Annotated in this window: 45 protein-coding genes and 4 pseudogenes; 31 read left to right on the forward strand and 18 right to left on the reverse strand. The window is 71.3% G+C overall.

Features of this window, described 5'->3' with window-relative positions:
- Positions 1-22: 22 nt before the first annotated feature.
- Complete coding sequence (locus ACWGI8_RS01470) at positions 23-538, forward strand: GNAT family N-acetyltransferase (protein ID WP_453657562.1); 516 nt, start codon at positions 23-25, stop codon at positions 536-538.
- On the opposite strand, the gene ACWGI8_RS01475 is transcribed toward ACWGI8_RS01470, so the two are convergent.
- Both ACWGI8_RS01475 and ACWGI8_RS01480 read right to left on the reverse strand, forming a co-directional pair.
- Positions 529-2,130 (reverse strand): AMP-binding protein, encoded by a 1,602-nt coding sequence (locus tag ACWGI8_RS01475; protein WP_453657564.1) that lies wholly within the window; start codon positions 2,128-2,130, stop codon positions 529-531. The two genes, ACWGI8_RS01470 and ACWGI8_RS01475, sit on opposite strands and share 10 nt — an antisense overlap.
- On the reverse strand, positions 2,127-3,806 hold the full coding sequence (locus tag ACWGI8_RS01480) for an AMP-binding protein (RefSeq protein WP_453657566.1): 1,680 nt from the start codon (positions 3,804-3,806) through the stop codon (positions 2,127-2,129). Before ACWGI8_RS01480 ends, ACWGI8_RS01475 begins: the two co-directional genes overlap by 4 nt.
- 105 nt (positions 3,807-3,911) lie before the next feature.
- Here ACWGI8_RS01480 and ACWGI8_RS01485 point away from each other — a divergent pair, with 105 nt between their 5' ends.
- The 3 genes from ACWGI8_RS01485 (at position 3,912) to ACWGI8_RS01495 (ending at position 6,857) form a co-directional block, all read left to right on the forward strand.
- A complete protein-coding gene (locus ACWGI8_RS01485) occupies positions 3,912-4,748 on the forward strand; it encodes a response regulator transcription factor (protein WP_453657568.1) in 837 nt (278 codons plus the stop codon).
- Positions 4,749-4,909: 161 nt separating this feature from the next.
- Positions 4,910-5,557, forward strand: coding sequence for a LysE family translocator (locus tag ACWGI8_RS01490; RefSeq protein WP_453657570.1), 648 nt, complete (start codon positions 4,910-4,912; stop codon positions 5,555-5,557).
- Between the two features lie 238 nt (positions 5,558-5,795).
- Entirely contained in the window at positions 5,796-6,857 is a 1,062-nt protein-coding gene (locus ACWGI8_RS01495; RefSeq protein WP_453657572.1) for a hypothetical protein, read from the forward strand.
- Between the two features lie 108 nt (positions 6,858-6,965).
- Here the strand turns inward: ACWGI8_RS01495 and ACWGI8_RS01500 are convergent, their stop codons facing one another.
- Positions 6,966-8,087, reverse strand: coding sequence for a winged helix DNA-binding domain-containing protein (locus ACWGI8_RS01500; protein WP_453657574.1), 1,122 nt, complete (start codon positions 8,085-8,087; stop codon positions 6,966-6,968).
- Positions 8,088-8,253: 166 nt separating this feature from the next.
- On the opposite strand from ACWGI8_RS01500, the gene ACWGI8_RS01505 reads away from it, so the two are divergent.
- The 3 genes from ACWGI8_RS01505 (at position 8,254) to ACWGI8_RS01515 (ending at position 11,035) form a co-directional block, all read left to right on the forward strand.
- The gene (locus tag ACWGI8_RS01505; RefSeq protein WP_453657576.1) at positions 8,254-9,414 is read left to right on the forward strand and encodes a magnesium and cobalt transport protein CorA; all 1,161 of its coding nucleotides are present in this window, start codon (positions 8,254-8,256) and stop codon (positions 9,412-9,414) included.
- A 554-nt stretch (positions 9,415-9,968) separates the two neighbouring features.
- Positions 9,969-10,361 (forward strand): hypothetical protein, encoded by a 393-nt coding sequence (locus ACWGI8_RS01510; RefSeq protein ID WP_453657578.1) that lies wholly within the window; start codon positions 9,969-9,971, stop codon positions 10,359-10,361.
- A gap of 5 nt (positions 10,362-10,366) precedes the next feature.
- Positions 10,367-11,035, forward strand: a complete 669-nt coding sequence (locus ACWGI8_RS01515) for a nucleotidyl transferase AbiEii/AbiGii toxin family protein (RefSeq protein ID WP_453657579.1) — start codon at positions 10,367-10,369, stop codon at positions 11,033-11,035.
- 349 nt (positions 11,036-11,384) lie between these two features.
- On the opposite strand, the gene ACWGI8_RS01520 is transcribed toward ACWGI8_RS01515, so the two are convergent.
- Both ACWGI8_RS01520 and ACWGI8_RS01525 read right to left on the reverse strand, forming a co-directional pair.
- Positions 11,385-12,053: a hypothetical protein gene (locus ACWGI8_RS01520; protein ID WP_453657581.1), complete on the reverse strand. Its 669-nt coding sequence runs from the start codon at positions 12,051-12,053 to the stop codon at positions 11,385-11,387.
- Positions 12,050-15,460, reverse strand: coding sequence for a CHAT domain-containing protein (locus ACWGI8_RS01525; RefSeq protein ID WP_453657583.1), 3,411 nt, complete (start codon positions 15,458-15,460; stop codon positions 12,050-12,052). The genes ACWGI8_RS01520 and ACWGI8_RS01525 overlap by 4 nt, the downstream gene beginning before the upstream one ends.
- A gap of 253 nt (positions 15,461-15,713) precedes the next feature.
- On the opposite strand from ACWGI8_RS01525, the pseudogene ACWGI8_RS01530 reads away from it, so the two are divergent.
- The 3 genes and pseudogenes from ACWGI8_RS01530 to ACWGI8_RS01540 all read left to right on the forward strand — a co-directional run.
- Positions 15,714-15,854 (forward strand): annotated as a pseudogene (locus ACWGI8_RS01530) (IS256 family transposase); the annotation flags it as partial.
- A 308-nt stretch (positions 15,855-16,162) separates the two neighbouring features.
- Entirely contained in the window at positions 16,163-16,525 is a 363-nt protein-coding gene (locus ACWGI8_RS01535) for a Crp/Fnr family transcriptional regulator (RefSeq protein ID WP_453657585.1), read from the forward strand.
- A gap of 110 nt (positions 16,526-16,635) precedes the next feature.
- Complete coding sequence (locus ACWGI8_RS01540; protein ID WP_453657587.1) at positions 16,636-17,682, forward strand: hypothetical protein; 1,047 nt, start codon at positions 16,636-16,638, stop codon at positions 17,680-17,682.
- Between the two features lie 431 nt (positions 17,683-18,113).
- On the opposite strand, the gene ACWGI8_RS01545 is transcribed toward ACWGI8_RS01540, so the two are convergent.
- Positions 18,114-18,485 carry a hypothetical protein gene (locus ACWGI8_RS01545; protein WP_453657589.1) on the reverse strand — a complete coding sequence of 124 codons (372 nt, stop codon included), beginning with the start codon at positions 18,483-18,485 and terminating at the stop codon, positions 18,114-18,116.
- A gap of 161 nt (positions 18,486-18,646) precedes the next feature.
- Between ACWGI8_RS01545 and ACWGI8_RS01550 the strand changes: the two genes are divergently transcribed.
- The 7 genes and pseudogenes from ACWGI8_RS01550 to ACWGI8_RS01580 all read left to right on the forward strand — a co-directional run bounded on the left by ACWGI8_RS01550 (position 18,647) and on the right by ACWGI8_RS01580 (position 23,857).
- A complete protein-coding gene (locus ACWGI8_RS01550; protein ID WP_453657591.1) occupies positions 18,647-18,880 on the forward strand; it encodes a hypothetical protein in 234 nt (77 codons plus the stop codon).
- Complete coding sequence (locus tag ACWGI8_RS01555) at positions 18,877-19,653, forward strand: hypothetical protein (protein ID WP_453657593.1); 777 nt, start codon at positions 18,877-18,879, stop codon at positions 19,651-19,653. The genes ACWGI8_RS01550 and ACWGI8_RS01555 overlap by 4 nt, the downstream gene beginning before the upstream one ends.
- Complete coding sequence (locus tag ACWGI8_RS01560) at positions 19,650-19,844, forward strand: hypothetical protein (RefSeq protein ID WP_453657595.1); 195 nt, start codon at positions 19,650-19,652, stop codon at positions 19,842-19,844. The genes ACWGI8_RS01555 and ACWGI8_RS01560 overlap by 4 nt, the downstream gene beginning before the upstream one ends.
- 474 nt (positions 19,845-20,318) lie before the next feature.
- Positions 20,319-20,504 (forward strand): annotated as a pseudogene (locus ACWGI8_RS01565) (CorA family divalent cation transporter); the annotation flags it as partial.
- A gap of 73 nt (positions 20,505-20,577) precedes the next feature.
- Positions 20,578-20,781: a hypothetical protein gene (locus tag ACWGI8_RS01570; RefSeq protein WP_453657597.1), complete on the forward strand. Its 204-nt coding sequence runs from the start codon at positions 20,578-20,580 to the stop codon at positions 20,779-20,781.
- Positions 20,782-20,860: 79 nt separating this feature from the next.
- Positions 20,861-23,311, forward strand: coding sequence for a SpoIIE family protein phosphatase (locus ACWGI8_RS01575; RefSeq protein WP_453657599.1), 2,451 nt, complete (start codon positions 20,861-20,863; stop codon positions 23,309-23,311).
- A 150-nt stretch (positions 23,312-23,461) separates the two neighbouring features.
- Positions 23,462-23,857, forward strand: coding sequence for a TOBE domain-containing protein (locus tag ACWGI8_RS01580; RefSeq protein WP_453657601.1), 396 nt, complete (start codon positions 23,462-23,464; stop codon positions 23,855-23,857).
- 13 nt (positions 23,858-23,870) lie between these two features.
- On the opposite strand, the pseudogene ACWGI8_RS01585 reads toward ACWGI8_RS01580, so the two are convergent.
- A pseudogene (locus tag ACWGI8_RS01585) lies at positions 23,871-24,044 on the reverse strand (PucR family transcriptional regulator); the annotation flags it as partial.
- Here ACWGI8_RS01585 and ACWGI8_RS01590 point away from each other — a divergent pair.
- The 5 genes and pseudogenes from ACWGI8_RS01590 to ACWGI8_RS01610 all read left to right on the forward strand — a co-directional run.
- Positions 24,037-24,324: pseudogene (locus tag ACWGI8_RS01590) on the forward strand (hypothetical protein); the annotation flags it as partial. The pseudogenes ACWGI8_RS01585 and ACWGI8_RS01590 sit on opposite strands and share 8 nt — an antisense overlap.
- Before the next feature lie 146 nt (positions 24,325-24,470).
- The gene (locus tag ACWGI8_RS01595; RefSeq protein ID WP_453657603.1) at positions 24,471-24,980 is read left to right on the forward strand and encodes a molybdopterin-dependent oxidoreductase; all 510 of its coding nucleotides are present in this window, start codon (positions 24,471-24,473) and stop codon (positions 24,978-24,980) included.
- 176 nt (positions 24,981-25,156) lie between these two features.
- On the forward strand, positions 25,157-25,549 hold the full coding sequence (locus tag ACWGI8_RS01600; protein ID WP_453657605.1) for a TOBE domain-containing protein: 393 nt from the start codon (positions 25,157-25,159) through the stop codon (positions 25,547-25,549).
- A 102-nt stretch (positions 25,550-25,651) separates the two neighbouring features.
- Positions 25,652-26,461, forward strand: a complete 810-nt coding sequence (modA, locus tag ACWGI8_RS01605; protein WP_453657607.1) for a molybdate ABC transporter substrate-binding protein — start codon at positions 25,652-25,654, stop codon at positions 26,459-26,461.
- Positions 26,462-26,548: 87 nt separating this feature from the next.
- Entirely contained in the window at positions 26,549-28,513 is a 1,965-nt protein-coding gene (locus tag ACWGI8_RS01610) for an ABC transporter permease (RefSeq protein ID WP_453657609.1), read from the forward strand.
- Between the two features lie 130 nt (positions 28,514-28,643).
- Here the strand turns inward: ACWGI8_RS01610 and ACWGI8_RS01615 are convergent, their stop codons facing one another.
- Both ACWGI8_RS01615 and ACWGI8_RS01620 read right to left on the reverse strand, forming a co-directional pair.
- The gene (locus ACWGI8_RS01615; RefSeq protein WP_453657665.1) at positions 28,644-32,702 is read right to left on the reverse strand and encodes a molybdopterin-dependent oxidoreductase; all 4,059 of its coding nucleotides are present in this window, start codon (positions 32,700-32,702) and stop codon (positions 28,644-28,646) included.
- 251 nt (positions 32,703-32,953) lie between these two features.
- On the reverse strand, positions 32,954-33,865 hold the full coding sequence (locus tag ACWGI8_RS01620) for a MurR/RpiR family transcriptional regulator (RefSeq protein WP_453657611.1): 912 nt from the start codon (positions 33,863-33,865) through the stop codon (positions 32,954-32,956).
- A 110-nt stretch (positions 33,866-33,975) separates the two neighbouring features.
- Here ACWGI8_RS01620 and ACWGI8_RS01625 point away from each other — a divergent pair, with 110 nt between their 5' ends.
- Genes ACWGI8_RS01625 through ACWGI8_RS01650 form a run of 6 tightly spaced genes read left to right on the forward strand, consistent with a single transcriptional unit; the run spans position 33,976 to position 40,643 of the window.
- Positions 33,976-35,115, forward strand: coding sequence for a C45 family autoproteolytic acyltransferase/hydolase (locus tag ACWGI8_RS01625; protein ID WP_453657613.1), 1,140 nt, complete (start codon positions 33,976-33,978; stop codon positions 35,113-35,115).
- A 40-nt stretch (positions 35,116-35,155) separates the two neighbouring features.
- Positions 35,156-36,802, forward strand: a complete 1,647-nt coding sequence (locus ACWGI8_RS01630) for an ABC transporter substrate-binding protein (RefSeq protein WP_453657615.1) — start codon at positions 35,156-35,158, stop codon at positions 36,800-36,802.
- Between the two features lie 6 nt (positions 36,803-36,808).
- A complete protein-coding gene (locus tag ACWGI8_RS01635; protein ID WP_453657617.1) occupies positions 36,809-37,762 on the forward strand; it encodes an ABC transporter permease in 954 nt (317 codons plus the stop codon).
- Positions 37,759-38,610 (forward strand): ABC transporter permease, encoded by an 852-nt coding sequence (locus ACWGI8_RS01640; protein ID WP_453657619.1) that lies wholly within the window; start codon positions 37,759-37,761, stop codon positions 38,608-38,610. The genes ACWGI8_RS01635 and ACWGI8_RS01640 overlap by 4 nt, the downstream gene beginning before the upstream one ends.
- Positions 38,611-38,616: 6 nt before the next feature.
- Positions 38,617-39,771 carry an ABC transporter ATP-binding protein gene (locus tag ACWGI8_RS01645; protein ID WP_453657621.1) on the forward strand — a complete coding sequence of 385 codons (1,155 nt, stop codon included), beginning with the start codon at positions 38,617-38,619 and terminating at the stop codon, positions 39,769-39,771.
- Positions 39,768-40,643, forward strand: coding sequence for an ABC transporter ATP-binding protein (locus ACWGI8_RS01650; protein WP_453657623.1), 876 nt, complete (start codon positions 39,768-39,770; stop codon positions 40,641-40,643). Before ACWGI8_RS01645 ends, ACWGI8_RS01650 begins: the two co-directional genes overlap by 4 nt.
- A 77-nt stretch (positions 40,644-40,720) precedes the next feature.
- On the opposite strand, the gene ACWGI8_RS01655 is transcribed toward ACWGI8_RS01650, so the two are convergent.
- The 9 genes from ACWGI8_RS01655 to ACWGI8_RS01695 all read right to left on the reverse strand — a co-directional run bounded on the left by ACWGI8_RS01655 (position 40,721) and on the right by ACWGI8_RS01695 (position 54,952).
- Positions 40,721-41,926 (reverse strand): cytochrome P450, encoded by a 1,206-nt coding sequence (locus ACWGI8_RS01655; protein ID WP_453657625.1) that lies wholly within the window; start codon positions 41,924-41,926, stop codon positions 40,721-40,723.
- Positions 41,927-41,930: 4 nt separating this feature from the next.
- Positions 41,931-43,232, reverse strand: coding sequence for a cytochrome P450 (locus tag ACWGI8_RS01660; protein ID WP_453657627.1), 1,302 nt, complete (start codon positions 43,230-43,232; stop codon positions 41,931-41,933).
- Positions 43,233-43,290: 58 nt separating this feature from the next.
- Positions 43,291-45,810: a lantibiotic dehydratase C-terminal domain-containing protein gene (locus ACWGI8_RS01665; RefSeq protein WP_453657629.1), complete on the reverse strand. Its 2,520-nt coding sequence runs from the start codon at positions 45,808-45,810 to the stop codon at positions 43,291-43,293.
- Positions 45,807-46,670, reverse strand: a complete 864-nt coding sequence (locus ACWGI8_RS01670; protein WP_453657631.1) for a lantibiotic dehydratase C-terminal domain-containing protein — start codon at positions 46,668-46,670, stop codon at positions 45,807-45,809. Before ACWGI8_RS01670 ends, ACWGI8_RS01665 begins: the two co-directional genes overlap by 4 nt.
- Position 46,671: 1 nt before the next feature.
- Positions 46,672-49,122 (reverse strand): lantibiotic dehydratase, encoded by a 2,451-nt coding sequence (locus tag ACWGI8_RS01675; protein ID WP_453657667.1) that lies wholly within the window; start codon positions 49,120-49,122, stop codon positions 46,672-46,674.
- Between the two features lie 5 nt (positions 49,123-49,127).
- On the reverse strand, positions 49,128-50,744 hold the full coding sequence (locus ACWGI8_RS01680; protein ID WP_453657633.1) for a nitroreductase family protein: 1,617 nt from the start codon (positions 50,742-50,744) through the stop codon (positions 49,128-49,130).
- Complete coding sequence (locus ACWGI8_RS01685; RefSeq protein ID WP_453657635.1) at positions 50,741-52,594, reverse strand: TOMM precursor leader peptide-binding protein; 1,854 nt, start codon at positions 52,592-52,594, stop codon at positions 50,741-50,743. Before ACWGI8_RS01685 ends, ACWGI8_RS01680 begins: the two co-directional genes overlap by 4 nt.
- Positions 52,591-54,693, reverse strand: coding sequence for a hypothetical protein (locus ACWGI8_RS01690; RefSeq protein WP_453657637.1), 2,103 nt, complete (start codon positions 54,691-54,693; stop codon positions 52,591-52,593). The genes ACWGI8_RS01685 and ACWGI8_RS01690 overlap by 4 nt, the downstream gene beginning before the upstream one ends.
- Positions 54,694-54,754: 61 nt before the next feature.
- Positions 54,755-54,952 carry a thiomuracin/GE37468 family thiazolyl RiPP peptide gene (locus tag ACWGI8_RS01695; RefSeq protein WP_151484589.1) on the reverse strand — a complete coding sequence of 66 codons (198 nt, stop codon included), beginning with the start codon at positions 54,950-54,952 and terminating at the stop codon, positions 54,755-54,757.
- A 242-nt stretch (positions 54,953-55,194) separates the two neighbouring features.
- On the opposite strand from ACWGI8_RS01695, the gene ACWGI8_RS01700 reads away from it, so the two are divergent.
- The 3 genes from ACWGI8_RS01700 to ACWGI8_RS01710 are packed head-to-tail and all read left to right on the forward strand — an operon-like array spanning position 55,195 to position 57,667.
- The gene (locus ACWGI8_RS01700) at positions 55,195-55,797 is read left to right on the forward strand and encodes a PadR family transcriptional regulator (protein ID WP_453657639.1); all 603 of its coding nucleotides are present in this window, start codon (positions 55,195-55,197) and stop codon (positions 55,795-55,797) included.
- A gap of 51 nt (positions 55,798-55,848) precedes the next feature.
- Positions 55,849-56,457, forward strand: coding sequence for a helix-turn-helix domain-containing protein (locus ACWGI8_RS01705; protein WP_453657641.1), 609 nt, complete (start codon positions 55,849-55,851; stop codon positions 56,455-56,457).
- Complete coding sequence (locus tag ACWGI8_RS01710; protein WP_453657643.1) at positions 56,444-57,667, forward strand: iron-containing alcohol dehydrogenase; 1,224 nt, start codon at positions 56,444-56,446, stop codon at positions 57,665-57,667. The genes ACWGI8_RS01705 and ACWGI8_RS01710 overlap by 14 nt, the downstream gene beginning before the upstream one ends.
- Positions 57,668-57,671: the final 4 nt, after the last annotated feature.

Raw genomic sequence — 57,671 nt, forward strand, 5'->3', positions numbered from 1 at the left:
GTCCCTGAGCGATACTCGCCGTATGCGCATCCGACCGGCCGCCCGCGCCGAACTTCCGCTCCTCCAGGACATCGAAAGGGCCGCCGGGGAACCCTTCCGCGCCCTCGGCATGGCGTCGATCGCCGACGACGAGCCGCCGGCGCTCGACGTCCTGGAGCAGTACCGCCGGGACGGTCACGCCTGGGTGACGGCGGACGGCGACGGCTTTCCCGTCGCGTATCTGCTCTGCGACCCGGTCGACGGGGCCGCCCACATCGAGCAGTTGTCGGTCCACCCCGCCGTCGCCCGGCGCGGTCTGGGCCGCGGCCTGATCGACCATCTGGCGGCAGTGGCCGCGGCCGAAGGCCTGACCGCCCTCACCCTGACGACGTTCACCGAGGTCCCGTGGAACGCGCCCTACTACGCGCGCCTCGGCTTCCGGACGCTGGACGACGGCGAACTCACCCAGGGGCTGCGGGAGATCCGGCACGCGGAGGCCGAACACGGCCTGGACCGCTGGCCCCGGGTGTGCATGCGCCGGGACGTGGTTCAGCCGTAGCGCTCCCGCAGCTCCACCTTCCGCACCTTGCCGCTCACCGTCATCGGAAAGGCGTCGAGGATCTCCAGCCGCCGGGGGATCTTGTAGTGCGCGAGCTGTTCGCGGCAGAACGCGGCGAGGTCGTCCAGCGTCGGCGGATCGTCCGGGTCGCGGGGAACGACGCAGGCCAGGATCTCCTCGCCGTACTTCTCGTCCGGTACGCCGACCACCTGGACGTCGGCGATCTTCGGGTGGCCGTACAGGAACTCCTCGATCTCGCGCGGGTACACGTTCTCGCCACCGCGGATGATCATGTCCTTGATGCGGCCGACGATCTGGACGTAGCCGTCGTCGCGGATCACCGCGAGGTCGCCCGTGTGCATCCAGCGGCCGGGGTCGATGGCCTCGGCGGTCTTCTCCGGCTCGTTCCAGTAGCCGAGCATCACGCTGTAGCCGCGGGTGCACAGCTCGCCCGCCTCGCCGCGCGGGAGGGTGACACCGGTGACCGGGTCGGTGACCTTGACCTCGACGTGCGGGAGCACCCGGCCGACCGTGCCGGTGCGGCGCTCCAGGTCGTCCTCGCGCCGGGTCTGGGTGGAGACCGGGGAGGTCTCCGTCATCCCGTAACAGATCGACACCTCCGCCATGTTCATCTCGGCGACGACCCGTTTCATCACCTCCACCGGGCAGGGCGAGCCGGCCATGATCCCGGTGCGGAGCGAACTCAGGTCGTACGCTCCGAAACCGGGGAGGTTCAGCTCCGCGATGAACATCGTCGGGACGCCGTAGAGCGATGTGCAGCGCTCCTGCTGCACGGCCCGCAGCGTGGCCGCGGGATCGAAGGACGGCCCCGGGATGACGATGCACGCACCGTGCGACGTGGCGCCCAGATTTCCCATCACCATGCCGAAGCAGTGATAAAAGGGCACCGGCAGACAGACCCGGTCCTGCTCGGTGTAGCCGATCATCTCCCCGACGAAATAGCCGTTGTTGAGGATGTTGTGGTGGGAGAGGGTCGCGCCCTTGGGGAATCCGGTGGTGCCGGAGGTGTACTGGATGTTGACCGGGTCGTCGCAGGACAACTGCGCCTCGCGCGCGGCGAGTTCGTCCGGCCCCACGGACGCCGCCGCCGACAGCAGTTCCGTCCAGCTGTCGTCGCCGATGTACACGGCCTCCCGCAGCCCGGGGCAGTTCCCGCGCACCTGCTCGACGATCGCCCGGTAGTCGCTCGTCTTGTGGGCGAGAGAGGCGAAGAGCAGCGAGATCCCGGCCTGGTTCAGTACGTACTCCACCTCGTGGGCGCGATACGCCGGGTTGATGTTCACCATGATCGCGCCGATGCGGGCGGTGGCGTACTGCACGAGCACCCACTCCGGGCAGTTCACCGCCCAGATGCCGACCCGGTCCCCGCTGGCGATCCCGCGCGCGAGCAGCGCCCTCGCCAGCTCGTCGACGTCCGCGCCGAACTCCGCGTACGTCCAGCGGCGCCCGGACGGTACGTCGACCAGCGCCTCGCGCTCGCCGTGTGCCGCGATCGCCCGGTCCAGGTTCGCGCCGATGGTGTCGCCGAGCAGCTCCGTGCCGCTGACACCGTGTGCGTACGACAGGGTCATCGCAGGTCCGCCTCGTCGTACTCGGCCGTCGAGCCGGCGGCGGTGGCCTCGCGCAGCTCGATACGGCGGATCTTCCCGGAGACGGTCTTCGGCAGCTCGCCGAACTCCAGCTTGCGGACCCGCTTGTACGGCGCCAGCACCGCGCGCGAGTGCGCGAAGATCTCCTTCGCCGTCCCGGGTCCCGGCTCCCAGCCGTCCGCGAGCAGCACGTACGCCTTGGGGACGGCGAGGCGCAGCGGGTCCGGCGCGGGCACCACCGCGGCCTCCGCCACCGCCTCGTGCTCCAGGAGCGCGCTCTCCAGCTCGAACGGCGAGATCTTGTAGTCGGACGCCTTGAAGACGTCGTCGGCGCGGCCCACGTAGGTGATGTACCCGTCGGCGTCGCGCGAGCCGATGTCGCCGGTGCGGTAGTAACCGTCCGCCATCGCTTCCGCCGTACGCTCGGGGTCGCCGTGGTAGCCGGTCATCAGACCCACCGGCCGGTCCGACAGATCGAGGGAGATCTCGCCCTCGTCGGCGCCCGGCTTCCCACTGACGGGGTCGAGGAGTTCAACGCGGAAGCCGGGGCTCGGCCGGCCCATCGAGCCCGCTTTCAGCAGCTGGCCGGGGCTGTTGGAGACCTGGACCGCCGTCTCGGTCTGGCCGAAGCCGTCCCGGATGGTCACGCCCCATGCGCGCCGTACCGTCTCGATCACTTCGGGATTGAGGGGCTCTCCGGCCGCGACGACCTCCCTCGGGGGTGTCCGCAGCCGGCTCAGGTCCGCCTGGATCAGCATCCGCCACACGGTGGGCGGGGCGCAGAAGCTGGTGACGCCCGCGTCGTCCATCTCCGCCATCAGCCGGGCCGGGTCGAAGCGGGTGTAGTTGTGGATGAAGACGGTCGCCTCCGCGTTCCACGGCGCGAAGAGGTTCGACCAGGCGTGCTTGGCCCAGCCGGGTGACGAGATGTTGAGATGGACGTCACCGGGCCGGAGCCCGATCCAGTACATCGTGGCCAGATGGCCGACGGGGTAGGAGACATGGGTGTGCTCGACGAGCTTGGGGCGGGCGGTCGTGCCGGAGGTGAAGTACAGCATCAGCGGGTCGTCGGCGCGGGTGGGCCCGCCCGGCTCGAAGCTCTCGGACGCGTCGTACGCCTGCTCGTAGGCGAGCCATCCGTCCTCCGCGCGCTCCCCGACGGCGATGCGGGTGTACTCCCCCGGCACGTCGGCGAACTTGGCGGTGTCCTCGGCCCGGACGATCGCGTGCCGGACCTGGCCCCGCTCGATCCGGTCCCGCAGATCGACCGGGCCCAGCAGCGGCGTCGCCGGGATGACCACGGCGCGCAGCTTCATCGCGGCGAGCGCGGTCTCCCACAGCTCGGCCTGGTTGGCGAGCATCACGAGGATCCGGTCTCCCGCGCCGACGCCCTGCTCGCGCAGCCAGTTCGCCGCCCGGTTCGACCGCGCGGACATCTCGGCGAAGGTCAGCCGGGTGGCCGAGCCGTCCTCCTCGACGATGTGCAGCGCGGTGCGGTCGTTCCCGGCGGCGATCGCGTCGAACCAGTCCAGGGCCCAGTTGAACCGCTCGAAACGGGGCCAGTTGAACCCTTCGTACGCCGCCGCGTAGTCCTCCCGGTGCTGCAGCAGGAAATCCCGGGCCGCCCGGAACCTCTCGGTCTCACTGCCTGCCGTCATGTGCTCTCCTCGTTGCGGGACCCGTCAGTGGCATCGTGTAATCGGTAACGCAGGTCTCACTACCCCCGTATGGGGGGTGCTGTGCTGTCGGGAGGACCGGAACACATGACCTCAGTGGCGGAGGCGGTCGAGATACGGGCGGCACTGCTGGGGCTCCGCCGCGCCACCGGGCTGCAGATCGCCTTCGGCGGACTGCTGCACGAACCGCGGCAGATGCGCATCGCCGAGCTGAACGGGGCGCTGACGGGCGCGCTGCGCGGGCTGGCGATCTCGTCGGGCAACGGCCTTGGCGGAAAGGCGATCGCGCTGTCGCGGCCGTGTGCGGTGACCGACTACCCCGCGGCCCGGCACATCAGCCACGAGTACGACACGGCGGTGGCGACCGAGGGACTGCGGTCGGTGGTCGCGGTGCCGGTGGTCGTACGCCGGAAGGTACGGGGCGTGCTGTACGGGGCGCTGCGTACGCCGCTGCCGCTGGGCGAGCGCACGCTGGACGCCGCGGTGGCCGCCGCGCGGGACGTGGAGCAGACGCTGGTCGTCCAGGACGAGGTGCAGCGGCTGCTGGCCGTGGCGCGCGAGCCGGATCCCGGTCCCGGTGTCCGGCACGCCTGGGAGGAGGTCCGCGAGGTCCACCGCGAACTGCGCACCCTGGCACCACGGATCGCCGACGCGTCGCTGCGCGAGGACCTGCTCTCCGTATGCGGGCGGCTCGCCGCCGCGGGCTCTTCGGCCGCCCGTGTCCCGGGCGTCGCACTCGCGCCGCGCGAGCTGGACGTCCTCGCCTGCGTCGCCGGCGGCTCGACCAACGCGGCCGCGGCCGACCGTCTGGGGCTGCGCCCGGAGACGGTCAAGGGCTACCTCCGCGCCGCGATGCGCAAGCTGGGTGCGCACACGCGCCTGGAGGCGGTGGTGGCGGCCCGGCGGGCGGGGCTGCTGCCGTAGGCGTGGGGTGCGGGGCGGGGCGAGGCAGGGGCGGTGTGGGCGTGCCCCGGACTGGGCCGCGTAAGGCCGATGCCTCCCCGGGTGGGGTCCGCACGTGAGACCGTGTGCGGGCGCGCCGGGACGCGAAGTGGTCGCGGCGGCGGACGACGGAGGTGTACGGCATGGTGTCGGCGGATCAGGTGCTCGCGTTCGCGGCGATGTCGCTCCTGGTGATCGTGATCCCGGGGCCGAGCGTGCTGTTCGTGATCGGGCGTGCGCTGGCCCATGGCCGGCGTACCGCCCTGGCGACGGTGATCGGCAATGTCTTCGGCTCGTACGTCCTCGTGGTCGCCGTCGCGTTCGGTATCGGCTCGCTCGTGGAGAGCTCCGTGACCGTGTTCCTCGTGGTGAAGCTCGCCGGCGCCGCGTATCTGGTCCTTCTGGGCGTCCAGGCGTTCCGGCACCGCAAGGAGCTGAAGGCCTCGGCCATCGCGGCCGCACCGGCGGGCCCGGCGCACGGTGATCTGCGCACGGTCCTCGACGGGATGGTCGTCGGGGTCACCAACCCCAAGGGGATCGTCTTCTTCGCCGCCGTACTCCCCCAGTTCGTGGACCACTCCCAGGGCAACGTGCCCGCGCAGATGCTGGTACTGGGCCTGGTCCCGATCGCGATCGGACTGGTCACGGACACCCTGTGGGGACTGGGCGCCGCGGCCGCGCGGAACTGGTTCGCCCGCTCGGAGCGGCGGCTCTCCCTCGTCGGCGGGGCGGGCGGCTTCGCGATGATCGGGCTCGGGGTGACGGTCGCGGCGACGGGCCGCGCGGACTGACGCGGGCTGATGCGGCGGACCGACACGACCGATGCGAGCTGATGCGGCGGACAGACGCCGACAGACGCCGGCCGATACCGGCCGATGCCGACCGATGCCGACGGCACGGTCCTGGTGCGGCCGTTCATGAACCGCTGCCGTACCCCTCTCCCCCTTGTGGCGACGCGGAGCGGGTGGCAGGCTGTCGGCTCATGATCAACAGAATCGAGCCGTCCGCCCTCCGGTGAGGCCCGCACCCGTGCTGGACCTCCACCCGCCCCGCGTCCCGCTCTTCGTGCACGCGCTGCGGCTGCACCGGCTGAATCCCGACGAGCCCCTCTTCCACTGGGGCCACCCGCTGCCCGACCACGCCGCATACCGCGCCCGGGCCGCGCCCCTTGCACGCGAGGAGCGCGGCGAGGCCGTCGCCGCCGTACTGGCACGGCACCTGGCCGCACCGGCGCCCCCTGCCGCCGGCGGCCCGGCCGATGACCTGGCCGGCCTGGCCGACGAACTGGCCGCCATCGGATATCCACCGCGCGACGATCCGTCCATCGCCGAGGTGGTCCGCCGCTCCGATGCCGCCCGGGTCCGCAGACTCGGCCGTACGCTGGTGCGCCGCTCACTCGACCGCATTCCGGTCCAGATCGGGCTGACGCTGCTGGCGGCGAGCGCCACCGAGACCGACGTGCCGTTCGTCCAGACCATCGGACTGCTCTCGCACCTCTTCGGCGGCGCGGCCGTGCAGGTCCTGGAACGACAGCCGGGCCACACCACTGCCCTGCTGTGGGTGGCGGAACGCAGTGACGGCTGGGGCCGGGTCCACGCGGTGCAATCCCTGCTCCGCTCGCCCGGTCCACGCACTCACTCGTGGCTGCTGCGGCAGGCGGTCGACGGCGACCACCTCAACCGCTACTTCGCGGGTGATGTCGCGGAGGCGACCGGCCTGCATCTGGCCGTAGCGGCACCCGACGCCGACGCGGAGCTCGTGGACCACGCCGGCCGAGTGCTGCGGGTGATGGCCGAGAGCGAGAGCATGGGTCTCACGCTCTCCCACTACGCGCACGCGCACGAGGCCCTGAGCCATTACGTGGCCCATGCGGCGCGGCTCCCGCCGAGCATCGACCGCTTCGTCACGCTGCACACCCTGGCGAACGGAACGAGCGATGAACTCGCCCCGCTGTTCGCGGAGTTGCTGGAGCGGCCGGGCTGGCTGGACGGCGTACGCGCACGGCTCGGCGACCCCGACGAGCCGTGGCACCGGAGCGGCCCGTGGGCGGCGGACAAGCTCGGTGTGCGGCTCGACCGGTCAGCCCCCTAGTCAGCCTGCTGCTCGGTCCGCCGGCCGGTCCGCCGGCCAGTGCGCCGGTCAGTCATCCGGCCAGTGCGCCGGTCAGTCATCCGGCCAGTGCGCCGGTCGGTCATCCGGTCAGTCCGCGAACACCCCGAACCGCACATCGCGGGTCGTGGCCGAGGTCATCGTGGTGAGCATCCGCTCGCCCTCCTCGGCCACGGCCGCGCGCTGCGTCCGCGTCAGGTTCTCGAAGGGCTGGACGGCCAGCGTGGCCGCGTCCCCGGCCTCCGCAAGCCGCCAGATCCCGGCGAGGAGTCCGTCGACGAGGAAGACGCAGTAGGGCTGGTTCCCCTTCCAGGTGCGCAGCCTGAACTCCTCGGGGACGAAGCGGGAGCGGTCGGCGTGCGAGAGCAGCAGGTTGTCGTACTCGGGCAGGAAGCGCGGCGGGGCCGGGGTGCCGGCGTCCGGACGGGGCGCGTCCGGGAGGTCGAACAGCTCCACGCCGTTCTCGTCCTGGAAGGTGAGGAGCCCGGGGCGCAGCCGCTCGAAGGCGCTGCGCATCCGGGTCAGCCCGGACCAGGTCTGCATGTCCTTCACCGAGGCGGGCCCGAAAGCGGCGAGGTAGCGCAGTACGACCGCTTCGGGCTCGGGCGCGGGCTCGACCGGCCGGCCGAACCACTGCTCGGCGGTGGTCAGCATGACCTGACCGCTGCTGCCCCAGAGTCCGCGCGGGGTGACCTGCACCAGCGGCAGCAGACAGCGCGCGGCGACGGTGAGGGCGAGAGGGTCCGCGTCGGGCCACCGCGTGAGCAGCGCCTCCCGGAGCTCCTTGACCGGACGGGGGCGTTCCTCGACCAGTTCCAGGCTGAGCGCGGCGAGGCCGTCGAGGTCGACGCCGTCCAGCCGCTTGAGGAACATTCTCAGCTCCCGGTCGGGGCCTCCCGCCTGGGCGAACGGGCGGAGGGTGAGGCAGTCGCCCGCGGTGTGCGTATGGATCGTGGACCGCATCGTGACGAGCCGCGCGACCTCCCGCGACTCCATCAGCCCGGAGAGCTCCTGCGGGCGGAATCCGTGCAGCCGGGCGGCGAGGGCGTAGTACGGCGGCTTGACGTTCTGCGCCTGGAGGCCGACGAGGTGCTGCACGGCGGCCTTGACGGTCGGCCGGTTCTCCGGGTCACGGCGCAGCAGCAGCTGGCGGTCCAGCGTGGCGCGGCCCAGCGCCCTGGGGCCGAGCACGGGGAGTGTCTTGGAGACCATGACCGGCACGCTACCCACCCTTGCGGACATTTCCTGTCCGCAATTGTGTTCCCGGCGCCGCCATGCCGGTGCGATTCAGCCCGTATATCCTGCTCCGTGGCCGATCAGGGAGGTCTGTACGCAGCGCGTACGGCGCCGCGTACGTCGCGTGGGAGGTGACCTCAGGATGTCCGACCGACGAGCGCGCCCCGTTCCGATCCCGAAGAAGCCTGCCTGGCGTCGCCGGACAGCCCCCGCCGCGGCCCCGCCCCGGCCTCCGGAGCCCGTCGCGCAGCCACTCACCTCGGCCCCCGTGCAGAAGGACCAGGGCAGCATCGTCCAGGCCGCGCTCTACCGCGACGGCCGCCGTGTCTCGACGCCCGCGTCGCTCGCCGAGACGTTCCGCCAGCTGCGCGAGGAGCCGGCCGGGATGGCCTGGATAGGTCTGCACCGGCCGTCCGAGTCCGAGCTGCTCTCGCTGGCCGAGGAATTCGACCTCCATGAGCTGGCCGTCGAGGACGCGTTGGAGGCCCACCAGCGCCCGAAGCTGGAACGTTACGGCGAAACGCTCTTCGTCGTCCTGCGCGCCGCCCGCTACCTCGACGCCCCGGAGGAGGTCGACTTCGGCGAGCTCCACGTCTTCGTCGGCCGCGACTTCCTGATCACGGTCCGCCACGGAGCCGCCCCCGATCTGTCGGCGGTCCGCCGCCGCATGGAGAGCACCCCCGAGCTGCTCGCGCTCGGCCCGGAGGCGGTCCTCTACGCCATCCTCGACGCGGTCGTCGACGGCTACGCCCCGGTCGTCGCGGGCGTACAGAACGACATCGACGAGATCGAGACCGAGGTCTTCGGCGGCGACCCCGCCGTGTCCCGCCGTATCTACGAACTCGCCCGCGAAATGGTCGAGTTCCAGCGCGCCACCCGTCCCCTGGTGGGCATGCTCCACGGCCTGATGGCGGGATTCGCCAAGTACGGCACGGACGAGGAACTCCAGCGCTACCTCCGCGACGTCGCCGACCACGTCACCCACACGAGCGAGCGCGTCGACGGCTTCCGCCAGGCCCTCGCCGACATCCTGACGGTCAACACGACCCTGGTGACACAGCAGCAGAACGCGGAGATGCGGGCGCTGGCGGAGGCGGGGTTCGAGCAGAACGAGGAGATCAAGAAGATTTCAGCCTGGGCGGCCATTCTCTTTGCACCCACACTCGTGGGAACTATCTACGGCATGAACTTCGACTCCATGCCGGAGCTGCACTGGACGGCCGGATATCCGTTCGCGATCGGCTTGATGGGGCTTGTCTGCACCGGTTTGTACGTGATTTTCAAGCGGCGGGACTGGCTCTAGGGTGCGATCGACCCACTTACACCGCGCACGTGGTTTGCTTCTGCACCTGCTGCACGAACCACGCATTTCGGGCCCTGGGGAGTCCATGGGGAGAAGTGATGCGAGTGATCTCCTCTACCCTCCTACACTGAGACCCTGACCTGCTCTTTTACCCTCCCGCAGAGCGCTGGGGAGAATCCGGGGAGAATCGGCTGACGACACAGCTCCTGCGGCTGCGGCTTCGTCCCTATCCTGCTTCCTGCTCAACATCTCGCCGGTCGCCCTCGCCGCCCCCTAACAGATCACAGACAGTGACACTGGGTTCCGAGCGGAGCCACACGTCCGCCCCCTCTGTACGGCTTCCTGATTGTGGTGACGAGTCGTGTTCTGGTCAGCCCGGCCTCCTCGTGTACCAGGTCTCATGCGCAAGCGGGCGACAGCCCGTACCGCCTGCTCAGGGCAAGAACGGGCTGCGACAGCCGGCCGGCTCACTGGCGGGAGCCGCCCCTGCTCACTCCGGGCGCGGGCTCGCACATCATGGCCCGCACCGCTTCTGCGGCCGCCATAATGGAGGCATGTCCTCCAGTCCACAGCACCCCGCACCCGCGCCGAGAGACCCCTCTGGTACGGACGCCGCGGACCTCGCGCTGTACCGGGAGAAGTTCCGGCGCCGTCTGCCGGAGTCGCTGGACGAGCTGCGCGGGCCGACGCATGGTGTCGTAGAGCTGCCGCTGCACCTGGCCTGGTCCGGGATGACCGCGTACGACCTGGGCAAACCTCGCCAGTGCATGGGCCTGTACCGCACCGTCCTGCACGAGGGCCTGCACGACGACCTGCCCCGCTACCTCAACCGGGATCTACTCCTCCAGCTGTGGCCCGTGCTGCGTACCCTCGTCGGTCGCACCGTGCGCACTGTGTGGGAGGACGCCTTCCCCCAGCTCGCCTCCCGCACCCGGGCAGCCGCGTGACAGACATGCCGGAGCTGCACACCCGGCTACTGGCGGATGTGATTGCCCTGGGCTCGCCCTATCCCCTGGTCCTCACCGGCGGGTACGCCGTGAGGGCGCACCGCCTCGTGAACCGCCCCAGCCAGGACCTCGATGTCGCCACCGAGAACCCGGCGCCCATGGCCGACATCGCGGCCGCACTCTGTAGCGGCCTCGAGAGCAGGGGCTGGAAGGTGCAAGCGCTGGAAACTGCTCCGCTGTCCGCTCGCTTCACCGTGACTGACCCAGCCACCGGGCAGGACTGTGAAGTCGACATCCTCAAGGAGATCTTCTGGCGGCCCGTCGCCCAGAGCCCGTACGGGCCCGTCCTCGCGGAGGAGGACGTGATCGGGACCAAGGTCCGCGCCCTAGCCGACCGCGGAGCGCCCCGCGACCTGATCGACGTGTTCGCTGCCTCCCGCCGCTGGACGAACTCCGAGCTCGAGGAGTTCGGCCGGCGCCACGCCCGCGGCCGCTTCGAGCGCGAGGACCTCCAGGCGAACCTCACCGGCGCCGAGTGGACCGATGACGAAGCCTTCGCCGCTTACGGCCTCGACGATGCCACCGTCATTGCTCTCCGCACCTGGGCCGTGGAATGGGCCGATGACCTCGCGACCCGCCTCCTCGAAGAGTCCGATGCCCCGGACATCGACTGATCGCACGGCATCGTGATCACGATGCCGACCGTTTCACGGTGGGACTGCGGCATCGGCGCGCCGCTTGGGCATGAACAGCTGGGCGCCTGACCAGGACGCCGGCCGGCGTCCGCGCGGACGCTCGGGCACGGTCTGGACCGAGGCAGCCGGATCGGTCGTCGCTGGTCTCGTTTCCGGTCTGTTTGGTCGCCGGGCAGGGGTGGCCACCTGTACCGAGGCGATCCTCGCCATGCCGACGATGGCCATGGTGGGCGCCATCGCATATAGGAGTACGGGTGTCCCACGGCGAGCGGCGACGTGCTGACGGAGTACCTCCACCGTCTTGATTAGCGGGCTCCCCCAGGACCGGTCACTCCGCCAGCATGATGCTGTGCGGTATTGGCGCGAGCTGCGCACGGTAGCGGCGGACGCCCCAACTACGGTGCTCCAACTCCGCCGCAACCAGCACCTCCGCCGTGTTCATACGGTCGGGCACGAGCTCCACCAGCGCGGCCACCGGGTGATCCCCGACCAGCGGGAAACCCTTGACTCGGCGGAACTCCCACTGCGGGTTCGGCTGGGAAGCGCCGTGGCCCCGGACGATCCACTCCTCCCTCGTCGGTCCGGTTCCTGGCGGCTTCTCCAGCCCTACGTCCAGCACGCCGGTCGTGACCGTGAAGCTCACGCCCGTCCCGAGGCCGGCGATCGGGCGGGTGCGCTCGCCTGGGTCGATCAGGCGCGCGATCGGCTGTACACCGCGCTCTGGTGTGGACAGTGCGACGCCCAGGGAGGCGTGACGGAAAACACCCTTGCTCTCCGATGTCTCGGGGCGAAACGAGCACACCATCAGCAGTTGCCGGAACTGCCGTTCGGGTGTGGCGCTGAGATAGGACGACCAGCCCGCCGGGGCGGACGCGTGGTCGGCGGGCAAGAGGTCCCAGCCGAATGTGAGCCTGCCGCGCAGCGGTCCGTCGTCCGCCGGGCTGCCGAGCGTGCGCTCTGGCACGAGTTCGACGTCGTGCAGCCTCATCTTGGTCATGCGGCGGCTCCCTTGTTCCTACCGTGCACATAGGTGAACGCTCCCCAGTCACGGTAGTGGGGATACGCGGCACGCGTGGCGAGTTGGGCGGCGCGGAAGGCATGCTCCGGGTCCGCGCCGCCCGCGACTCCGTGGTGCAGGTGGTGGTAGAAGTACGTGGTCGGCTCCGGGCGTACGGGCCACAGGCACCCGACGACGGCCTGCGCCCCGGCGGTGATCAGTGCCGAAGGAATGCCACGAATGTTGTCCCCGCGGTCGAATCGGCCGAGCGCTGACTCACAGGCGGCGAGTGTCACGAGACGAACGCCGCGCAGGTCGACGGCCAGGAAGTCGTAGGCGAATACGCGTCCGTCGTCGTCTCCGTCCGCCGTGAGGTAGAGGCAGTGCATCCACGGTGCGTCCTCGTCCAGCGTCCCGTGTACGGCGATGTGGACGACGTCCGCCGTGGCCATCTCTGCGAGCAGCCTGTCTCGGGTGGCCGCAGGACCGGTGAGGGCATCGGCGCCTACCGCTTCCGCGACCTTCCGCGCGTGATCCTCCAGCGCCGGTTCGGCATGCAGCCCGAAGGCAACGCCCCCGGCAGCGGAGGCCAGCACCACCGCGCGACGCTCGCGTATGACGACTTCGACGGGTGCCAGGGCTTCGAGGCCAGCGATCGTGGTGACCGTCCAGTCGTCGGCGATCAGGCGGTCGCCCGTGCGGCAAAGCGGTAGAGGCAGGTAGTGCAGAGCGCCGTGCGGCCAGGCAAGGACCCGGTCCTTGCCTTGGGCGCGCCACCTGTCCCACAGGTCACTGCCGCCGAGCGGCAGGCCGACCGTCTCCAGCAGCCGGCTGCCTTCCGGCGTCACGTCGGCGAAGAGCGGGTCGCGTTCGATCTCCGTCCGGATCGCCTCGACCCGGTCCGCCACCGGGTGCCGGTCGTCGTTCTCGTCCGCGCCCTCGCCGAGGTGCACCACGAGCTCCCGGCCCTGCCTGGTGATTGCGAGCAGCACGGCCGCTCCGCTGACCGCCGCGGGTAGGAACCACGTCAACAGCACCGTTCCATCGTCCAGCAGATCACTTGCCTTGGCCCAGATGTGCTGCTCGTCGACGAGCGGTGCCGAGCGGCGACGCAGCTCGTCGTCGATGAACGACGAGATGCGCCACCGCAGGTTCCGGGCGATCTGCGCGTTGTCCTGGCCGCCGGGACGACGGTCGGCGTCCACAGCATTCAGCAGGTTCGGCAAGGCGTCCCCGGAGGCGGCGGTCTCCTCCAAGTCGCGCAGCTTGCCGATGAAGTGCTCGATGTGTGCGGGCAGCACGAGCGGGCCGTCGATGCGCCACCACGCGCCCAGCTGCGAACCCTTGCCCACCTGGTACAGGCCGAGTATCAGCCCCATCGGCAGCGTCTCGCTTTCCGCGGCGAGCTGCCAGACCGCGGTGTGCACGAGGTCGCGCAGTATCCCGCCGAGTTCGGGCGCGCCGCTCGTGTCGAAGTTCGGCGCATCGACGATGATCGCGCGCAGCGCGTCCCTGAGTTCGTGGCCGTGGAGGTTGCCCAGGTGCTGCACGAACGGCACCAGGCTCGCCCGCGCCAATTCCTCCAAGCGGAGCGAGGCATAGGCGAGTGCCGCGTAGGTGTAGTAGCCCCAGGGGAACGGGACAGAGCTGGAGATCGGTTCACCTGCCTCCGCCGACTGATAGTACAGATCCGCCGTGAGCAGCCGGACTTCCTCGCTCCGGTCGGCGCCCGCCTGTCTCAGCAGGGTGAGCCCCAACGCCGGCTGCCGCCGGTCACGGGCGTGCGCGGCCGCATGCAGCAGAGCCATGGATCGCTGCGCTGATGTCCACGAATCCGGGAACGACACGGAGAGCGCCTGGTGGGGACCCGGGCACTCGCTCGCGTCGTCGGGCAACACGTGAAGCCGGGCCTCGATCAGCTGCCTGCGGTGGGCAGAGGCCCACCGGATGTCGAGCTGCTCCGCCCAACCCAACACCGTGCGCAGCAACCGCCGATCGGCGCGTTCCCGGGCCAGGTTGACTCCCTGGCTGATCACCCTCGCGGTCACCGCACTACCGTGAGCAGCGACGAAATCGGCCGGTGTCATCCCGAACACCCCCGTGAGCAGTTCAATGGCCGTTTCCGAGGACATCCCGCCCGTCGTCCTGAGGAGGAACAGCGCGAGGTCCGGCTCGTCGACGGCTGACGAGTCGCGCCATGCCGACAGCGCGGCATTGGCAGCACCAAGGTGAACTCCCTCCTCGTCCGCAAGAATCTGCGCCAGTACCGCCAGCAGGCGGGGCCTCCGCAACCCGCCGTCCAGCTCCAGCGCCCGCGTCACCAGGTGTCCCGCTTCCACCACCAGCCGGTGGGACTCCGTCTGGAAGGGCTCCTCTTCGGTGAACCACGTGCGGTACAGGTCCGCGGTCAGCCGAGCGGACCAGACGGTCAGCAACTCGCGAGCGTAGGTGTCGGCGGCCAGGTCCTCCGGTCCCCGGGTGGCCATCCGCAACCGAGCGGCAGCCAGCAGCGCGGCTTCCAGGTCGGCGGGATCGCTCAGTCTGTCAATCAGCTGGGCCGCCACCGCTTCGGACTCCTCGAACACCGCTCCGTCGCACCGGTCAGCAACCAGTTGGACCCCCGATTCGACCGTCCGGAAGGCCGCGACCCGCCAGCCAGCCTCCATCTCGCAGGCCCCGGCGACCTCGGCTGCCAATCGCCAGTAGACGTACAAGAGGTCCATCGGGCCGCGGTGGTCGAGGAACTCGTCCCGGAACAGCAGATCCGCCATCGCCTCGGCGGACATCCCGTGGTGCTCAGCCAGGGCCTGCCATGTCTCCGCTGCTTCGCGCGCCCGCCGCTTCGCCTCGTCCATCGACAGGATTCGATCGCACACGTAATGCGCGAGCTCCATGAGCACGCCGACGGGGTCGATCACGAACGAGACGGTCGGCTGGCCGTCCGCCTCGTCACGCGGCTCGCCGAAGCGCACAGAGCCTGCGCACACCATCCCCCGCCGCGTTTCGAAGACCAGCGCGCCGAGCGGATCGTCTGTAGCAGGCAGCACGTGGGACACGACCAGGATGACGGAGCCCGAGGCATCCGCCGCCTCCCGCCACCCTGGCGGCTCTTCCAGGTCGAGGTCGTGCACGAAGTGCGTACCGTCGGGGCCGAGGACGGACAGCGCGCATCCTTCGTCCTGCGTTATACACCACCGGGGGGCGACAGGGTGACCGAACGGCAAATCGTCCAGTGAGAGGAGCGCCGGAAAGCCCCAGGCGTAGGCGCGGGTGAACAAGCTGCCTCCCGCCCCACCACCAGTGGTGAACGGGCTGATGCCGGCCAGTCCGACAGCCAGGCCGGCATACCGGATTCCCTCCACATCGGCGATGAACGCCCACCCGGTGACCTCGCGTGACAGTCGCACGCCATCCCCCTTCGCGCCCCAGGTCATCAACGGGTTCAACGGTGGCACGGACAACGGCCGGACCAGCCCGCTTCCCGGGCACTGAACAGTGATCTCAAGGGCGACGATGCCCGCGCCAAGCCGTGCGCTCGTCCATATCCTCCGTGTCGAACAAACAGAGCGAACGGCTCCCCGGGTGCGCGGGGAGCCGGGCCGTCGGGGCGGCGAAGGGGTACCGCCCCGACGGGGGCAGGCGTCAACCGAGGCCGTCGGCGCCGTCGACCGGCTCGCCACCGCCGTCCTCGTCGAACTCCACGACGAGTGGATCGCCTTCCCCCGCCGCTATCTCTCCATCGAGAGCATGGACAGCCTCTATCCGGACAACACCACCTGCCTGCCCGGCACTGCCGAATGATCAGCTACACCACACCAAGGGACATGACCCGTCCTACCGCCGCGCACGTCCGGCCCCGACGCCAGGAACCCACACGAAGGAGCCCGGACGGCGGAAGGCCGAGGGCCTCTGCGGACTTTCCGGAGTACTGCCGCATGCGACGCGGTCGACCACGTGGAGTTGTTGCATCGTGCACTCCGGGCAGGCGGTGCGCGGTCGTTCGCTTACGGCAGCGCCCACGGGAATCACCTGCTCCCCCACCATGTTCAGGCCAAGATGTCCGCCTTGTGTTTTCGGGCGGCCCTGCCTGCGCAGCCTTCAGCGCAGTCGTGTACCGGCTGAGCGTGGACCGGCTGAACAGCCAGGAGCGTCTGCGTGCCGACCTTGCTCATCTGCCGCCGCCGGCGCGCCTGGCACGGGTGGTCGCCCATCTCGCAGACGAAGTGGGTCACCAGGACGGGGGCGGCGGTGTTGTCGTCGAACTCGGCATACCCAGGGAGGACTTGGCCACTATGGCGGGCATGAGCAGGTCGTCCGCGCTCGCCGCCCTCGCGCGTCTCCAGTCCGACGGCATCGTCACGCTCGGCCGTCGGCGGCTCGTTGTCAGGGATCCTGCCCTGCTGAGAGCCGCGGCCCAGGACGACGGGGTGGGAGACGGCGACCGGCCGCCGCGCGGAGCTCCCGTGATGTGACGTGCCACACGCCCGTACCGTCCAGCGCTGGACGGTCGGCTCCCTGCTCCTCGAACAGGGTGGTGCTCTCCCCGCCGCGTGGGCGGGGAGAGCGACGAGAGGAGCGGCGCATGCTGCCGTCATGGGAGCCCTTGTGGCCCTATCGGGCCGTGCTGGCCGTGGACGCCAGGGACTTCGGAACACTTGACAGCAAGGGAATGCAGCGGGTCAACGCCGACATCCCGCCCCTGCTGGCCCAGGCGCTGAGCGCCAGCAACGTCAGCGCGCACTGGGAACGGCGCGTGTTCGGCCAGCACACTGGCGACGGTTACGTCGCCGGCATGGACCCTGAAGTCCTGCCCGCCCTGGTGGGGCACTTCCCCGACGCGCTTCGCCAGGCGCTCGGCCGTCGGCGGGCCGAGAACCCGCACCTCAAGCCGCTGCAGCTGCGGGTCAGCATCCACGTCGGGCCGTTGCCTCAGAGCGGTCTGGGCGTGCCCATGGTGCACACCCACCGGCTCCTGGACGACAAGGCGCTGCGGGCGGTGCTCGATCGCGGGCATCCCGAGATCACCAATACCGCCGTGATCGTCTCTCAGCGGGTGTACGAGGACGTCTTCGACAGCGGCTGCGTCAACGACGACGTACTGCCGGCGCACTTCCACCGGCATCTGGTGAGGGTGAAGGAGTTCGAGCAGCCGGCCTATCTGCACCTTCCCGGTTTCGACTGGGGGCTAGCGGATCCGGACATCTTCGAGCCGTCCGCTGCGGCCGGGGACGAGGAGGGCCCGGGAGCCGCGGCGCACGTGGCACCGACTTCCACGGCTCCGGCAAGTCCCGGCACCGTGAGGGCGAGCGAGGACGAACGCTTCGTCGGGGCCCCGGGAGCCGAACCGTCTACCGGACGCCGCCAAGATCCTCGAAGAGCGCGGCGTCGTGGTTCTTTGCGCGCCCGCCGGCAGCGGCCGGCGGACCGCGGCGGTACGGCTCCTGCGCCATGTGGCGGCACCGCGGGAGCCGGAGCTGTTCGACCTCGAACCGGAGTGGGCCAAGCCCGGGACCCAGTGCCTGCCGGTGCGGTCGGCAACGGGCTTCGTGCTCGACCTCTCCGACCTCCCGGACGAGCCGCCCGCCCGCTTCGGGCAGGACCTGGTCCGTCATGGAGCGGCGCTGTGTGAACCGGGGTCCTTCCTGATCGTGCTCGCCACCCCAGGCGACTGGCAGGGCGCGTGGGCCGACGCCACCGGCGACGTCACCGTACGGCTGGAGTCCCCCCGTGCGCGGAGCCTGGTCGAGGCCGAACTCGACGCACACGGTCACGCGGACCGGGTGGCCTGGCTGACGGACTCGCCTCCTGGGCCAGGCCCGCGGACCGGCCGATGTGCTTACCGACGCGACCTCGTCCCGCCGGCTCCAAGCTGCCGAGATCGTTCCCGTCGGCGACCGCGCCCACCATGACCAGAGCTGTCAGGGGCTGCCCGCGGCCATCCTGCGTCATCTGTGGGACGAGTTCCCCACCCAGCACGACCTGCTGACCAAGTGGGCGGTCGGCGTCGCCGCGAATCGATCCATTCCGGAGGACGACGCCCGCCTGGCCAGCGAGGCCCTCCTACGCCTGGCGGTGCGTCGGCACGACAGGAAGGTGCCCGACGCCCTCGCGACGGGACTCACCGGCCCTCGGCGGATCTTGGCCGTCGAGGCGCTCACGAAGGCCGCGACCGACGCCGAACTCGGCCGCTACGTCCGGGACCGGCTCCTCAATTGGGCGGAGTCCAACAATGCGGAGAAGCTCGATCTGGTCGTCGACGTCTGTGGCGGGCCCTGGGGCTTGGAGCAGCCGGCGCTCGCCCTGACCCGCCTGGGCAAGGCGGCGGGCGGGAAGGAGTTCGGCGCCGAGAAGCTGGTCGTCGCCTTTCGGGAGCTCGTCCGCCAGGTTCCCGGCCTCGTCGATAAGACGGTCGTGCAGTGGCTGAGGAAGCACGGGACCGAGGTCGGCGGAAAGGCGCGCCGCCAAGCGTTGGGGGCCTTCCTGGCGCTCGTCTCCAGTGACACGGTACGGACCTGGTCCTCGCCTCGGCGCGCGACGCGTCCAGCAGGGAGCACTTCGTCCATGCCTGGCAGGCGCTGTCCACCGACGACGCCGTGGACGCCGTGCTCGACCAGCTCACCTCGTGGCAGGAGCGGTTCGAGCATGACGCCGACCACAGGAACACGGTGGTCGCCCTGCTCGCGGAGGTCTTCGCCCCGCCGCGGCTGCGATTGCGGCTCGACCGGCTCCTGGTGGCCGAGGGGGCGGTGGTCCGGCCGTTCTGGCGGGACATCCTCGGCTCTGCCATGCAGCACTACAGCCTCGTCCGGAAGGCATCGGAGGCGTGACCGATCGTCCCGGTCCTTGGTGGAGACAGCGGGTCGGCCGGTTCACTGCGTACTGGCCCACCTGCCTACCGGGCATCCGCTTTCTCGCGCGCGGCACTCTCACCCATCTGGTCCCTCCCCGGGCGGCCGGGAGCCACCACGGGACCGCCGCGCGAGCGGCGGCCCGCCTCGCCTTGGACGAACTCGGCCGCAGTATCACCGGGAAGCACCGTCCCGAGGAGCTGGAGTGCGCTCGGCAGAGGCTCACCCTGGCGGTCTCGCCGTGGCACAGCCCCGACAGCCGTCCCGACATCTGGCTCAGGGCACGACTCACCCTGCTGCTCCCCCAGCAGGATGCCGACCGGGCCCAGAGGCACCAGAACGCCCTGCGCGACGTGGAACTCCGGCTCGCGCAGGACCGGTTGTGCCGACAGGAGCTGGCTCAAACCGTGTGCGCGGACCGGGACACCGCCCGCCTGCGGTGGCTGGAGCGACATCTGGACGACCTGTCGGCCCTCGACTGGACAGCGTTCAAGAACACGATCCTGCCCTTGGTGGGGACGTCGGTCACCGAGCGCACGCAAGCCGAGCGGCTCGCGCACACCCTCCTCTACGTCTGGGAGCAGTTGGACTCCGCGCCGGGGCGGCAGGCGCGGTTCATGGCCACCGCCCGCACGCTCTTCGAGCAGATGGGTTGGGCAGATGGGTTCCCCTGGCCGTCGCCGTCCGACGCCCTGGAGCCCGTGGCGCCGTCCCCCGCAAGCATCCCCTTCGCAACGGAGGACGAGCAGTGAAGACCTCCATACTGCGCTGGCTGCTCGACCCGCTCACCAGTCTGCTCGCCCTCTGGCTGTGGTCCCGTGACCGCGGCCGCAGGCCATACGACGCGGCGTGGCGGCTGGCCAGGGTCACGCGTCACCCGGACGAGCTCGTGTACCGCATTCACGGCCACCACGCCGACGATCCTGGAGACGTTGTTCCTTGATCACGGGGCAGTGCTGCCTCCTGCGAGACACGAGCCATGTGGGCGCGGCGTGAGCGGTGCCGGCGAGCGGGACGTCTCGAGGGGACGGTCACACGCGCGATCCGGTGGTGGTGGCCGGCCTCAGGGACAGCGCAGTGGGGCCAGGATGGTGACTGCGACTCGAGATCGCAGTCACCTCCGCCCTGGGCCCTACGAACCCGTCCGGGCGGGCGCAGCCCAAACATGCCCGCTCAGCCTCCGAACGCTACGTAGTCGACGTTCGCACGCAGGACGACGGCCCCACCAGCGGCTGCTCCCTCTCAGCGCAGCTTTCGCTGGGGAGAATCTGGGGAGAATGACCACCGCTGGGGAGTGTCTGGGGGGAGTCGACCGCGCAAATCTGCAGCACGGTGAAAGCCCCGGAAAGATGCAAAGCCGCAGCTCAGGCGGCCTTCTGGAGCAATCTGCGCAGGTCAGCGCCCCGAGGATGACGACTTCAAGAAGATCTCAGCGTGGGCAGCCATCCTGTTCGCCCCCACCCTGGTGGGCACCATCTACGGCATGAATTTCCAGAACATGCCGGAGCTGCACTGGGAGTTCGGCTACCCCCTGGCAATCGGCCTGATGGGCGTCGTCTGCGTGAGCCTGTACTTCATCTTCAAACGGCGGGACTGGCTGTAACGACACCGGAATATCCTCGATAACAAATGATCACGCAAGGTGCCGCTCGGCCGCTGGGGAGAATCTGGGGAGAATGCGCGGCGCTTGGGAAGTGCGAAGCGCCCTCAACCGCGGCGACCAGCTCGACCGGGACATGCACGAGCGGGAGATCCGGACGCACGGCCACCGCGCGCCGGTCGCGCCGGAGCGAGTGGTCTCCCGTGCGGGCCGGTTCGTGACCGTTCTCAAGAGCATCGCGCGTCGCATCCGGGAAGTGTTCAGCGATCACCCTGTGTGATCAGGGTGGAGATCGCGCGTGCGGTTGTCGTCCGTCTTGTGGCACGGGATGCTGGGGGAGCACGAAGGGAAGCGGTGCCATGGATCGTTTTCCGAATGCGGCGAACGTCGACTTCCACAGTCCCCTGGACCCCTCCAAGGCCGCCACCGTGGTACTGGACGACCAAGGCCGCATTGTCGGGTGGGGATCCTCTGCCCAGCGCCTCCTCGGGCATTCTCCCGAAGAGGCACTCGGCCAGTCGGCCGCCCGGCTGCTGGCGACGACCTCCGGCCGGCGCCTGTCCGCCCTCTGCAACGCGCACCAGTCCCGCAGCATCGTCCTGGACCTCTGCCACCGGGACGGACGTACGGTGCGCGCGGCCGTGACGTTCAGCCCGCTGTCGCACCGGAGCGGAGCCGCGACCGTCGTGATGGCTGCCGAACTGGAGGCGCTCCGCAGCTGGGAGGCGCAGCTGGCGATGCTCCAGGGCCTGGCGACCGAGTCTTCCGTGGGCTTGACGATCTTCGATACCGACATGCGCGTCGTCTGGGGGAACGTCTCCACCGATCTGGAGCTCGGGGGTATCGCCCAGTACGTCGGTCGGTCGGCCGCGGATCTCTTTCCGGAAGGCGAATTCATCTCCCGCCACCACCCTCCGGACGAGGACCAGGTGATGCATCACGTGCTGACGACCGGGGAACCGATCGTCGGCATGCACTACCGCGGGCGCGCCCCCGCCGACCCGGTGCGCGAGCACGTCTGGTCCTGCTCGTACCACCGGCTGGTGGACGCCCGAGGCGAGCCGCTGGGGTTGTTCGAGGAGTCCCTGGACATCACCGACCGCTACCGCGCCCAGGAACGGCTGTCGCTCCTGGTGCGGGCGGGAAAGCGCGTCGGCGCCTCGCTGGACGTGCGTCGTACGGCTGCGGAACTCGCCGACGTGGCGGTACCGCAGCTGGCCGACGAAGTGCTGGTGGATCTGCCTCCGGCGGTCATCGAGGGACGGCAGCCGCCGACGCGCTCGGCGCCGGGACATGGACTGCTGCGGATGCACGGCCGGACTCCGGAGGAGTTCCGGACCAGCCCCGTCTCCTACCCTCCGTCGTCACCGCAGGCTCTGAGCCTTGCCACAGGCCGCTGCGTCGTCGGCGCCTCCCCTCCCGAAGCACCGGGCGAGGCGGGGTCGACCGCCTCGCACTCCAGCCTGTTCGTCCCGCTGCTCAACCGCGAGGCCGTCCTGGGCCTTGCCACCTTCCGGCGCAACAGCAACCCCGACCCCTTCGGCCCCGAGGAGCAGACACTCGCCATGGAGCTGGCCGAGCGGGCCGCCGTCGGCATCGACAACGCCCGCCAGTACACCAGCCAGCATGCGGCGGCCCTGGTACTGCAGCGAAGCCTGCTGCCACGGCACCTGCCTCAACAGAGCGCGGTCGACGTCGCGTACCGCTACCTGCCTGCCGACAGCCGCGTGGGCGTGGGCGGCGACTGGTTCGACGTGATCCCGCTGTCCGGGGCCAGAGTGGGACTGACTGTGGGCGACGTGGTGGGCCACGGTATGCACGCCGCAGCGACCATGGGCCGGCTGCGCGCCACCGTACGGACCCTTGCGCTGCTGGACTTGGACCCGGCCGAGCTGCTCACACGGCTGGACGACCTGGTCGCGCAGGAATCGGAGCCCGACGCGGACGACGGGCTGAGCGGTGAGGCGATGGTGGTGACCTGTCTGTATGCGATTTACGACCCGGTCAGCGGCCGGTGCGTCTGGGCCAGCGCGGGCCATCCCCCGCCGATGGTTGCCGATGCGAGCGGCTCGGTGGCCATGTCCGCGCTGACTCCGGGACCGCCCCTGGGCCTGGGCGTTCTGCCGTACGAGAACGTCGAGCTGGACCTGTCCAACGGCAGCGTGCTGGCCTTCTTCACCGACGGCGTCGTGGAGGACCGGGGCCAGGACATCGACAGCGGAATCGACCGCCTGGCCGAGGTGCTCACCTGGCAGCGATGCCCGCTGGAGGAATTGTGCGACCGGGCGCTGTCGGCCCTGCCGCCCGGGCCGCAGGTGGACGACGCCACGCTGCTGCTCGTCCGCACCCGGCGGCTCGACGCCGAGCAGGTGGCGGACCTGGAGCTGCCGTCCGATCCGGCCATGGTGGCCCACGCTCGTACGCTCACTGAACGCCAGCTGAGGACCTGGGGCCTGTCCGAGCTCTCGTTCACTGCCGAACTCGTGGTGAGCGAACTGGTCACCAACGGCATCCGGTACGCCACCGGACCGGTCGTGCTGAGGCTGATCAGAGATCGCTGCCTGCTGTGCGAGGTCTCCGACAGCGCACACACCGCACCACACCTGCGGCGAGCGCGCCGGGACGACGAGGGCGGCCGCGGCCTGTTCCTCGTCGCCCAGATGTCCCAGCGCTGGGGCACGCGGTACACCTCCTCCGGGAAGACGATCTGGGCCGAGCTGGCCATCCCCAAGGACCTCTCCCGGAATCAGGGTCAGGACGCCCTGTTGAGCGCAGCCCGCGGCAATCAGCGCCTCGCCGGTCACGCATGATCCCGGTGACCGAGGGTGGCTGCGCCGAAGGTTTTTCGCTGCGTTGTCAAAGTCGCCCCCGTACATCCACCGGCACCCGGCGCCGGGCACCGGGCACCGTGCACCGATGCTGGGGCGGGCAGGCGTGGGGGCCTGGCTTAGAGTGCGGATGTGCCGTCGTACAGCATTGGTCAGGCAGCAGGGCTGCTGGGAGTGAGTTCGGAGACCGTTCGCCGGTGGGCGGACGGCGGACGGCTGCACATGGACCGGGACGGCTCGGGGAACCGGATGATCGACGGGGTGAGCCTGGCGGCGTTCGCGAAGGAGCGGGCTGCGGGCATGCATCCGGTACCGGACTCGGTGTCCACCTCCGTGCGCAACTCGTTCACCGGGATCGTGACCGCCGTGCACGTCGACGACGTGGCCGCGCAGGTGGAGATCCAGTCCGGTCCGCACCGGCTGGTCTCACTGGTGACCCGGGAGTCCGTCGACGAACTCGCCATCGCCGTCGGAGTCACCGTCACGGCGAGGGTGAAGTCGACGAACGTCCACATCGACCTGCCGTGAACAGCGGGGCTCATCAGCGGCAGAGCAGCGCGGCACGCAGGTCGAGTCTGTCGTCGAGTCGGGAGAGGTCACGTCCGGTCAGGGCTTCGATGCGCTGGATGCGGTAGTGAACGGTGTTCACGTGCAGATGGAGGGCCGCGGCGGTCCTGGCCCATGAACAGTTGTGTGCGAGGAAGACCGGCGAGGTCGCCACGGCGGCCTTCCGCCGCTACCGGCTCCCGCAGTACGCCGACATCCCGCGCACCGAGGTCCACTTCATGGAGACCGCGGACGCCATCGGCCCGCTCGGCGCCAAATCGATGAGCGAGAGCCCCTTCAACCCTGTCGCCCCCGCCTTCGCCAACGCCCTGCGCGACGCCACCGGCATCCGCTTCACCGAACTGCCCGTCACCCGGGACCGTGTCTGGCTCGCCCTCGATCGCCGCGCCCGTGCCTCAGCCACGGAGGACCGGAGCCTTGGCGCATAGACCTGGAAGATGCGCCCCGGACATTCGTAGCAAGCTCACAATCGCGAAGGGTTGTGGGCCTTGGGGCCCGCAAACACGATTCTCCGGGCCGACGGTCGGGTATCACTGGGCAGTCATGCCGCAGCGACCGCCCGAAGGGGAATCCGATGAGTCGACTCAGCGCCCCGGCCGACGCACGTGCCGCCCGGACCAGATCCTTCGCCGTGTGCGGCGACGTGGCGGAGCCGGCCACGCTGACCGTCGCGGACCTGCGGCGGAACTGGGAGCAGCACCGGGCCGATGTGATCTTCGACTGCGCCACCAGCGGGCCGCAGCACCACACGTTCCGGGGCCCCCTGCTGCGCGAGGTCGTGAGCGACGCGCGTCCGGCCTTCGACCCCCGACGGCGCAAGGACCGCTCCCGCTTCCTGCTGTCCGTCAGCGGCGACGACGGCCACCACGCCGTCCTGTCATGGGGGGAGATCGACGCCGACTTCGGCAACACGCCCGTGCTGCTGGCGACCCGCCTGGACGGCGAAGACCTCGACGCCGAGGGCACCCGGCTCGTCGTACCCTCCGACCGCTGCGGCGCGCGCTACATCAGCGCGATCACCGGCATCTGGCTCGGCGCCTGCCGCCTGCCCGACGCGGTCATGGACATGCGCGCGGACTCCTGAGCCCGCCCGCTCGCGGATCCGTCTGCGTCCGGTTCGAAGCGCGACCTCTCACCCGCGCACCGCAGCGACACCGTCACACAGGTCCGCTGGACCTTCCTCCTATAAGACTGGCATCTGCGATGGATAATCACACCTAGACTTGCAGATGCCAGATCGATGGCTCTAGCGTGGCGCGTATGCAGTCCTACACCATTGGACAGGCGGCACGGTTGCTGGGCGTCAGTCCCGACACCGCGCGCCGCTGGGCGGACGCCGGCCGGGTCGCGACCCATCGCGACGACAGCGGTCGCCGCCTCATCGACGGCCGGGACCTGGCCGCCTTCTCCATCGAGGTCGCCCAGGGCGGCGGCGAGGACGACGCCTCCTACACGTCGGCGCGCAACGCCTTCCCGGGCATCGTCACCGCGGTCAAGCTCGGCGACGTCGCGGCCCAGGTCGAGATCCAGGCAGGCCCGCACAGGCTCGTCTCGCTGCTGACCCGGGAGGCCGTCGAGGAACTGGGGCTCGAAGTCGGCATGCAGGCCACCGCCCGCGTGAAGTCGACCAGCGTGCACATCGACCGCACCTGACCCCTTGCGCAACCAAGCGGCGTCGCCGGTCACCGGCGCGGCTCATCACCATCCCGCTCGGACGGCACCAAGCCCGCCATGTCCCCAAGGAGTCCCACCCTCATGTCCCGCACCTTCACCAGACGCCGCGCAGCCGCTGCCGTACTGACCGCCGCCCTCCTCGTCCCGCTTGCCGCCTGCGGCAACGACGACTCCAAGAAGGACGGTGGCGACGCAAAGGCGACCGAGTCCGCAGCCGGAGCTCCCAAGGCCGACCTGACGGTGCTGGCGGCCGCTTCCCTGACCGACGTCTTCAAGACCGCCGGCGCCGCGTACGAGAAGAAGCACCCGGGCACGAAGATCACGTTCTCCTTCGCCGGGTCGCAGGAGCTGGTCGCCCAGGTCAAGCAGGGTGCCCCGGCCGACGCGCTCGTCACCGCGGACACCAAGAGCATGGACAGCGTGAAGACGGACACCGGCACCCCGGCCGTCATCGCCAAGAACCGCCTCGTCATCGCCACCGTCGAGGGCAACCCGCACAAGGTCGACGAGCTCAAGGACCTCGCGGACACGAAGCTGAAGGTCGTACTCGCCGCCCCCGAGGTGCCGGCCGGCAAGTACAGCAAGAAGATCCTCGACGCCCAGAAGATCACGGTGAAGCCGGTCTCCCAGGAGCCGAACGTCCGGGCCGTGCTGAGCAAGGTCGAACTCGGCGAGGCCGACGCGGGTCTCGTCTACAAGACCGACGCGGAATCCGCCACGGACAAGGTCGACGCGGTCGAGATCCCGGACGCGCAGAACGCCATCGCCCAATACCCGGCCGCCACGCTGAAGCAGTCCAAGAACGCGGAAGCGGCCGCCGCGTTCGTCGCGTGGCTGTCCTCGCCCGAGGCGCAGAAGATCCTCCAGGACGCGGGCTTCCAGCAGCCGTAGTCCCGGCGACTGCCCTGAGGGGGCTGCCCGTTCCCGGGAAGCGGGCAGCCCTTCCCCGTCCGTCACCCGCGTCCCAGGGGTCCACCGATGAAACGAACCCGCCGTCGCGCACCGGGCCCCCGCACCCCGGTCACCCTGGCGATCCCCGCCCTGCTCGCGGTGGCGTTCCTGCTGCTGCCGCTGATCGGAATCCTGGTACGGACACCGTGGGGCGAACTCGCGGACCATCTCACGACCCCCGGGACCACCCAGGCGCTGCGGCTCTCCCTGCTGGTCTCGTTCTGGGCACTCGGCCTGTCGCTGGTCCTCGGCGTGCCGCTCGCGTGGCTGCTGGCGCGCGTTCCGTTCCCGGGCAAGGCGTTCGTCCGGTCCCTCGTACTGCTGCCGATGGTCCTGCCGCCCACCGTCGGCGGAGTCGCGCTGCTGCTCGCCTTCGGCCGGCGGGGTCTGCTCGGCCCCTGGCTGGAGGACACCTTCGGGATCACCCTGCCGTTCCACACCTCGGGCGCCGTCCTCGCCGCGACCTTCGTCGCGATGCCGTTCCTCGTCATCAGCCTCGAAGGCGCACTGGGCGGACTGCGCCCCCGCTACGAGGAGACCGCCGCGTCCCTGGGCGCCTCGCCGGTGCGGGTCTTCTTCACCGTCACCCTGCCCATGGTCGCCCCGGGCCTCGTCGCCGGCGCGGCCCTCACCTGGGCACGCGCGCTGGGCGAGTTCGGCGCCACCATCACGTTCGCCGGCAACCTCCCCGGCACCACACAGACGCTGCCCCTGCAGGTCTACCTGCTGCTCCAGGACGAGCCCGAGGCGGCGACATCGGTCTCCCTGCTGCTGCTCGCCATCGCGATGTTCGTCCTCATCGCGCTGCGCGGCCGCTGGGGCGTCACACCCGCCGCCCGCTCGCACGTACCCGTGCCCCCGGCGGACGAGGCCGAACCGGGTGTGACCCGGGCACCCGTCCCCGTCCCCGTCCACGTCCCCGAGCACACCGACACAGACGATGGCGTTGCGCAGGAGCGCTGGTCCCTGCACGCCGACGTCACCGGGTTCAACCGGCTCACGCTGGACGCCGAACCGGGCACCACCATCGCCGTCGTCGGTCCGAACGGCGCAGGCAAGACCACGCTGCTACGCGCACTCCTCGGCCTCACCCCGCGCGCCCACGCCGAACTCCGGCTCGGCGACGGCGACGTCACCGACCTGCCGCCGCACCGCCGCCACGTGGCCTGGGTCCCGCAGGACGGCGCCCTCTTCCCGCACATGAACGCCCTTGCCAACACCGCATACGGGCTGCGCGCTCACGGAATCCCGCGCGCCGAGGCCCGCCGCAGCGCCCAGGAGTGGCTGGACCGGCTCGGCGTCGGACACCTCGCGCACCGCAAACCGGCCCAGGTCTCCGGCGGTCAGGCACAGCGTGTCGCGCTCGCCCGCGCGCTGGCCGCACGACCGAGGCTCCTCCTGCTCGACGAGCCGCTCGCCGCACTGGACCAGACCACACGCGCCCATGTCCGGCACACCCTCCGCCGTCATCTCGACGGCTTCGGCGGCGTCTGCCTGATCGTCACCCACGACCCGGTCGAGGCCGTCGCGCTCGCCGACCGGGTCCTCGTCCTCGACGACGGACGTGCCCTGCAGGACGCCCCGCCCACCGAGGTGACCCGGCACCCCCGCTCACCCTGGGTCGCCCGGATGCTCGGCCGCAACGCCTGGCCCGGCACCGCCACCGCCGACGGCATCCAACTCGCCGGCGGCGGCACGCTCATCGTCGCCGACCCGCTCCCGGCCGGCACGAACGCCCTCGCGATCATCGCGCCGGAAGCCGTCGCCGTGCACCGCGACAAGCCCGCCGGCAGCCCCCGCAACGTCTGGCCCGGCACCGTACGCGAGATCACCGGCAGCGGAAGCCGGCTGCGCATCCTGATCACCTCCGACCAGGCCCCGGACCTCGTCGCCGAGATCACCCCGCATGCTCTCGCGGACCTCGGCCTCACCGACGGCGCTCCCGTCTGGACCAGCGTCAAGGCGACCGAGGCAACCGCGGTGGCCCTGTGAGCCGGTCCCGTCGGCAGCGACCCGGGCAGACGGTGACCAGCGGGGCCAGGACGCCCTGGCCACCACCGGTTGCGCGTTCCCGGTGGACCAACGCGGATCAGTAGCAGGTCAGTAGCAGATCAGTAGCAGATCAGTAGACGTCGCGAACGTACCGCTTGCCGGCGACGAGCTGCTTGACGTACAGAGCCGCTCCGTCCTCATCGAGGCCGCCGTGCGTGACGGCGATGTCGCGCAGCGCCCGGTCGACGTCCTTGGCCATCCGCGCGGCGTCGCCGCAGACGTAGAAGTGGGCGCCGTCCTGGAGCCAGGACCAGAGCTGGGGGCCGTGTTCGCGCATCCGGTCCTGGACATAGACCTTGGCGCGTTGATCGCGCGAGAAGGCGGTGTCGAGCCGGGTCAGAGTGCCCTCGGCGAGGAACGCGGTCAGTTCGTCCTCGTAGTAGAAGTCGGTGGCGCGGTGCTGTTCGCCGAAGAAGAGCCAGTTGGGGGCGCGGTGGCCGCGGGCGCGGCGCTCGTCGAGGAAGCCGATGAAGGGAGCCACCCCTGTCCCCGGGCCGACCATCACCATCGGGGTTCCCGGATCCGCCGGAGGCCGGAAGTGGGGGGAGCGCTGAACGAAGACCGGTACCGCGGCGCCGGGCACGGCGTCCGCGAGGAACGGCGAGCACACGCCCTTGCGGGGGCGGCCGTGGACGTTGTCGTACCGGACGACGGAGACCGTCAGCGACACCTCCTGGGGGTCGGTGAGCGGGCTGGACGATATCGAGTACAGGCGAGGCTGCAGGCGCCCCAGGACACCGGCCCACTCCTGAGCCGTGGCACGGACCGGGTGCTCGGCGATGACGTCGACGGCCTGGCGGCCCCAGGACCACCGCGCGAGCTCCCCCTTGTTGTCGGGGCGCAGCAGCTTCTTCAGATCACGGTCGCCGGTGCGCTCGGTGATGAATCCCAGGAGGGCGGGGGTGAGCTTGGTGATGTCCAGGTGGCGGTGCAGGGCGTCGGCCAGCCCGGCCTCGCCGATGCCGTCGATGCCGTCGATGCCGACAGGGGCGGAGGGGTCGAGTCCCGTGACGGCCAGCCATTCGGTCACGAGGTCGGGACAGTTGACGGGGTGCACGCCGAGTGCGTCGCCGGCCTCGTAGACGAGCGGAGTCCCGCTGTCCCGGGTGTCGAAGGTGAACCGTCGGACCTCCTTGCCCGCCCCCGGGAGGCTGAGGAGCCGGTTGCCGGTCAGACGGGCGGCGGCCGGGGCCGGCTTCGTCCTGCGGACGGGTGCGGCGGCCGGGGCGGGGGCCGCACCGGTCGCCGGCTGTCCGGTGAGTTCGGTGAGGACCTGCTCCAGCCAGGCGTGGGCAGAAGGCTCGTAGTCCGGTTCGCAGTCCGTGCGAGGGGCCAGCCGCACGGCCCCCAGTTCGTCCAGGCGCCGGTCCAGCCGGCGACCGTGGCCGCAGAAGTCGTCGTACGCGGAATCGCCGAAGGCGAGCACGGCATAGCGCCGGCCGTCCAGGCGCGGTGTGTCGGGCGCGGACAGGGCGTCCCAGAACCCGGAGCCGTTGTCGGGGGCGTCGCCGTCGCCGAACGTACTGGTGATCAGCAGCAGGTCGGCCGTGGCGGGCAGGGCGCGGGGGTCGGTGTCGGCCATGCCGACGAGCGCGGGACGGTGCCCGGCTGCGGAGAGCCGTTCGGCGGTGGCCGCGGCGAACTCCTCGGCGTTGCCGGTCTGCGAGGCCCACAGCACGACCACTTCACGGCCGGGGGAAATGGCTGGTGGCGTCGGTTCCTCTGCGGTCTGCGGGGCCCTGGAGTACATGCCGGCGAGCACACCGTTCACCCATCGCGCGTTCTCCTCGCCGAACGGCGCACCGGGCGGCAGCACGGGAACACCGGGCGCGCCCGATTCGAGCCCGGCGAGGAAGCCGACGAGGTACTGGCGTTCGTGCTCGGCGAGCACCGGCGGCGGCGTGCTCTCCAGCCCGAACACCCCTGCCGCGCCCGGGGTGACGGCGGACGGCACGACGACCGCCGGCTCCTCGGCGGGGGCGACGACGGGCACGGACGTCCCGGGGGCCGGAGCGGCGACCTTCGCCAGCGTCACCGCGCACACCTTGAACTCGGGCTGGAAGGAGATCGGATCCACGGCGTCGCTGGTCACAGCGTTGATGCTCAGGTACTCGCCGAACAGGTCGTTCCAGTGGAACGGCGCGAAACAGCAGCCCGGGCGCACCCGGTCGGTGACGACGGCGGGCAGCACGGCCCGGCCGCGCCGGGAGGCGACCTCCACCGAGTCGCCCTCCGCGATCCCCAGCCGCTCCGCGTCGTCAGGGTGGAGCTCGACGAAGGGCGCCGGGTTGAGCCTGTTGAGTTTGGGGACCTTTCCGGTCTTGGTGAGGGTGTGCCACTGGTGCTGGAGCCGGCCCGTGTTGAGGACGAACGGGTAGTCGTCGTCGGGCATTTCCGCGGCGGGGACGTGCGGGCGGGCGAAGAAGACCGCGCGTCCGCTCGCCGTCGGGAACACCGGCCCGCCGTCGTCGCCCAGGTAGCGGATGGGGTTGCGGTCCGGGCCGTCGGCGGTCGCGGCCGGCCACTGGACGGGCGTCTCGCGCAACCGCTCGTAGGTCACGCCCCGCAGGTCGTATCCGGTCTTCGGGTTCGCGGCGCGTTTGATCTCCTCGAAGACCTCCTCGGCGCTGTCGTAGGAGAAGGCGTGCTCGTAGCCCATCTCGCAGGCGACACGGGCGATGATCCGCCAGTCCGCGAGCGCCTCCCCCGGCGGGTCCACAGCAGGCCGGGCGAGGGTGAGGTTGCGCTCGCTGTTGATCAGCACGCCTTCGGTCTCGGTCCACAGGGCGCCGGGGAGCACGACGTCGGCGTAGGCGTTGGTCTCGGTCTCGGCGAACACGTCCTGGGTGATGACGAGTTCCGCCGCCTCCAGACCCTTGATGACCGTCTTGCGATTGGCCACCGAGGCGACCGGGTTCGTGCAGATGATCCAGCACGCCCTGATCTCGCCGTCCGCCATGCGCTGGAACATCTCGACGGTGCCCTTGCCGGATCCGTCCTTGCGTACGGTGCCGGGCTCCAGTTCCCACAGCTCCTCGACGAAGGCACGGTCCTCGTCCACGAGCACCGACCGCTGTCCGGGCAGGCCGGGCCCCATGTAGCCCATCTCGCGGCCGCCCATGGCGTTGGGCTGGCCGGTGAGCGAGAACGGGCCGCTGCCCGGGCGGCATATCGCGCCGGTCGCCAGATGCAGATTGATCAGTGCGTTGGTGTTCCAGGTGCCGTGGGTGGACTGGTTGAGCCCCATGGTCCAGCAGCTCATCCACTCCCCCGCCCCGCCGATCCACTCCGCCGCCCGGCGGATGTCGGCCTCCGGGATGCCGGTGATCCCGGCGACGGTCGAGGGCGGGTAGTCCGCGAGGAACTCCAAGATCCCCTCCCAGCCCTCGGTGCGCTCCGCGATGAAGCCGGGGTCCGTGTGGCCGTTCTCCACCAGCAGATGCAGCAGGCCGTTCAGCAGGGCCAGGTCGGTGCCCGGCCTGATCTGCAGAAAGAGGTCGGCCTTGTCGGCGGTGGCGGTGCGCCGCGGGTCGACGACGATCAGCCTGGCCCCGGCCTTCACCCGTTCCATCAGACGCAGGAACAGGATCGGGTGGCAGTCGGCCATGTTGGAGCCGATGACGAAGAAGACGTCCGCGTGCTCGAAGTCCTGGTACGAACCGGGCGGGCCGTCGGCGCCCAGGGACAGTTTGTAGCCGGTGCCGGCGCCGGCCATGCACAGCCGGGAGTTGGACTCGATCCGGTTGGTGCGGATGAAGCCCTTGGCCAGCTTGTTCGCCAGGTACTGCGCCTCCAGGCTCATCTGCCCGGAGACGTAGAACGCGACGGCGTCCGGGCCGTGCTCGTCGATGATCGCCCGCAGCCGCCCGGCCGTCCGCGTGATCGCCTCGTCCGCCCCGACGGGTACGGGCTCGGCGCCGCGCTCGGGCCGCGTCAGTGCGGTGGTCAGCCGGCCCGGGGCGGCGAGCATGTCCGCCGTCGTCGCGCCCTTGGTGCACAGTCGGCCGGAATTGGCGGGATGCGCCTTGTCCCCCGATGCCTTGAGGACCTTACGGCGGCCGTCCGGACCGGACGCGATGTCGAGCACCATCCCGCAGCCCACACCGCAGTACGAGCAGACCGTCCGCACCTGGGATACGGCCGTCGACGAGTCCTGTGGGGGCACCGGGTGGCCTCTCTGTCGATCGAGCGTGCCCTCGACGGTACGAAACACCCATTACGCCGGTGTGACCCCGGCCGATCATGCGCGGTAACGCTCGTCACACACCCGCTGGAGCAGCGCTGTGAGGGTCGGCAGAACCACGCGTGCGCCAGGGGGCGGGCCGATGCCGGCGAGCAACGACGACGGCTTGCCGACGCGCGCCGCCCTCCGGCCCGTGGTCAGCTCCGTCGGCTGCGCTGCTGGGGAGCGAGGAGTTGCTCCCGTAGGGCGTTGAGCTGGTGGGCGTGTTCGACTGCGGACGTCTCGTCCAGGGTGGTGAGGGCGAGGAGGAGGACGTCCGCCACAAGGAGGCCGGTCAGCGCCTCGTTGGTGTTCCCCGTGGGGGTGTCGGGGGCGAGGATGAGGGCGTCGACCCGGTCCTCGAACGCCTCGCTGAGTTCGTCGGTGACGAAGACGACCTTGGCTCCGACCGCGCGGGCCCGCTCCACGAGGAGAGTGAGCTCGGACAGCGGCCGTCCCGGCTGGAAGACGACCACCGCGTCGCCCTGGCCGAGCGAGAGCAGGGGGTCGGCGAGCGCGAAGCCGGTGGCGCCCACGAAGCGGGCCCGGCGGCCGATCCTGCCCAGCGCTCGGGCCAGGTGACGCGCGGCGAGTTCGCAGGCCACCGCGCCGTAGCAGAAGACCTCGCGGGCCTCGGCGAGCACCGTGACCGCACGTCCGAGGGACTTGGTCCCGGCGAGGCGCCGACTCTGGTCGATGCGTTCCTGAGCTTCGTCGAACACCTCGTGGCAGATTCTCTCCAGGTCCTTCCCGACGTGCGCGATGCGCTTCGCCAGCCGTACGTCGGGCGCCTCGGCGGCGGTGAAGTCGGCCGCCAGCTCCCGCTTGAGCGCGGGCAGCCCGGCGTACCCCAGACGTTGCAGGGCCCGTACGACGGTGGCGTTGCTCGTGCCGGCGGCGGATCCCAGCTCCTGGGCGCTGGCGAACATCACCTGCTCGGCCGGAGCGCTCACGAGGTACTGCGCGACGACGCGCTCGGAGGCGGACAGCTCGTCCCACAGGTCGCGGACGGTGGCCCTCAGCCGGGTGATGCCTCCAGGAGCGGCGCTCCCCGTTTCTGAAATCTCCATTACACCTCTTGACTCCATCGTTCTCAGCGTTACGCTCTGAACGTCGCGTTCCAGGAACATGAACTCCTGAAACGAATGTTACAGCACGCGTCCTGGCGAGGAGCCCCTCCATGAACAGCAGCCTTCCGGTCGTCGAGATCTCCGGGACTCCGTCCCAGAGGGGCCGGCAGTACGGAGAGGCCGTGGCCCCTCAACTGGGGGCCGCGCTGGCCTACTACGCCGAGGCGTTCGGTTTCTCCTCCGGCCTGACCTGGAGCCAGGTCACCGCCCGGGCGGCCCGATGGCTGGAGCCGGTACGCGACTTCGCGCCCGACCTCCTGGAGGAGATGCAGGGCATCGCTGACGGAGCCGGATTCGACCTGCTCGACGTCCTCGCGCTCAACGCCCGCGGCGAGGTCATCTACGACGAGTCCTTCACGCACATGCGGGAGGAAGAGGGGCCCGCCGAGGGCTGCACCTCCTTCGCCGCCTACGGCGACGCGAGCGGCGACGGCCACGTGTGGGCCGGGCAGAACTGGGACTGGCGGGCCGGTGTCGCCGGCACCGTGGTCATGCTCCGCGTCGTCCAGCCGCCCAAACCCACCGTGGTGATGCAGGTCGAAGCCGGTCAGATCGGGCGCCAGGGCGCCAACTCGGCCGGGATCGCCCTCAACGCCAACGGCCTCGGCGGACGCTTCAACGACGCCGTCGGACTTCCGCAGACCGTGATCCGGCGTCGCGTCCTCGACCAGTCCAGCATCACCGACGCGCTCAACGTGCTGTTCCGCACACGCGCGCACATCGCCAGCAACGCCCTACTGGCCTGCCGCGAGGGCTTCGCCGTCGACATCGAGGCCACGCCGGCCGGGCACGGCTGGCTCTATCCGACCGACGGCCTGCTGGTGCACGGCAACCACTACCAGGCGGGTGTCCCCGCCGCCCTGGCCGCCGACTACCGGCCGATCTCCCCCGACTCCCTCGTGCGCGTACCTCGCGCCGAGGACGGCCTGCGCCGACTGCGCGAGGCCACCGGTCCCGACGAGTCCCGCAAGCTGATCAAGCAGGCGTTCTCGGACCACCTCGGTTTCCCGGAGTCACTGTGCACCCACAGCGACCACCGGCAGCCTCCCGTCAAGCACTGGGAGACGCTCGTTTCCTCCTGCGTGGACCTCACCGCGGGCGACTACCACGTCACGGCCGGCACCCCTTGCGACCGCGACTACCAGCACCTCCCCTGGAACCTCTACGACGGCCCCCACGCCCCCAACTGACCGAGCCTCCGCCCCTGTTCTTCCGCCCAGGAGCACTGCCATGAACCTCAAGTCCTGTATCGCAGCCGCCGGCCTGGCCGCGGCCATGACCCTCACCGCCGCGTGCAGCGGCGCCACCACCGGCACGTCCGGCCGGGCCGGCGCGAACGCCGACGTCTCCGGCCTCAAGCTGACACCCACCACCGCCAAGGCCCGTGGCGAGGTGTCCACGGTGAACTGGCTGCTGGAGGACGAGCCCGAGTCCCTCGACCTCGACACCCAGGGCGGCAGCGCCGGCCGCACCGTCCTCACCAATGTCTGCGAGCGCCTCTACCAGCTCCAGCCCGACATGTCCGTGCGTCCCTTCCTCGCCGTGAAGGAGAGCAGACCCGACCCGAAGACGCTGGTCCTGACCCTGCGCGACGGCGTCACCTTCCACGACGGCTCCCCGATGACCGCCGACGACGTCCTCCACAGCCTGCGGCGCCACGCCCAGCCCGAGATGGAGCAGTCGGACGAGTTCCAGAACGTCTCGAAGATGGCGAAGACCGGCCCGCGCCAGATCACCATCTCCTTCAAGCAGCCCGACGCCCTGTTCACCAAGGCCCTCGCCGGTGACGCCGGCCTCGTCCAGCAGCGCGAGCGGGTCGAGAAGGCCGGCAAGGAGTTCGGCACCCCCGGGGAGGGCGACGCCTGCTCCGGCCCGTACGAGCTGACCAGCTGGAAGTCCGGCGACTCGATCACCCTCACCCGGGCCCCGCACTACTGGGGCAGGAAGCCGCTGACGAACAAGGTCGTCTTCCGCTGGGCCTCCGACAGCGCGCTGGTCAACGCGCTCACCACCAAGGCCGCCGACGGCACCTACGCCGACTCCATCAACACCGCGGCCGCCCTGCACGGCAAGCCCGGACTGGACGAGCACTTCGGACCGAGCACCGCCACCCTCGCCCTGATCCCCACCGAACGGGGCGGCCTCGCCGACCCGGACATCCGCAGGGCACTCTCCCTCGCCCTCGACCGCGAGGGCATCGCCAAGTCGGGCTACGGCGGACTCGTCGAGCCCTGGGCGGCCCCCGTCGGCTCCGGCTCCTGGGGCTACGCGAAGGACGTCTTCACCGCCGCCCAGAAGAAGCTCACCGAGGCACCCGCCAAGCCGAGCGCTGACGACATCGCCAGGGCCAAGGAACTCGTCAAGGCCGCCGAGGCGGCACCCGACGGTCCCGTCGTGATCGGCACCGACAGCACCCAGGGCCGCCTCGTGATCGCCAACGCCGTGCGCGCCGCCCTGACCCGGATCGGACTCAAGGCCCAGATCAAGACCGTACCGACGGCCGAGTACGGAGAGTTCTACGGGGACAAGTCCGCACGGGCCGACATCGACGTCCTGGTCGCCGACTGGTACATCTCCAAGAGCGATCCCATCGGCTTCTACGACAACGCCCTGTCCGGCAGTTCCGACAACTGGGTCGGCTTCCGCAGCGCCGACTACGACCGCAAGGTCGAGGAGGCCAGGACCACCCTGGACGACGAGAAGCGTGCCGCCCTCGTCGTGGACGTCCAGCAGCAATTCAGCGCCGCCAAGGTGTGGATTCCCATCGCCCAGCAGCCCACCGCCCTGGTGATCAGCGACAAACTGACCGGTCCGCCCGCGTCGATGGCGTACCTCTACTACCCCTGGGCCGCCGAGCTGGGTGCGAAGAAAGGCTGACCAACCATGATCGTCGCCCTCGGACGACGGCTCGCGGGGATCGTGGCCACGCTCCTCGCCTCCTCCTTCGTGATCTTCGCCGCCGTATACGCGGCTCCGGGTGATCCGGCCGTCTTCCTGGCGGGGGGCCGCGACAAACTCACCCCCGAGCGGCTGGCCGAGGTCCGGGCGCAGTACCACCTGGACGAGCCGCTGATCGTGCAGTACGGCCGGTGGCTCTGGGACTGCCTGCACTTCGACCTGGGCCGCTCCCTGAAGTACAGCGACCAGGTCTCCGACCTGCTGGCCTCCCGGCTGCCCACGACCCTCGCGCTGGTCGGCTACGCCACGGTGCTGTTCGTGGTGCTGGGCGTGGGAGCCGGAGTGCTGGCGGCGATCCGCCGCGGCACCTGGGTCGACTCGGCCGTGGTGGGCGGTACGACCCTCGCCGCGTCCGTCCCGTCCTTCGTCGGCGGTATCGCGCTGGTCGCCCTGTTCGGGGTGCGGCTCGGCTGGTTCCCGGTGACGGGTGGCGGCAGCGGGCTCACCGGCACCCTCCACCACCTCACCCTGCCCGCCGTCGCGATGGCGCTCGGCGCGCTCGCCGTCGTCAGCCGCGTCACCCGCCAGGCCATGGTCGACGCCGGCACCGCCGACCACGTGGCGGTGGCCCGCGCCGCCGGACTGCCCGAGGCTCACATCATCCGCCGGCACGTCCTGCGCAACGCCCTCGGCCCCATCGCCACCATGTGCGGGCTGGTCACCGCGGGCATGCTCGCCGGAACCGTCGCGGTCGAGACCGTCTTCGGGCTCAGCGGCATCGGCTCCCTGCTCGTCGGCGCCATCAACAGCCACGACTTCCCGGTCGCCCAGGCGGTCCTGCTGCTGATGGTCACCGCCTACATCGTCGTCACCAGCCTCGTCGACCTCGTCCATCCCGTGCTCGACCCCCGTCTCAAGGCCGTGAGGAGCCCCGCATGACCGCCGTCCCCGTCGGCGTCCTCCCGACCGGCGGCCCCCGGGGCCGCCGCCCGTGGGGCGTGCTCCTGGCAGCGGCCTTCCTCGGCTTCGTGGTGCTCGCCGCCACGCTCGCCCCGCTGCTCGCACCCTACGCACCCGACGCCATCGACCTGTCGGCCTCCCTGGCCGGCACCACCGGCGACCACCTCCTCGGCACCGACGCCTCCGGACAGGACCTGCTCTCCCGGGTGCTGTACGGCGCCCGCACCAGTCTCGTCGCGCCCCTGCTGCTGCTCCTGCTGGCAGGCGTCCTCGGCGTCACCCTCGGCACGCTGGCCGCGTGGCGCGGCGGCTGGGTGGACGCCCTGGTGTCCCGGATCACCGACGTCATGTACGCCTTCCCGGGACTGCTCTTCGTCGTGCTGATCATCGCCGTGTTCGGCGCCGGGATCACCACGTCGGTGATCGCGCTCGGTCTGGCCTTCGCCCCGACGATCGCCAAGTACACCCGCAGCGTGGCCCTGGCCGAACGGTCCAAGCCGTACGTCGACGCCTACATCGTCCAGGGCATGAGCGGACCGCGCGTCTGCGTCGCCCATCTCGTGCCCAATCTCGCCCGCTCGATCGTCGGTTACCTCGTCGTGCTGTTCGGTGAAGCCCTGATGAGCCTCGCGACCCTCAGCTATCTCGGCTTCGGCGCCCAGCCGCCCAGCTCCGACTGGGGCCTGATGGTGCAGGAGGGGCAGGCCGCGATCGTCCAGGGCGCCCTGTTGCCCGCGCTCGTGCCGGGTACCGCCATCGCCGCCGTCGTGGTGGCCTTCAACCTGGTCGGCGTCCATGCCGCGGACCGGCTCGGCGCCAGGAGGTAGCGCACCATGCTGCTCGACATCGAGAACCTGACCCTGCACCTGCCCGGCGCCGCCCGGCCCCTCCTCGCGGACGTATCCCTGCGGGTCCGCGGCGGGGAGATAGTCGGCCTGGTGGGCGAGTCCGGCTCCGGCAAGTCCACCACCGCCAAGGCCGTCCTGCGCATCCTGCCCGACCACGGGCGGGCGCACGGCCGCGTGACGGTCGACGACGGGGACGTCCTGACCCTGTCCCATACACGGTTGCGCGAGCACCGCGCCCGCACGGTGGCGATGGTCCACCAGGACCCCCGCTCGGCCCTCAATCCCGTACGCCGCATCGGCGACTTCCTCGTCGAACGACTGCTGCACACGGGCGTGCCGGACAAGCGAGCCGCGCGCCGCCGGGCCGTCGAACTTCTCGGCGCCGTCGGCCTGTCCGACCCCGAGCGCCGGATCCGGCAGTATCCGCACGAGATGTCCGGCGGCATGCTGCAACGGGTCGTCATCGCCGGCGCCCTGGCCGCCGAACCCCGGCTGGTGCTCGCCGACGAATCCACCAGCGCCCTCGACGTCACCACCCAGGCCGACATCCTTGCCCTGCTGCGCCGGCTGCGCGACGAACGCGGACTGGGCCTGCTCTTCATCACCCACGACCTGCACCTCGCCGCCGCCTACTGCGACCGCGTCTACGTCATGTACGCGGGCCGTGTCGTCGAGGAACAGCAGGCGGACCGCCTCTTCACGCATGCCCGGCACCCGTACACGCGTGGCCTGCTGGCGTGTTCGCCGGAGCTCGGCGACACCACACGTGTGCTGCGGCCGATCCCCGGACGCCCGCCCTCCCTCGCCGAGAGCTTCCCGGGCTGTCCGTTCTCGTCGCGCTGCCCCCACAGCGAGCCCGCCTGCGAAACCTGGCAGCCGGAGCCGGCCCCCGTCACGGGCGGCGGCACGGCGGCCTGCCGGCGCCTGGCCGAACTACCGGACCTGCCCGGCCTGCCCGACCCGTCCGATCCCGTACCAGCGTCCGGTCCCGTACGGCCCACGGGTCCCGTACCACCGTCCGGTCCCATACGCCCGACGGGTCCGGTACCACCGTCCGGTCCCGTACCACCGTCCGGTCCCGTAGTACGACCGTCAGCACCGGCCGGTCCAGCCGCCCGGGGCGCGAGGAGCACCCAGTGAACGCCACCGACCAGTTCCCGCCGCCCGAAGCGCCCCTGCTCGTGGTGGACGCGTTGACCAAGACCTTCCGTCTGCCCGGGGGCGAGCGCCTGACCGCCGCGGACCGTGTGTCCTTCGCTCTCCCCCGCGGCGGATCCATCGGCATCGTGGGGGAATCCGGCTCCGGCAAGAGCACCGTCGCACGCATGCTCGTCGGTCTGACGCGGCCCGACACGGGCACGGTCACCGTGCACGGCAAGGACCGCGCCGCCCGCCGGGGCCTGTGGTACCGGCATGCACGACTGACGAGGGCGCGCGAGATGCAGATGGTGTTCCAGGACCCGTATCTCTCCCTGGACCCCCGGCTGACGGCACGCCGGTGCCTGCGCACGGCCCTGCGCCTGCACGGGCACAGCCAGGTGGAAGGCCGCGTCACGGCGCTGCTCGACCAGGTCGGTCTGGGCAGCCGGGAGGCGGACGCCCGGCCCCACGAACTGTCGGGAGGTCAGCGCCAGCGCCTCGGCATCGCCCGCGCGCTCGCCCTCGACCCGCAGATCCTCGTGCTGGACGAGGCGGTGGCGGCCCTCGACGTGTCGGTCCAGGCCCAGATCCTCCACCTACTCGGCGAGATCAGGCAGGACACCGGCGTCTCCCTGGTCTTCGTCAGCCACGATCTGGCAGTGGTGGAGCACATCACGGACGAGACCCTGGTGATGCGCCGGGGCAAGGTCGTCGAACAGGGCCCGACACGCGCGGTGCTCAGCGCCCCGCAGGATCCGTACACCCAGCTGCTCCTCGCGTCCGTGCCACGCCAGGGCTGGGATCCGGCGAACGTGGGAACAGTCGGAACAGTCGGAACAGTCGGGACCAAGACCGCGGCGCCCTTGGGATGACGGACCGAGACGCTCGCTCCGGCCGCACGCCCGGCAGCTCCCGAAGCGGAACTCAGCCATGACGGGGCGCTGGGGTGTCACGAGCCGGTGGTCGCCGTGGCGTGGACCTTGAGGCGGCGGATGCTGACGGACTCCCAGGAGCGTTCGGCGTCGTCGGACACGTCTCTGATCACTTCGATGAGGCCGTACCGGTCGAAGAGCCGGTTGAGAACGACCTCCGTCTCGAGCCGGGCCAGCGGAGCGCCGAGACAGAAGTGGATGCCGTGCCCGAAGCTGAGATGACGGTTGGGTCTGCGGCGGAAGTCGAAGCGGTCGGGATCGGCGAAGCGTTCGCGATCGCGGTTCGCCGACGCGAGCCACGGAACGACCAGGGCGTCGCGGGCGATACGCCGGCCGCCCAGCCACACCTCGCGGGTCGCCCGCCGCGTCACGCGCGGAAAGGACGGCCGGTAGCGCAGGACCTCCTCGATCGCGACGGGCAGCGCCGAGCGGTCCGCACGCAGCGCGGCTGCCGCCTCGGGGTGCTCGTCCAGCGTCATCACGGCATTCGTGAGCAGGGCCGACGTCGTGAAGTGCCCGGCGAGCAGCAGCAGGGCGACGATGCCGAGCACCTGGTCGTCGTCGAGCTGCCGACCGTCGTCCTTGGCCCTCACCAGGGCGCTGACGAGGTCGTCCTGGGGACGGGCACGCCGCTCGCCCATGTGCGCCAGCAGGTAGGAGTTCATTTCCCTCAGTACGGGGCCGAGCGTGTCGACCCCGGCCCTGTCCGGCCGTACGACCGGTCCCTCGCTCTGGTCGAGCAGGGCGTCCGCCCACTGGCGGAACATGGCCCGGTCCTGCGCGGGGATGCCGAGCAGCTCGGCGATCACGATGACCGGCAGGGGAACGGCCAGAGCCTCCACGATGTCGAACCGTTCGGCTTCGCCCAGCCCGTCCAGCAGATCGTCGGTGGCGGCGGCTATGCGCGGCGCGAGCCCCGCGACCCGGCGCGGCGTGAACGCCTGGGTCACCAGCCCTCTGAGTCTGCGGTGCCGGGGCGGATCCGTGATCAGGAAGTTGCCCTGTGCATAGCGCTCGAAGTCCGGCTGGCCCGGGAAGACACCGTCGAAGTCGGAGGAGAACGTCTCGGGATCCGACAGGACGCGCTCGACCTCCGCATGCCCGAACACCTGCCAGGACCGGAGCCGCTCGTCGTAGTGGACGGAGCCGGTCTCACGATGGTGCCGCATCCAGGCCAGCAGGGATCGCAGGGTGGGCTCACGCGACGTGTCCGCGACGGCCATCGGCTCAGTCGTCCAGAGCGGCGGCGGGCGGGGTGTCGCTCCTGGGTGACGCGGCGGGCCCGAGCAGGACGGGCAGGCGGCGACGGCCGTTGAGGGTGACCACCACACGGCGGCGCAGCACGTCCCGGTCGGCGGCGAGTCGCAGCTCGGGGCGGCGCCTGATCAGGGTGGCGACGGCCACTTCGGTCTCCACCCGGGCCAGCGCGGCGCCCGTGCACCGGTGCCGGCCGCGGCCGAAGGCGAGGTGCCCCGCGTTGTCGTCCCGGTCCGGATCGAGGGTGTCGGCCTCGGCGAACCTGGCCGGGTCACGGTTGGCGGCCGCGAGGGACACGATCACCAGGCTGCCGGCCGGTATGCGCCGGTCTCCCATCTCGATGTCCTCGGCGGCGAATCGCCACACCCCCATCCGCGCCGAGCCGTCGAACCGCAGGAACTCCTCGACGGCGGACGGCACGCGCCCGGGGTCTTCACGCAGGGCGGCCATGAGACCGGGCCGTTCCAGCAGGCCCTCCACCATGTTGCCGATGAACGCGCCCGTGGTGTCGAAGCCCGCCACGAAGAGGTGGAACAGGACGGTCACGACGTCCTCGTCGGAGATGTCGTTCTTCACCGCCAGCTCCACCACCTCCGCCATCAGGTCGTGATGAGGGGTGCTTCTGCGGTCCGCCACGTACGTGGCCAGCAGTTCGAAGGCCCGCATCGCCGAGGCCCGCAGCGCGTCCGTGTCGTGGTCGTCGTCGATCGACACGGTGTGGCGTACGAAGTCGAGGTGGACGGGGCGGTCGGACTCCGGCACCCCGACGATCTCGCACATCACGTTCACCGACAGCGGTACGGCGAACTGCCCCAGCAGATCCACCGGTTCGTCCGCCGGCAGCCGGTCGAGAAGGGAGTCGACCGTTCGTTGCACGAGCGGCCGCAGCTCCTCGGCGCGCCGTGCCGTGAACGCGCCGGCGACCGCACTGTGGTAGCCCTCGTGCTCGGGCGAGTCCGCGCTGGAGAGGTTCCGTCCGTACGCGGAGATCATGTCGCCGGCGGGCGAGTTCCAGTCGAGGTTCTGCCAGGCCTCCGGGAATCGCCGGGTGTCGTGGACCAGGCGCTGGTCGGCCAGCGCCGACCTGACGTGGTCGTCCCGCGTGAGCATCCATGCGCTCAGGCCGTTGGGCAGCCGCACCTCGGCGACCGGCCGGTGTTCCCGGAACCAGGCGAGGACCGCGTGCGGGGCGTCCAGGAAGGCGTCGTCGAACGGCGCTTCGGGGTCCGAGGGGCGCAGGAGTGCGGGCCCCGCGCTGTCCGTGCTCGTCATGGTGACCGCCTTTCTGCGGAGCCACGAGGTCCGTGGAGCTCCGGGAGGTGGATGGGAGTCAGAACATCGCGATCTCGTGGTGGAGGCCGGCCGCGCGGGACCGGCCGACCAGGATCTGGATCACCGGGTCCAGATGCTGGTCCGCGAGGCCGAGTACGTGCAGCAGCCGGTCCGGGTCGAAGCCGCAGTGGGCCTGGCAGGCCAGTGAGTCGGCCGCCGCCGACAGGTAGCAGCGCTGCACGGCCAGGCCCGCTTCCATGCCCTGGATGCGCAGCCACCGGTCGCCGTAGTGCGGCAGTGCGGCCTCGTGGTCGGTGAGGACCGTCAGGGCCAGCGGACTGTGCGTGATGTCGAACACCGCGCTGGTCAGTGCCCGTTGGAGGGCGGGACGCACGTCTTCGGCGGTGAGCAGGCCCAGCCGGCGCCCCTCTTCGGTGACGAGGTAGACACCCGCGTCCAGGCCCTCGACCGCGCCGATCGCGGCGACGAACGCCGTCTGGGAGAAGGGTGTTGGGCCGGGAAGGTCGGACGCGTACGAGGCGTGCGCCCGCTGCAGCAGGCGGGCCAGTTCGGCACGGTTCAGGGAGCCGGGCCCGGCGAACCCCATGGACGTGCGCCTGGCCGTCCAGGTGTCGGGCCGGCGCGGTGGCACGGGCAGGGCGGTCCAGGTCTCGATGCCCGCGGCCAGCCGGGGCAGCAGCGGGGGCAGGACGACACCGGGGCGGGAGGTCTCCGCACGCGCGGCGTCCTCCAGGGGGTCGCCGACGGTCCCCTCGTCCCGGTGTTCCTCGGGCGCCGCGAACGCGTCGGGGGCCTCGGTCAGTACGGCGTAGCCGCGTGTGCGGTGGCTGTCGAGGCCGAGGCGACGGTCCAGGGCGTCGTCCGAGAACCAGTAGCGGACCTGGAGTTCCCGGCCGTCGGCCTCGGCGACGGCCAGCGCCTGACCGATCATGACCCCGGCGTCCAGGCATTGCAGCCGGTAGGCGAACTCCCCGTACTTGAAGCGGGTCCGCCAGGGTGTCACGGCGACCACCAGCGCGCTCGGGTCCTCGGCGGCCCGGGCTCCCCGCACGGTGGGGGGCACGGCCAGCGCGTGGTGCAGCGGCTCGTAGCGGCCCGCGGGTATCCGTGGAAGAAGGTCCCCGGGCAGCACGTGCAGTTCGACGGGGTAGCGCTGCCCGGCGGAGGAGACCACCCGGTGGACCGGACCCAGGAATCGGTTCGTGCCGCACGCGATCCCTGCCTCCCAGCGAAGCCGCGAGACTCCGGCGGTACGGCGCAGGACCGACGCCAGCCGCGCCGGGCCCGGCTCGTCGGGGCCGCCGTCCGCCGCGCGGGCCGTGCCCGTCGGCAGGGTGAGCAACGCGCGCCGGTCGCGGTCGGGGCGCTCCGCGGGCAGCCGCGACCAGTCGACGTCCTGCGGAATCCGCGCCCCGGTGCGGTTGTCGCGTGCGTAGCGCAGTGCGGCGGAGCCGGCACTGCCCCTGGCCAAGTCCCGTGCGCCGGGGCCGAGATAGGGCCTCGCGTCCGCGTACCCCTCGACGAGGTCCGCGACGAGGTGACAGAGGGCGAGCCGCTGGGCCGGTACGACACCGAGCCGTGTCATGTGCAGATAGCCCCAGTTCACCAGCACACGATGCAGCCGCAGGACGGGGTCCTGGGCGGCGGCCACCGTCCAGCGCGGGTCGCGTTGCAGGGCGCGGTGGAACTCACTGTGCCGCAGTACGTCGTCGTCCCAGGTCGTTTCGCCGTGCCGGCCGGCGAGCGGCAGCCGCAGCTCCTGTGCGGCCAGGAGCTCTCTGGCGTCGGGCACGAGGTCCTCGATCCCGTCGAGGAACGCTGCCAGGCCGGGCGGTTGCGGGCCCGCATCGTCGCCTCCCGTACTCAGCAGCCGCTCGGCGAGCGGTCGCAGGACCGGGATCCACCGACTGCTGAACTGCTGCAGTCGGTTCCGCAGTTCGTCGGGGCGAGGGGATTCCATGACGGCTCCCTCCGCGTGCGAGCGGTACGACATCCCCCCGAGCCGCAGCTCCCCGGGGAAGCGCGATGCGATACGAAGCATGAGGGTGACGGCGGCGCGTGCACGGTATCCGCCGCCGGCCGTTGCGGGTGCGTCCGCGAGGGTGCGCAGGGCGGTGCGGGTGGACAGATGGTGGAAGCGGTCGAACAGCCCGACGGCGGCGGGACCGCCCAGGACCGCCGAGCGGTCCTGGTGTTCCACGGCCAGCAGGGAATTGTCCGGCTGCGGCGGCAGTTGGTCGGTGACCGCCTCGCGCAGCGCCAGATCCGGGGGCGAGGGCGCTGCGGGGGCGCGGTGGCCGTCCGGGGCCGCGGCGAGGTGGTCGAGGCAGCGGGCCCGCAGCTCCCGGGCCACCTGGTCCGCCCGCTCCTTCTCGACCAGCAGGGCGACCCGGATGTTGGGGCCGCCCTGCCATTCCCGGAAGAACTGCTGGAGGCGGCAGTGGCGGGCGCTGTCCCGGAACAGGGGTGCCAGCAGACCGGTGAGCAGTCCGTCGGGGTCCCCGCGATGGTAGAGGCGGTGGTCCAGCCATACGGCGGGATCGGTCGAGTCGGTCATCCACGGTCCTTCGCGGTGAGAGCCAGGGCGGTCCAGGCCACAGCCGCCTCCTCGAGCAGGTTCAGTCCGAGGCGGTTGCAGTGGGTGTGCCAGGCGTGCAGCAGGGGGCGCGCCGAGCCGTGGGGCCCGTCGACAGCGAGGCACTGTTCGCCCAGGCAGGTGCTCCACCGGGACGGGGGCGGCCAGGGCGCGGCGAGCGCGAGCCGACTGCGGCGCCGTACCTCGTCGGCTTCGGCGCCGGCCAGTCGGTGCGCCCATTCCTCGACGGCGTCGGTGAGCGGGGGGCCTCCCGGCCGTGCGGGCGCCCCGAGGATGCTGCGCAGGGTGTTCACGGCGTGCCGCAGCCTGGCCGGCCGGCCCCGGCTCTGGTGCAGTCGCAGGGCGACCGTGCTGGAGGTGGTCAGGAACGACAGTGTCCGCGGCTGGTCCGTGCACTCCGGAGCGTCCGGCATCCACGCGCCGGAGAAGGGTTCGACCCGGACGGTGCGGGACGGCAGCAGCGGTGCGGCAAGGCGGCCGGTCGTCTCCCGGCTGAGCACCCAGGCGACCGACTCCGCGTACTCGGCCTCGCTGAGCTCTTCGCGTTCCGGGTTCTGTTCGGTCCAGTGCTCTGCAGCCGCGCACAGCAGTTCCCGCGCGCGGGTGCGCTGCCCGGCCGACGAGCACAGAGCCCGGAGCCGTACGTGTGGTCCGCCCTCCCAGTAGCGCAGGAAGAACCATGCGCGGGCGCCGACCGCGGCGGCCACCGTGTGCAGGTGTCCGGCCAGGACGGCGAGGTGGTCGTCGAGATCGCTGTGCGCGTACACGTGGACCGACAGCCATACCGGCGCGGCGACGGATTCGACGGGCATCTCAGGCATCTCAGGCATCCACCTCCCAGACGACTTCGGCGGGCCATCCGGTGCCGTGTGCGTCAGGAGGGAGATGCGAGGTGTCCGGCAGAACCTCCTGGAAGAGGAGCCGCCGTGCCGTGCGGCGCGTCATCCGTTCGAGCTGGAGGATCCCGAGGGGCGAGGCGAGGTCGAGGGGCATCGGCTTGCGGTGCTTGTCCGCCGCGGAGCCGTTGGCGGCGCGCACGAACGACCACTGGGGTATGGCCGAGGCGCGCCGCCACGCGTCGACCCGTACCGCATGTCCCAGCAGGCTCTCCCCGGCGGCGCGCCGCGGCACCTGGTCCGACTCGGCGATGACGGTACGGCGCATCAGCACCACATCACCGAGCTCCACTCTCGGCACGATGCGGCAGCCCGCCTCGGTCAGCCGTCCTGCGGGGGCGACGACGGGCTGCACGCGGTGCTCGGGCGGTGGCCCGAACATGCGCAACAGCAGCCGCAGCACCGGCGGATGGTGGAAGTCGGCCATGCGTCCACGGGGGACGACGCGCAGCTTCCGGCCCCGGTGGGTGAGTTGCAGGCGGCCGTCTCCGGCCACGACGCAGCAGTCCCGCGCGTCCAGCCGGTCCCCGCGGGAGGACGTTCCCTGACAGATCATCAGCTGGGGGAGTGCGCCCATGGCGCGGAGGTTGACGTTGCTGTCGGCGACCGCGGCCAGCTCCACGTCGAGCAGGCCGGGCAGCGGGGCCGGCGGGCCGCCGGGCCAGGCGGCGCGCTCCTCCTCTGCCGCGCCGAGGCGGGCGAGGATGCGCTGGAGGTGGGCGCCCGCCCGCCCGGAGCCGTCCTCCACCGAATTGACGACGAACATCGGACGACCGCCCAGCCGCACCGGATGACCGTAGAAGCCGAGTCGGGTCGTGAGGCTCTCCGGGTGGGGCGGAGCGAGTGGCAGGGAGTCGATCCGGATCACGTCGTCGTCGACCGGTGACTCCGACAGCAGCCGCCGCAGTGACCGCAGACCCGGATCCGTTGCGGGCGGCAGCCGGAAGTCCCCGCTCCACAGCTCGTCGACGCCGCGGGCACGGACCAGCTCGTGCAGCGCGACGGGCAGTGGAACGGGGCGATGCGCGCCGAAGACGGCGACGAGATGGTCTTCCACGCGGGCGCGCGCCGTGGCCCAGGGGTCGCCATGGCCGATCCAGGTCGCGACGGAGTGCAGAGAGGATTCCAGGGGCAGCCAGTCCTCCTCGTTCAGTGCGAGCCGCCCGTCGCGCAGCACGGTGTCGGCGAAGACCGGCGCACCTTGCTCCAGAGCCGCCGGCGGCCAGGAGAGCCGACTGCTCAACGAGCGCAGGGTGTCCGCCAGTTGCGGGAGGACCTCCGCCGCGGAGTCCGGGTGCGCACAGGCCTCGGCGGCGTCCGCCACGTCGAGCAGGATCGTGGCGGCCTCCGCCGTCGTGCCGGTGCGTCGCGCCGCCGTGCGCAGCGGGTCCGGGTCCTGGACGGAGGTCTCGTCGGCGGGCACCAGCAGTCCCGCACCGGTGAGGCGCGCGAGGGTCCGGCCCGTCTCCGCCGGGTCCCGTGCGGTGGCGTCCGCGAGGATCCGAACGGCGGCATCCCGGGTCCTGCCTCCGTCCGGCCAGTGGGCGAGCAGACCCCGGAGCGCATCGTCGAGGCGGATACGGCGGACCGCGTCGCAGGCCGGGGCGATGACGTAGAGGGCACCGTTCGCGGATGCCGCACTGGGGTTGACCACCAGCCGTGTGCCGGGAGCCAGTTGACTCAGCAGGGTCAGGGCGATGAAGGCGTTGAGCTCGGTGTGGTGGGCACGCTTGCGTACGTCTCCCTCCCACCGGTCGGGGCCGGGGTGGAAGACGCCGCGGGCCCACGCGCTCAACGTGCCGCGCGGAGTGGTCTTGAGCGAGGCCCGGGTCGCGAACGCATAGGCACTGAGCGCGGTGTCCAGGTCGGGGCGGGCTCCGCGGTCGAGGGCGGCCACGGCCTGCTGGAGCGCGGTGGCCAGTGGTGAGGCCGACCGGGTCAGTTCCCGGACGACGGGCGGGAGGCTCGCCGCACGGACCGCGGCGGCACCGGTACGGTCCAGCTCCGCGCTCCAGACGCGTTCGGCCCGGTCCGTCGTGTGCTCGGCCGCTTCCTGCAACCGGCTCCAGCGGCGCACGGCCTCCTCCGCCTCGGGAGGCAGCAGGGACACGAGCTTGGCCGCCAGCCGGCGGGCTCGTGGTGCGCGCCCGGCGTGGATCGAGCGGCGCAGTTCGAGGACGGCGCCGCGGTCACGGCCGGGTGGCAGCGCTCCGACCACGCCGTGCAGCACGTCGGAACAGCGTTCCGCCTGAAGACGCGCCGTTTCGCGTGCGGTCCGGCAGCGCTCCAGTGCCGCCGTCGAGCGCGGCGAGCGCAGAGCGACCACGGCGTCCGGCGGGAATGCGGGCACGCGGACCACGAAGGGCGCGCTTCTCATCTCGCTCACAGGCCTCCGTCCAGAGCGAACCGGTACCGTGCCGAGGGGCGGCGACGGCTCAGCAGAACGGCGAAGGGGGCGATCCAGGGCCCGGCGCCGCACAGTTCGCGCAGGGGACCGGTCAGGAAGCCGTTGTGGATCCTGGCGACCAGTCCTTCCGCGCTCGCCGCCATCAGCAGCCGTTGCGCGGCTTCCCCCGTACGCAGATGCAGCTCGACATAGGCGCGTGCGCCGTGGTGGCGGAGCCACTGCGCAAGGTCCACCGCGACGAACACGGTCGCGGGGGCGAGGTGCCCGTTGGTCGACGCGACCATCTGGCAGCGCCGCAGGAACGGCACGGTCTCGGCGCCCGCGAGCAGGCGCCGTACGGATCGCGGACCGGCCGGGTCCGGGGCGTCGTACCGGAAGAGACCGTGCTCCTCCCCCGTCACCTTCAGCGCGGCGGTGACCAGCGACAGTGCGGGCCCGCCGTGCCAGAGGTCCGGGAACGCGGTGCCGAGGGCTGCCGAGCGCAGCCGGTCCAGCGTGCCGCGGCCGAGGGGCTGCGGCGAGGGGATGAAGCCGGGGTCGCCGGAATCGCGCGCGGCACGCAGTCGCCGCCAGGGCGCGCGTACCGGCATGTGGTCCTGGAACCCACTCGGTTGGACCGTCGCTCCGACCGTCGCGCCGTCCGTCGCAGCGTCCGTCGCGGCGTCCGCGGGACGGGGGGCCGGCCGGGTGCCGGTCACGGAGTGCGCGACCGGCCGGGTGCCGGCGAATGCCTCGTGGGCGGCCGCCGACAGCGTGCCCAGATCCGCCAGTGGCGGGCAGCTGCGGTGGACGGCGGCGGCGCGGACGTCCGCCGCCGGAAACACCACTGCGGTCCGGGGTCCGGACACCCGGATCGCGGCCGTGGCGCACTCGTGCTGTCCGTCCAGGCCCAGCAGCCGGTCCAGCTCGTGCGGCGTACGGGTGCGGTCGGCCTCCACCCGCAGGCCCAGCGCGCGGGCGGCGAGGAGCAGGGCACCCAGCAGCAGACCCGTTTCCTGGCAGACGAGCCGGTACGCGTAGTCGCCGTAGTGCGCCCCGGTCGCACCCGTCTCCGCGGTCACGGCGCACTCGATCCGGGTCCACCGGGCGTGCCGGAACGGTACCGGGCTGCGCAGGTGGTGGTGCTCGGGGTGGTAGCGGGCGATGTCCGGCTCCTGGTCCTCCCGGTCCCAGCCGATGATCCGGACCGAGCACGGGAAGACGCAGCGGGCGGACGGCGCGATCCGGTGGTGGCGCCAGGCCGACTGCGGCCCGAACTCCACGGACGAGACGCCGGCGCCGAGCGAGAGGAGCCCGGCGAGCGCATGCCGGTCGAGCGGCATGCCGGTCTCGGGTGGTCGCGGTCCGGGCCGCGCGCCGGACGGCCTTGCCCCCGCCCGGTACGGCCCCGCCGCGGACCAGTCCACCACCGGGTCGGACGCCGGACGCGGCAACGGCCGTATCCACGCGGACCCGTGGGAGGCCCGGGTCCACGGCGGCGGATCGACGGGAAGCCCGCTCGGGACCGCCGACGGCATGCGGTCGAAGGTCAGCTCCGCGTACCGGGCGGCCGCGTCGGCCGGATGGGCGGTGGCGGACGGCGGGGTACTCACGGGAACGGATGCGGGTGCGGGTTGAGGCGGGTCCGGGTCAGCGGTGCGGTGGCCTGGCCCAGCAGGACGGGGGCGTGCCGGAGGCGGTCCAGACCGTTGAGCCTGCGCGCCCAGTGTCCGAAGGTCATCGGAACAGCGCCGGGTACGAGGACCTTGAGGCAGCGGAACCCGCCGAGCCTGTGCTCGGGCGTGGTCTGGTCGACCACCAGCACGTCGAGGCCGGCCTTGCCGATACGGTCCACCACGTCGGCGAGGTCCTGGCGCAGGTCCATGTGGCGGTCCGGAGGCAGATGCCTCTCCATGGCCTCGGCCATGGAGATCCGGGCCCGCGGACGCAGCAGGAAGTCGAAACGGTCGAAGGCCTCGGGGGCGCAGTAGAGGAGCCGGTGGTCCTCCATGTGCCTGACCGCCCCGGGGTCCTGGAGCATTTCGCCGACGCGGTGCCGCTGCGCCCGGTAGGCGGGCGGGAACTCCGCGGTGAACGGCGCGAGTTCGAGCAGCGCCGAGCGGAACGCCTGCCGCAGGTCCAGATGAGCGCCGCCCGCGCACAGTACCCGGGGCTGCCCTTCCCGCTCCGCCTCGTCCACCGCCAGCACCCAGACTGCCGGGATCCCGAGGTCGTTCGTGATGTCGTACAGCCGTACGCGGTAGCCGCTGAGCCATTCGATGCGCTCCACCATCAGCGCGAGAGCGGTGTCGCGGCGGGGATCGAGGAGCACTTCGACGGGGTTGAGCCGGCAGTACCACGTCAGCAGGAAGGCGTCCCGTTCGGCGATCTCGAAGACTCCGTGCAGTGCCGCCTCCGTCGGACTCGACCCCAGCGCACACCCGTTGGAGATCTCGTAGGCGAGTGCCGGGTTGCCCGTGGGCCGGTACAGGGGCTCGTAGTACGCGAAGCACTCCGGCACCAGTACGGGACGGTCCTGCCCCAGGGACCGGCCCCAGACCCAGGGCAGTTCGAGATCGTCGGTGAACTCCTGGAAGGGGTAGCCGGGGGTCTGGTACTGCTCCGGGTCGTGCAGCCCGAACCGCCTGGGGTCGACGGCGTCCGCGCCCAGGCTCGCCAGGTCGGCGTACGTCACCGTCCGGCGTCCTCCGGGCTGGGCGCCTCCCACCCGCTCCAGCCCCTCGGCCAGGGCGGTCGTCTCGGCGGCCAGGAAGCTGGTCTGCCGCCCGAAGCCGATCTCCTGTGCGATGGTCACCCTCAGCCCTGCCGGGGCGGTGGCCGTCGGGAACAACCCGTGCGCGCTGCGGCGCAGCCTGCGGATCAGACCGGCGTCCTCGTTCACATAGAGTCCGCGCAGCCTCTCCGCGTCCGACAGCAGATCCGCGCCGCGGTAGCGGTCGGCCGTGGCCTTGGGTGCCGGAGTGTCGAACTCCGTGCCGGACAGAGCCTCGTCGTCCGGCAGGTCGGAGCAGACCGGGCACAGCGGGTCGGGCAGGAACCGTCCCGGTACCACCGCGAGGTCCTTGAGCCGGAGCGTCAGAAAGTCGCGGTGCGGACCACTGTCCTGCACACGGGCCAGGCACTGCCGCACCAAGTCGTCGACCACGGACGTCAGCAGCGCATGGCGGTCCGTGAAGCCGACCGAGCCTTCCTGGACCCGCTGCCGTATCCGGGGGAACGCCTCGGGGCGGCAAGCCGCACACCGCGTGACCAGACAGCGCACGCATCCCGGGACTCCGGGGCGTACGACGGGGCCCACCACGATCCGGCCCGGTTCCCACCACGCCGTCACCACGGTACGGCCGCCGGCCGTCTCCTCCTCGATCCGGCGGAGTTCCTCCTCCGCCGGCGGCCCGGGAAGGACACGCACCACGGGCTTGGTCACCGGTTCGGTTGCCGTCACGACGCCTCCCGTCCGCCGGCCGGGACCGCGAGCACGGCGACGCAGTGCGTACGGCCGGCCGTGCGCAGCACGGGATGGGTCTCCAGCGGTACGGCGAGGAGCCGGGTCGCCGGCGGCAGCGCGGCTGCCGCCAGCCACTGGGCGGCGCGGGCCAGAGCAGTGGTGGATCCGGCCGCACCGGCGTGCGGTGTACCCCCGGGCCGGTGGCCGGTCACGGCGGACTCGTCGCCGCCGGCGGCGGGCTCGCCACCGACGTCGGCGGACCCTGCCGGCACACCGTTGACCCGTTCGTGCAGCCCGCGGACGGCGTCGTACAGCGCGTCGCCGCCGGCGGCGGGCGCTGACGGCGCGGCTCCGACACCGACGAGCCCGGAACCGCAGTCGGCCCGGACGATCGCGTAGCCGTCGGCGTCGCAGAGCGTGCGCAGGGTGGGCCGGTGTCCGGCGGCTTCGAGGATGTGCAGAAGTCGTGGCACGTCCGGGCCGGCCGGGGTGCACGGCGTCCCCTCGCCGTACGGGCCGTCGCGCAGCAGCCGTCCGGCTGCGCGGCCGAGCGCTGTGGCCGCCGCAGCACTCCATGCGGCCGCCGAGGCGGTCGACATCCGGGCGGTGTCGTCGTGCAGGAGGTGGTACGGGACCGTCACGGGTTCGCCGGTGGAGAGGTCCACGGCTTCCACGGGCTCGGCGGCCGTACGTCCCGGCGCGCCGAGCGTCCCGTGGAGGCCGGCGGACTCCGCCGCGGCCAGGACCGCCCCGACCCGCGCGGCGGCGAGGTCCAGACCGTCGCCGACCGCCTCGACGGACCGGCCGGGAGCGGCGGGCAGAGCCACTTCGGCCCGGCATCGGTGCAGAGGTATCTGTGCGAGCGCTCCCTCGTCCACGTTCCTGATCAGTCCGACCGTGCCATCCACGAGCCGGCTGAACACCTGGGAGAGTCCGGCACGTTCGGACTCCGTCGGCGGCAGCGTCGCGCACCACTCCCCCGGCTCCCCCGGCTCCCCCGGCTCCCCCGGCTTCCCCGGCTCCTCGAGTGCCGCCGGTTCGGCGGCGTCACGGCCGTCGGCGGTGAGACGGCCGAGGGAGGCGAGGTTCACCTCCTGGGTGACCAGGGTGGCCAGATCCACGCGTACCGCGCGCTCCCGGAAGTCGTCGGCCGGCACGCCCGTGAGTGCCTTGAACGCCGCGAAGGCCAGCTGCGCCGCGACGATCCGGGCCGTGGGCTCGGCCAGGAACACGCTGCGCCCGCTGGGTCCGTCGAGCCCGGCCTCGGCCCACAGGTCGGGAGCGCGCACACCGGCACCTGGCTCGCACGCCGGGCCGAGCCACACATCGTCCCCGGCCACCACACCGTGGAGAACAGTCGTACCCGCCTGTGCGCACCACGCGTCGAGGCTGCGTGCCAGGCCCGGGTCGAAGTCGTCGGCGAAGTGCAGCACGATCTCCTGGGACCTGATCAGGTCGGCCGACTCGCCCTCGGCCGAGCCGTTTCCGGAAGGCAGCACCATTGCTTTCACGGACAGCAGCGGATCTCGCTCCCGTGCCGTCTCCACGGCGGACGCGTACCCGGGACGCTCCGGTGCCGGGCCCGTCAGCGCCGCCGTCGTGCGGCGGTTGCCGAGCTGGACCATGGCGCGAACCAGACCGTCGAAGACCAGCCCCGCCCCCACACACAGCACGGGGGTGTCCCGGAACGCCTCGTACCGCGTCGCCGGCGAGTCGCAGAAGTACTCGATGAAGGCCAGCTCACCCGCGTAGTCCGCCAACTCCCGGTCGGTCAGCCCATGGGGGCGGTCGGTGGCCGCGTCGCGGACGAAGCCGGCTTCCGTGAGGCGCCGCAGCAGAAGGCGCACCTGCTCGGCCACTGCCGGAGACAGACCGGACAGCAGTCGGCCCACCTCCTTGGTTCCGTCCAGGTGGGGCGCGATCCGACTCACCAGCTCGTACGAGGACTTGCCCCGGATGGTCAACGACGAGGCGTTGCACAGCAGGAAGGCACCGTCGTCGTGGGGGACCCACAGGGCGTCGCTGCGGAGCCTGGGCCGCGAGGTGTCCGCCGGAAGCGGACGGGCGGAGGGTTCCGGGATCGTCGGACTCTGCATACATCCCTCTTCAGGTCGGGAACGGCCGGCCCGCTGACGGCGGACCGGCCGAGCAACACGATCAGGTCGAGCAGCTGCACACCGAGGTCGAGCAGCAGCATGACGCTCCGACCTCGGTCAGACCGTGGCCCATGCGCAGCGACTCCAGGCCGCCCTCGGAGTCCGTCGAGAACTCAAGGCTCTCCACATCGAGGTCGCCGAGGTCCAGAGACGGGCTGTCGACCGCACTCACGACCGCACCTGCGATCTGCTTCTCCATGTCGTGCCTCCCTTCCACCAGATTGTCGGGATCAGGACGACTCGACTCTTGCCGACCCGTCCGCGTGCCGGCATCACACGTGAAGGGTCAAATGCTCCGATCTCTGCCTAGTCGGAGATAGTCCGAAGTGGACCAGGAGACAGCGCGTTTGCACCGTCGCATCGGCGTAACCGTTCTGACGGAAGTACTCTCGTGTGGGTAGCTTCGTCCGAGTAGAACTCCGATGCTCCGGAGGTCCGCCAGTGGCCGTCGTGAACACCAGTCGACTCTTCGTGCTGGGGACGCTCGCCGAATGGGGGCCCATGCACGGTCACCAGATCTTCCGGCTGGCGGAGCGCTCCAGCGCCGAGTTGTGGAGCACGATTCGCGCCAGCGCCATCTACGGTGTGCTCTCCCGGCTGGACGAGGAGGGCTTGATCGAGCCTCTGCGCGTCGAGCGCCCCGGGCGGTTCCCCGAGCGGACGGTGTACGGGATCACCGAGCAGGGGAAGGGCGTTTTCGACGACCTTCTCTCGAATGCGCTGCGGTGGATACCGACAGGAGGCTCGGATCCCTTCGACGTCGCGCTCACGGTGCTGCCCGAAACGCGATTCACGGAGCTGGCCGAAAGTATCGAGCAGCGGATGTCGACGCTGCGGCGTGAACTGACGGGGTTCCAGGACACCGAAATCGAACTGAGTGCAGATCCGAATATTCCACGGGCAGCCGTGGCCATAGTCCGCCATATGATTCACCGGCTTCAGTGCGAAGTCGCGTGGCTGACCGACCTGACGGACATGCTTCCTGAACTGCACCGGGAATACAGCGACATACGACGTGACACGACGGATCGGCGCAACTTTTAGACACACTGACAGGGGGAAAAGTTGCATATCGTTCTGTACAGACTGGCCCCGGTGATCAAGCTCGGCATCGCCACGGCACTGCTCGAGGCCCCCAGCTTCCTCGCATCCGCGCATCTCACCGACGTCGACGACCCGAGTGACGTCCACTCACTGATCCGGCAGGGTCAGGTGGAGCTCGTCATCCTCGATCCCACGCAGCCCACGCTGAACGCGGGGCTGGCGCTCTGCCGGGAGCTGAAGGGGCACAGCCGGCCGCCTTCCGTGCTGGCCTTCTGCCAAGGCGTCACCCCACGCGACGTCCTTCTCTCCCAACTCTCCGGCATCGACAGCTTCGTTCATGCCAACGAATACCCGGACCGCCTGGCCACGGCGGTGCAGTCGACGCTGTCCGGCTCCCGGGAATGGCTGATAGGACCGCTCGAAGGACCGTCGCTCCCCTCGGCCGAGGAATTATCGTTACTGACACCTCGCGAACAGGAGGTGCTCTGGCTGCTCGCGGAGCGATGTACCAACAAGCAAATAGCATGCCTCCTCTCCATCAGCAGCAACACCGTCAAGAATCACGTGGCCGCCGTACTCCGCAAGCTCTCGGTCAGACACCGATCCGAACTGTTCGCCGAAATCAGCCTCCCCGCGCAACAGCGTTATGCACGGCGCTGATCCGTCGACGGCCGCGGCGCTGTCCGAGCCCGCACTGCTGTGGCAGGCGGCCGGCCCACGTCGTCTGCGGACCGGGGTGGGGCAGGCGGCGGACGAACTCGCCCTGCTCTGCGACCGCGGCGCCCTGGTGCTCTTCGACCCGGACGCGGGCCCGGCCGGCCAACTGGTGCGGGAGTGCGTGGACAACGGGCACTCGGCGCTATGGCCGGTTCCCGTCGACGCGCCCCCCGATGCCCCCGTCCGTGCGGCGCGGGAGATCCTCGAGCGGCGACCCCGTGACGTCGCCGTGCTCGGCGGCGGCTCCGCCATGGACACGGCGAAGCTGGCCGTGGCCCTCGCGGCGGGCGGCGAACCGCGCTTCGCCGCGGGACCGCGCTCCGGTCTCGCGTTGCTCACCCGGGCGAGCCGGGCGGCGCCCGCGCTGACCGCCTTCCCGACCACGCTGGGCACCGGGTCCGAGACGAGCGCGGTGGCACGTCTGCCCCTCGGCCAGAAGCGCTCGCGGCTCGTCTGCTCACCCGCTCTGCGCCCCACCGGTGTGGTGCTTGATCCACATCTCACCGGCACACTGCCGCCGCCGCTGCTCGCCGCCGGCGCGCTGGAACTCCTCCTGCGGCTCGTCGGACCGCTGTTGGGCCCGCACCGGATGAGTGCCGCGGCGGCCGAGTGGCTCCTGGATTGCGCCGCCACAGTGCTGCACGATGCGGACGCCCTGCTCGTGGTGGACCGCCCAGGGCCGCACGAGGAGTCACCGGCCGCCGTACGACAGCGGCTCGCGTCGGTGAGCGCCGCTTCGCACCAGGTCTGGGCCCGGGTCGGCGGCTCGCCGTTCGCCTTCCTGCTCTGGTACCTCGCGGACACGGCCGCCACCGCCACGGGCACGGCCAAGAACGCGGCGCTCGCCTGGCTGTTCCCCAGCTACTTGGAGCGCGCGGTGAGCACGCACGGGCCGTCGCCCTGGGCGGACGGCGACCGGTCCCGGCGCGTGGTGCGCAGGCTGTTCCCGGGGTACGGGACGGACCCGTCGAGCAGCCGTGCCGCCGCTGCCGGGCTGTTGCGGCGATGGGGCATCGCCGCGGTCGCCCCGGCCGGCGTCGACCCGGTCGGGCTGGGGCGCGACGCGGTGTTCTCCTGGCCCCGGGCCCTGACCGGGATCACGGCCCGGGACGCGGCCGGGGCGTACACGGCCGCGTCGGACCCCGGGTCCTGAGCCG

The sequence above is a fragment of the Streptomyces sp. NPDC054841 genome (assembly GCF_053611045.1).

Coding starts and splice junctions, on each gene's coding strand:
- ACWGI8_RS01470 (WP_453657562.1), top strand. CDS start 23: ATGCGCATCCGACCGGCCGCCCGCGCCGAACTTCCGCTCCTCCAGGAC.
- ACWGI8_RS01475 (WP_453657564.1), bottom strand. CDS start 2,130: ATGACCCTGTCGTACGCACACGGTGTCAGCGGCACGGAGCTGCTCGGC.
- ACWGI8_RS01480 (WP_453657566.1), bottom strand. CDS start 3,806: ATGACGGCAGGCAGTGAGACCGAGAGGTTCCGGGCGGCCCGGGATTTC.
- ACWGI8_RS01485 (WP_453657568.1), top strand. CDS start 3,912: ATGACCTCAGTGGCGGAGGCGGTCGAGATACGGGCGGCACTGCTGGGG.
- ACWGI8_RS01490 (WP_453657570.1), top strand. CDS start 4,910: ATGGTGTCGGCGGATCAGGTGCTCGCGTTCGCGGCGATGTCGCTCCTG.
- ACWGI8_RS01500 (WP_453657574.1), bottom strand. CDS start 8,087: ATGGTCTCCAAGACACTCCCCGTGCTCGGCCCCAGGGCGCTGGGCCGC.
- ACWGI8_RS01505 (WP_453657576.1), top strand. CDS start 8,254: ATGTCCGACCGACGAGCGCGCCCCGTTCCGATCCCGAAGAAGCCTGCC.
- ACWGI8_RS01510 (WP_453657578.1), top strand. CDS start 9,969: ATGTCCTCCAGTCCACAGCACCCCGCACCCGCGCCGAGAGACCCCTCT.
- ACWGI8_RS01515 (WP_453657579.1), top strand. CDS start 10,367: ATGCCGGAGCTGCACACCCGGCTACTGGCGGATGTGATTGCCCTGGGC.
- ACWGI8_RS01520 (WP_453657581.1), bottom strand. CDS start 12,053: ATGACCAAGATGAGGCTGCACGACGTCGAACTCGTGCCAGAGCGCACG.
- ACWGI8_RS01540 (WP_453657587.1), top strand. CDS start 16,636: ATGCTGCCGTCATGGGAGCCCTTGTGGCCCTATCGGGCCGTGCTGGCC.
- ACWGI8_RS01570 (WP_453657597.1), top strand. CDS start 20,578: ATGCGCGGCGCTTGGGAAGTGCGAAGCGCCCTCAACCGCGGCGACCAG.
- ACWGI8_RS01575 (WP_453657599.1), top strand. CDS start 20,861: ATGGATCGTTTTCCGAATGCGGCGAACGTCGACTTCCACAGTCCCCTG.
- ACWGI8_RS01595 (WP_453657603.1), top strand. CDS start 24,471: ATGAGTCGACTCAGCGCCCCGGCCGACGCACGTGCCGCCCGGACCAGA.
- ACWGI8_RS01600 (WP_453657605.1), top strand. CDS start 25,157: ATGCAGTCCTACACCATTGGACAGGCGGCACGGTTGCTGGGCGTCAGT.
- modA (WP_453657607.1), top strand. CDS start 25,652: ATGTCCCGCACCTTCACCAGACGCCGCGCAGCCGCTGCCGTACTGACC.
- ACWGI8_RS01610 (WP_453657609.1), top strand. CDS start 26,549: ATGAAACGAACCCGCCGTCGCGCACCGGGCCCCCGCACCCCGGTCACC.
- ACWGI8_RS01620 (WP_453657611.1), bottom strand. CDS start 33,865: ATGGAGATTTCAGAAACGGGGAGCGCCGCTCCTGGAGGCATCACCCGG.
- ACWGI8_RS01625 (WP_453657613.1), top strand. CDS start 33,976: ATGAACAGCAGCCTTCCGGTCGTCGAGATCTCCGGGACTCCGTCCCAG.
- ACWGI8_RS01630 (WP_453657615.1), top strand. CDS start 35,156: ATGAACCTCAAGTCCTGTATCGCAGCCGCCGGCCTGGCCGCGGCCATG.
- ACWGI8_RS01635 (WP_453657617.1), top strand. CDS start 36,809: ATGATCGTCGCCCTCGGACGACGGCTCGCGGGGATCGTGGCCACGCTC.
- ACWGI8_RS01640 (WP_453657619.1), top strand. CDS start 37,759: ATGACCGCCGTCCCCGTCGGCGTCCTCCCGACCGGCGGCCCCCGGGGC.
- ACWGI8_RS01645 (WP_453657621.1), top strand. CDS start 38,617: ATGCTGCTCGACATCGAGAACCTGACCCTGCACCTGCCCGGCGCCGCC.
- ACWGI8_RS01655 (WP_453657625.1), bottom strand. CDS start 41,926: ATGGCCGTCGCGGACACGTCGCGTGAGCCCACCCTGCGATCCCTGCTG.
- ACWGI8_RS01660 (WP_453657627.1), bottom strand. CDS start 43,232: ATGACGAGCACGGACAGCGCGGGGCCCGCACTCCTGCGCCCCTCGGAC.
- ACWGI8_RS01665 (WP_453657629.1), bottom strand. CDS start 45,810: ATGACCGACTCGACCGATCCCGCCGTATGGCTGGACCACCGCCTCTAC.
- ACWGI8_RS01670 (WP_453657631.1), bottom strand. CDS start 46,670: ATGCCTGAGATGCCCGTCGAATCCGTCGCCGCGCCGGTATGGCTGTCG.
- ACWGI8_RS01675 (WP_453657667.1), bottom strand. CDS start 49,122: ATGAGAAGCGCGCCCTTCGTGGTCCGCGTGCCCGCATTCCCGCCGGAC.
- ACWGI8_RS01690 (WP_453657637.1), bottom strand. CDS start 54,693: ATGCAGAGTCCGACGATCCCGGAACCCTCCGCCCGTCCGCTTCCGGCG.
- ACWGI8_RS01695 (WP_151484589.1), bottom strand. CDS start 54,952: ATGGAGAAGCAGATCGCAGGTGCGGTCGTGAGTGCGGTCGACAGCCCG.
- ACWGI8_RS01710 (WP_453657643.1), top strand. CDS start 56,444: ATGCACGGCGCTGATCCGTCGACGGCCGCGGCGCTGTCCGAGCCCGCA.